The 43,374-nt window shown below is 34.7% G+C and carries 38 protein-coding genes and 1 pseudogene (1 of these 39 cut by a window edge); 17 read left to right on the top strand and 22 right to left on the bottom strand.

The window, feature by feature from the left end; all coding sequences use genetic code 11:
• The 11 genes from J3U66_RS10875 to dnaB form a co-directional block, all read left to right on the top strand.
• On the top strand, nucleotides 1-199 hold a 199-nt coding region (locus J3U66_RS10875; protein ID WP_267348968.1), incomplete at its 5' end, for a hypothetical protein.
• A gap of 30 nt (nucleotides 200-229) precedes the next feature.
• The gene (locus tag J3U66_RS10870) at nucleotides 230-1,156 is read left to right on the top strand and encodes a hypothetical protein (RefSeq protein ID WP_267348967.1); all 927 of its coding nucleotides are present in this window, start codon (nucleotides 230-232) and stop codon (nucleotides 1,154-1,156) included.
• Complete coding sequence (locus tag J3U66_RS10865; protein ID WP_267348966.1) at nucleotides 1,153-4,500, top strand: T6SS effector BTH_I2691 family protein; 3,348 nt, start codon at nucleotides 1,153-1,155, stop codon at nucleotides 4,498-4,500. The genes J3U66_RS10870 and J3U66_RS10865 overlap by 4 nt, the downstream gene beginning before the upstream one ends.
• Nucleotides 4,501-4,514: 14 nt before the next feature.
• Nucleotides 4,515-5,477 (top strand): putative type VI secretion system effector, encoded by a 963-nt coding sequence (locus J3U66_RS10860; RefSeq protein ID WP_267348964.1) that lies wholly within the window; start codon nucleotides 4,515-4,517, stop codon nucleotides 5,475-5,477.
• A 63-nt stretch (nucleotides 5,478-5,540) separates the two neighbouring features.
• A complete protein-coding gene (locus tag J3U66_RS10855; RefSeq protein WP_267348962.1) occupies nucleotides 5,541-6,503 on the top strand; it encodes a putative type VI secretion system effector in 963 nt (320 codons plus the stop codon).
• A 63-nt stretch (nucleotides 6,504-6,566) separates the two neighbouring features.
• Nucleotides 6,567-7,529, top strand: coding sequence for a putative type VI secretion system effector (locus tag J3U66_RS10850; protein ID WP_267348960.1), 963 nt, complete (start codon nucleotides 6,567-6,569; stop codon nucleotides 7,527-7,529).
• A gap of 63 nt (nucleotides 7,530-7,592) precedes the next feature.
• On the top strand, nucleotides 7,593-8,555 hold the full coding sequence (locus tag J3U66_RS10845; RefSeq protein ID WP_267348958.1) for a putative type VI secretion system effector: 963 nt from the start codon (nucleotides 7,593-7,595) through the stop codon (nucleotides 8,553-8,555).
• A 63-nt stretch (nucleotides 8,556-8,618) separates the two neighbouring features.
• The gene (locus tag J3U66_RS10840) at nucleotides 8,619-9,578 is read left to right on the top strand and encodes a putative type VI secretion system effector (RefSeq protein WP_267348957.1); all 960 of its coding nucleotides are present in this window, start codon (nucleotides 8,619-8,621) and stop codon (nucleotides 9,576-9,578) included.
• A 429-nt stretch (nucleotides 9,579-10,007) separates the two neighbouring features.
• Nucleotides 10,008-11,030 (top strand): aspartate-semialdehyde dehydrogenase, encoded by a 1,023-nt coding sequence (locus tag J3U66_RS10835; protein ID WP_267348956.1) that lies wholly within the window; start codon nucleotides 10,008-10,010, stop codon nucleotides 11,028-11,030.
• Nucleotides 11,017-11,808, top strand: coding sequence for a tRNA pseudouridine(38-40) synthase TruA (gene truA / locus J3U66_RS10830; protein ID WP_267348955.1), 792 nt, complete (start codon nucleotides 11,017-11,019; stop codon nucleotides 11,806-11,808). Before J3U66_RS10835 ends, truA begins: the two co-directional genes overlap by 14 nt.
• A gap of 47 nt (nucleotides 11,809-11,855) precedes the next feature.
• Complete coding sequence (gene dnaB, locus J3U66_RS10825) at nucleotides 11,856-13,280, top strand: replicative DNA helicase (RefSeq protein ID WP_065798771.1); 1,425 nt, start codon at nucleotides 11,856-11,858, stop codon at nucleotides 13,278-13,280.
• Nucleotides 13,281-13,343: 63 nt separating this feature from the next.
• Here the strand turns inward: dnaB and J3U66_RS10820 are convergent, their stop codons facing one another.
• The 6 genes and pseudogenes from J3U66_RS10820 to J3U66_RS10795 all read right to left on the bottom strand — a co-directional run.
• Entirely contained in the window at nucleotides 13,344-14,180 is an 837-nt protein-coding gene (locus J3U66_RS10820; RefSeq protein ID WP_267348954.1) for a metal ABC transporter permease, read from the bottom strand.
• Nucleotides 14,177-15,043, bottom strand: coding sequence for a metal ABC transporter permease (locus tag J3U66_RS10815; protein WP_267333397.1), 867 nt, complete (start codon nucleotides 15,041-15,043; stop codon nucleotides 14,177-14,179). Before J3U66_RS10815 ends, J3U66_RS10820 begins: the two co-directional genes overlap by 4 nt.
• Entirely contained in the window at nucleotides 15,044-15,940 is an 897-nt protein-coding gene (locus J3U66_RS10810) for a manganese/iron ABC transporter ATP-binding protein (RefSeq protein ID WP_267348953.1), read from the bottom strand. It abuts the gene before it with no gap.
• Complete coding sequence (locus J3U66_RS10805) at nucleotides 15,940-16,863, bottom strand: metal ABC transporter substrate-binding protein (protein WP_267343507.1); 924 nt, start codon at nucleotides 16,861-16,863, stop codon at nucleotides 15,940-15,942. The genes J3U66_RS10810 and J3U66_RS10805 overlap by 1 nt, the downstream gene beginning before the upstream one ends.
• Before the next feature lie 379 nt (nucleotides 16,864-17,242).
• Complete coding sequence (locus J3U66_RS10800) at nucleotides 17,243-19,504, bottom strand: autotransporter outer membrane beta-barrel domain-containing protein (protein ID WP_267348952.1); 2,262 nt, start codon at nucleotides 19,502-19,504, stop codon at nucleotides 17,243-17,245.
• A gap of 343 nt (nucleotides 19,505-19,847) precedes the next feature.
• Nucleotides 19,848-20,168, bottom strand: a pseudogene (locus J3U66_RS10795) (autotransporter outer membrane beta-barrel domain-containing protein); the annotation flags it as partial.
• 175 nt (nucleotides 20,169-20,343) lie between these two features.
• On the opposite strand from J3U66_RS10795, the gene J3U66_RS10790 reads away from it, so the two are divergent.
• Nucleotides 20,344-21,264: an L-lactate dehydrogenase gene (locus J3U66_RS10790; protein WP_267333402.1), complete on the top strand. Its 921-nt coding sequence runs from the start codon at nucleotides 20,344-20,346 to the stop codon at nucleotides 21,262-21,264.
• Nucleotides 21,265-21,434: 170 nt separating this feature from the next.
• Here the strand turns inward: J3U66_RS10790 and J3U66_RS10785 are convergent, their stop codons facing one another.
• From J3U66_RS10785 to ilvG, 8 genes are all read right to left on the bottom strand, one after another.
• Entirely contained in the window at nucleotides 21,435-21,935 is a 501-nt protein-coding gene (locus J3U66_RS10785; protein WP_267333403.1) for a CbrC family protein, read from the bottom strand.
• A 2-nt stretch (nucleotides 21,936-21,937) separates the two neighbouring features.
• A complete protein-coding gene (locus J3U66_RS10780) occupies nucleotides 21,938-22,810 on the bottom strand; it encodes a hypothetical protein (RefSeq protein ID WP_267348950.1) in 873 nt (290 codons plus the stop codon).
• Between the two features lie 415 nt (nucleotides 22,811-23,225).
• The gene (locus J3U66_RS10775; protein ID WP_065634917.1) at nucleotides 23,226-25,595 is read right to left on the bottom strand and encodes a membrane-bound PQQ-dependent dehydrogenase, glucose/quinate/shikimate family; all 2,370 of its coding nucleotides are present in this window, start codon (nucleotides 25,593-25,595) and stop codon (nucleotides 23,226-23,228) included.
• Nucleotides 25,596-25,984: 389 nt separating this feature from the next.
• Nucleotides 25,985-27,526 carry a threonine ammonia-lyase, biosynthetic gene (gene ilvA, locus J3U66_RS10770; RefSeq protein WP_267333406.1) on the bottom strand — a complete coding sequence of 514 codons (1,542 nt, stop codon included), beginning with the start codon at nucleotides 27,524-27,526 and terminating at the stop codon, nucleotides 25,985-25,987.
• A gap of 1 nt (nucleotide 27,527) precedes the next feature.
• Nucleotides 27,528-29,378: a dihydroxy-acid dehydratase gene (gene ilvD / locus J3U66_RS10765; RefSeq protein ID WP_267333407.1), complete on the bottom strand. Its 1,851-nt coding sequence runs from the start codon at nucleotides 29,376-29,378 to the stop codon at nucleotides 27,528-27,530.
• A 114-nt stretch (nucleotides 29,379-29,492) separates the two neighbouring features.
• On the bottom strand, nucleotides 29,493-30,422 hold the full coding sequence (locus J3U66_RS10760; RefSeq protein ID WP_267333408.1) for a branched-chain amino acid transaminase: 930 nt from the start codon (nucleotides 30,420-30,422) through the stop codon (nucleotides 29,493-29,495).
• Nucleotides 30,423-30,582: 160 nt separating this feature from the next.
• Entirely contained in the window at nucleotides 30,583-30,816 is a 234-nt protein-coding gene (ilvM, locus tag J3U66_RS10755; protein ID WP_267343504.1) for an acetolactate synthase 2 small subunit, read from the bottom strand.
• Nucleotides 30,816-32,495, bottom strand: coding sequence for an acetolactate synthase 2 catalytic subunit (gene ilvG, locus J3U66_RS10750; protein WP_267348949.1), 1,680 nt, complete (start codon nucleotides 32,493-32,495; stop codon nucleotides 30,816-30,818). Before ilvG ends, ilvM begins: the two co-directional genes overlap by 1 nt.
• Before the next feature lie 715 nt (nucleotides 32,496-33,210).
• Here ilvG and J3U66_RS10745 point away from each other — a divergent pair.
• The 4 genes from J3U66_RS10745 to J3U66_RS10730 all read left to right on the top strand — a co-directional run bounded on the left by J3U66_RS10745 (nucleotide 33,211) and on the right by J3U66_RS10730 (nucleotide 36,474).
• Entirely contained in the window at nucleotides 33,211-33,660 is a 450-nt protein-coding gene (locus tag J3U66_RS10745) for a hypothetical protein (RefSeq protein WP_267333411.1), read from the top strand.
• Between the two features lie 423 nt (nucleotides 33,661-34,083).
• Entirely contained in the window at nucleotides 34,084-34,971 is an 888-nt protein-coding gene (locus tag J3U66_RS10740) for an SDR family oxidoreductase (protein ID WP_267333412.1), read from the top strand.
• Between the two features lie 151 nt (nucleotides 34,972-35,122).
• Complete coding sequence (locus J3U66_RS10735) at nucleotides 35,123-35,650, top strand: hypothetical protein (RefSeq protein WP_267333413.1); 528 nt, start codon at nucleotides 35,123-35,125, stop codon at nucleotides 35,648-35,650.
• Nucleotides 35,651-36,051: 401 nt separating this feature from the next.
• The gene (locus tag J3U66_RS10730; RefSeq protein ID WP_267333414.1) at nucleotides 36,052-36,474 is read left to right on the top strand and encodes a hypothetical protein; all 423 of its coding nucleotides are present in this window, start codon (nucleotides 36,052-36,054) and stop codon (nucleotides 36,472-36,474) included.
• A gap of 59 nt (nucleotides 36,475-36,533) precedes the next feature.
• Here the strand turns inward: J3U66_RS10730 and J3U66_RS10725 are convergent, their stop codons facing one another.
• The 6 genes from J3U66_RS10725 to J3U66_RS10700 form a co-directional block, all read right to left on the bottom strand.
• On the bottom strand, nucleotides 36,534-37,775 hold the full coding sequence (locus tag J3U66_RS10725) for an MFS transporter (protein WP_267333415.1): 1,242 nt from the start codon (nucleotides 37,773-37,775) through the stop codon (nucleotides 36,534-36,536).
• Between the two features lie 289 nt (nucleotides 37,776-38,064).
• Complete coding sequence (locus tag J3U66_RS10720; RefSeq protein WP_267333416.1) at nucleotides 38,065-39,177, bottom strand: cupin domain-containing protein; 1,113 nt, start codon at nucleotides 39,175-39,177, stop codon at nucleotides 38,065-38,067.
• Nucleotides 39,167-39,952 carry a YchF/TatD family DNA exonuclease gene (locus J3U66_RS10715; RefSeq protein ID WP_267333417.1) on the bottom strand — a complete coding sequence of 262 codons (786 nt, stop codon included), beginning with the start codon at nucleotides 39,950-39,952 and terminating at the stop codon, nucleotides 39,167-39,169. Before J3U66_RS10715 ends, J3U66_RS10720 begins: the two co-directional genes overlap by 11 nt.
• A 10-nt stretch (nucleotides 39,953-39,962) precedes the next feature.
• Nucleotides 39,963-41,141: a lipopolysaccharide assembly protein LapB gene (gene lapB, locus J3U66_RS10710; RefSeq protein WP_267333418.1), complete on the bottom strand. Its 1,179-nt coding sequence runs from the start codon at nucleotides 41,139-41,141 to the stop codon at nucleotides 39,963-39,965.
• 6 nt (nucleotides 41,142-41,147) lie between these two features.
• A complete protein-coding gene (locus tag J3U66_RS10705) occupies nucleotides 41,148-41,459 on the bottom strand; it encodes a LapA family protein (RefSeq protein ID WP_267333419.1) in 312 nt (103 codons plus the stop codon).
• An 83-nt stretch (nucleotides 41,460-41,542) separates the two neighbouring features.
• Entirely contained in the window at nucleotides 41,543-42,013 is a 471-nt protein-coding gene (locus J3U66_RS10700; protein ID WP_267348947.1) for a phosphatase PAP2 family protein, read from the bottom strand.
• A 346-nt stretch (nucleotides 42,014-42,359) separates the two neighbouring features.
• Here J3U66_RS10700 and ribA point away from each other — a divergent pair, with 346 nt between their 5' ends.
• Nucleotides 42,360-42,962, top strand: coding sequence for a GTP cyclohydrolase II (gene ribA, locus J3U66_RS10695; protein ID WP_267333465.1), 603 nt, complete (start codon nucleotides 42,360-42,362; stop codon nucleotides 42,960-42,962).
• Between the two features lie 169 nt (nucleotides 42,963-43,131).
• Here the strand turns inward: ribA and J3U66_RS10690 are convergent, their stop codons facing one another.
• The gene (locus J3U66_RS10690) at nucleotides 43,132-43,320 is read right to left on the bottom strand and encodes a 2-hydroxymuconate tautomerase (protein WP_065634899.1); all 189 of its coding nucleotides are present in this window, start codon (nucleotides 43,318-43,320) and stop codon (nucleotides 43,132-43,134) included.
• A gap of 9 nt (nucleotides 43,321-43,329) precedes the next feature.
• Nucleotides 43,330-43,374, bottom strand: the end of a protein-coding gene (gene luxS / locus J3U66_RS10685; RefSeq protein WP_267333421.1) for an S-ribosylhomocysteine lyase. Its footprint extends 471 nt past the window's final position; the window shows 45 of its 516 coding nt (coding positions 472-516); its start codon lies off the right edge, out of view; its stop codon occupies nucleotides 43,330-43,332.

The raw sequence follows: 43,374 nt of genomic DNA, 5'->3' as shown, positions 1-43,374 counted from the left end.
AATTTGTGGTGGCTCTTATATCAAAATCAGTGAAGAGGGGATTGAGCTCGGTACAGCTGGTAATGTGTATATAAAAAGCAATGCCTTGCAAAAAATGGGAGCGGCAAATTTAACTGCTAATCCATCAATACCAACAGGTTGTGAAATAGCCATTCAAGAAGCGGATAAACAACAAAAAGCCAATGTAAAGCTGGGATAATTTATACATAAGACAAGTGAAATTGAGAAGATGGTTGATAATCTAAACATAGAACATGTTTACCAACAAATTATTGAAATGTTTGCTGAATATAATAGTCAGTTTTATCTTATCTATCAGCCTCGTGCTATTGAAAATAGATTAACAGCAAGTATTAGTGAAAAAAAATTAACATTATTTGAGTATAGAAACTATAACATAAAATTTACACCAGGATTGATAGCTTTAGATTTGAAACAACAACAAGATCAAACTATTTTAAAAATGACTATTGAATACAGTTATTTAGAAATTGATCCTAAAGCTGTTTTGATGGCAGAGCCTCGTTTTGTGTTTGGATGGATATTTTCCCCATTTATGCAACAACAATTAGCGAAAGAATTAGGATATATTTCAATACAATCATCTGATGATGGAAATCAATTATTACGTTATTTTGATCCGGCAATACTATCACCACTTTCAAATATATTGATTGAAGGGCAAAAACAGCTTTTAGTTAACCCTGTAAATGCTTGGCTATATATCAATAGTGATGGTGTATTGATAACTGAAAAAAATCTACGAAGTCCTGTTAAAAACTTATCTTATAATTTGGGTATCATTGACGAACAATGGCAAAAATTGGATTTTATTGAAAGTCGTAATCAAACGATAGCGCGTTATCACTTTTTTTATCCTGACTATTCACTAAAAGAAGCACAAGCTGACATTATCATCATGCAATCTTTTCAAGATGCTATTCAAAGGGGGTATAGTGATAAGCATGATTTATCCGAATATGCCTACTATAGCTTAGTGATACATCCTGACTTTATTCAACACCCAATTATACAAAACGCAATAAAAAACAATAAGACATCATCTTTAATTAGACAATTAAAAAATATAGATGCAGCACAATGGCAAATTGTCAAAAATGATTTAACTGACCACTTAAAAGGAAATAAGTCATGAGCTTATGTAGTAAATGTAAATCTCAAGGATTGCCAGTTTATCCAGTTCGTTATGCGGTAGCGCCAGATTATGTCTCGGCTGAATTACCAACTTGGGCAAAAAAAACACAATTACCAGAATTAAGTAAGCACAGTAAATATGTTTTAAGAAGAATGCGTGAAGGCTATTTATATGTGTTTTGTGAGTACGAGGATAAGAGCGGCGATCTGGATGTGTTAGTTTATAAAGTCGATGAACAAGGTGGCTTTTGGCAACAGGATATTAGCAAAGAATTAGAACTTAATCGCTTTCAACAAAGTATACAGTCAAATCAAAAATCCATTCCATTATCAGATACTGACACCACTTGTGGCAATGTTGAACACTCCTCAACTAATATCGCCTTCATTATTATTGCCAAACCGGATAAATGTAATACTGCATGGTTAGCGTTCAGCGAATGTAAATGGAGTTATGACACATTTAATCAATACTATCAAGATGAAGATAAACGCGATAAACGCATGCAAAAAATAAAACCCAAACAATGGTTATCTTCGCCTCAAAGTAATGACGGCATAACGGCAGTGAATGAAAATCAAATTTCTTCAGTGATGGAAGTAAAACTTACCGACACAATGAATAAGCATATTGCCAAAGGTAGACCTGAATTGAACTCTCTTTTATATTCAATAAGTTTCCCCTTTTTATATGGATTAATTCCACTCGGTGGTGAGATAATTTCAAAAAGTTTAATCGTTTCAGGTAATCCATTTCAGTATGATAACAAGCTAAGTAAAAAACGAACTAGTGTAACACCTTGGGGGGCGGTACGTGATTATAGTAAAGAAAAACCTGCACAAGAAAACTATGCCACATTATTAAATAATAAAATGCAATCCAAGGAGAGAAATAATACAAACAGTTCACCAATGATGGTTGCAGTTATGGACAGTATTGGTATTGCAACTGAATTAAGTAATTGGTGCAGTAGTGCGATGAGCGCGATGAAAAAAGTCATGACAGAACGGCAACGCGAAAATGCCTGTTGTAGTGGTATTGATTTATTCGAAAAAATAATAAAAAGTAATGACTATGCGAAAAGTGCCGGTAATTTTAAACAGCATATTCGTCAAACCAATCAAAAATATTTAGCAGATGCCAAATATTTTAATCAAAAAATCCAACCCTACAACGGTGGCGTTTTAGGAACAGATACATCACGTATAATTGTGTGGAATGATGCACAAAAAGCCAAAGGTTTACGGGTGCTTAATATTGTTAAACAATCTAAATATAACTATATCATAACACCCTATACTCCGGACATTGAATATCGAGTATTAAGATTAAAAATTGATGCTTCGAATTTAGTAAATTTTATTCAGGAAAATTATCTAATCGAAACTATTGGTGAAGATAGATATGCTCGAATTTTTGAAAATATATATAAGTTGCAAGATAATGCAAGCTTGTCAGAAATCAGCCGTTTATCTGCTGAATTGAAAATGATTGATGCAGAATTTAAACTGAAAGCAGAAGCTTATGAAAAGAGTTGGCATGAAAAAAATAAAAGTGATGAGTCAGCTGAAAAACGATGGCAAAAATATGAAAAAAAATTAAATAAAGATTATAAGCCATACAGACAACAATATGCAGCCTTTTTACGAGAGCATGGCAATTATATTGAAGCCTTGATTGATGATTTAATTTTATGGGTGGATTGCAACAAACAAAAAGATCAACATCCACTCTCATTAACCGCGGATGATTTTGCCCGAGATAGTGATCATTACTTGTCTTTTGCTAACGATATTTTAATGTCATTAGGCATACAAGTAAAAAGTGACAAAGTTCAAGATTTATTTAATCAACTTATTGAAGATCAGGTGCTTGATAGCCATAATATTTTATGGTCAGCCGTATTTGCTAATCGAAAACTCGATAAAGAAAAGCAGAAAAAATGTGTAAATTTTCTACTCTCATTAGATAAAACGTCACCAATGAGCATCCTTAATTATGGTGAATTATTAGATAACTTAGAAACCGTTTTAGAATTTTATCAAGGCGAATCAGAAGAAAATAAAATTTTCATTAATTTAGCTGAGGGTATTAATGGTATTAGTAATTCACTGTCAAATCCACAAGAGGAACATAAAGAATTAGATGCCGTCAAAGAATTACTCTCCTTGTTTGACAGCCAACGAAACTCGCTTATCGATGGTGATTCTATTGATGATCAAATTATTGCTGCCCACTTACAGCCTATGAAACAGGCAAGCGGCGCAGTAATAACAATTTTATTAAAATATTTACAACAAAAAGCAGGTAATTTATCTTCAGCCTTTGCTGAAGCCTTTTTTGTAATGACCGCGCCATCTACCTTATCAAAAGAAGCACTTAAACGCAAAATGGAGGCCTATCATCATTTAATTAATAATCTTATTAATAAATTTAGTTATAACAGTGAAAGACTTGCTGAAAAATTAGGTCATGTGAATCAAAAAATCAATAATTTATTCGCAAGTTGTTTAAAAAATAATTTAGCTGGTGTGGCTTTAACAGGTGGCATATTAGGCGTACATGTAATTAAAATTTATTATATCCTTGCTGATAGCTCATTAAAAACCAAATTACAACAACAAAATGCAAATTTACATTTAGCGATGGCGGGAACGGCCGCTATTTCGGCGAGTTTTCGATTGTTGGCTTTATTCGGTAAAAATGGGCGATTGACAGCAAAAATTATCAGTAATTTTCATTTTTCAGGTAACTTTTTTGGATTTGTATCTGGCATAATTGATGTTGGTATTAATTGGAATGAAGATTCGGCAGATAAAAAGGGATTAGATAAATTCTTTTATTATTCTACGCTTTTTACAGGTGCTGTATCCACTTTTGATCTGTTTTTTCAATTAGGTAAAACTAGTTTAATTCAAGTATTGGATAGAGGAGTTCTATTATTAGCTAATATAATAAAACAAAAAGCAATACTCAATCTTACTATTATTTTAGGTGGCAGACTACTGATATCTTTAATAGCTGTTGCTTTAAATCCTTGGGTTTCTATAGGGTTATTTTTATTTCAATTATATCATGAGGCAAATAAACCAGATGAGATAGAAGAGTGGATGAATCTATGTCGTTTTGGTCAATCACAGATTTATGGGGAAAGTGGTCATTTTGAACGTTACAAAACATTAGAAGATGAAGTCACAGCCCTTAAAGCAATATTTGAAAAATTTAAACAACAATTACAAGACTACTATGCTGAACAAGAAAGAGAAAGATATGAAAGAGAGGGGCAGTACAGTTTGTCTGCTTCAGAGTGGGAAAATTTATTTAATCTCCCTTTCCCTAAATAAATAAGAGGTGTTATATGTGCTATGCAAAATATGACGGTAAAGATATCACTTATAAAGATAAAGAGCAGGTGTTAAAAAAAACAGGACTCAAAATAGAAGATCCAACGTTACCACCTAAAAATTTAGTAAAATTAACAGGTACACTATCTGATTTTAAAGGGCTTTTTTGTTATGCTCCACTTGCTGATGGCGCTTATTTAAGTGAAGAGCAAAGAGAAAAACAAAAAGCTAAATTACAAAGAGGCGCTTTGCTTGCTACGTTAAGTGGCAATACCGCAGCAGGGCTCGCTGCTTTGGGGCATGCTAATGGCGGTGATCTTAGTAATTATGTTAAAGCACAATATATTACTGCCAAACTTGATAATGATATTACCCTTAAAGGTTGGCTGGGATTTTATAAATTTAATGAGGGTGATCAAGTTGAAGTAATTGCTGAAAAACGTGATGATTATTATGAAGTCTATGCCATGTTAAAACCTAGCGAGCAAATTATTTCTCTTATTCCACCATGCTATGCTGGGCGTAACCAAGCTTTAAAAGTTTGCTTTTGGCCAGCGTTAATATTTTATATTTTTTGTGTATTATTAATGAATTATCTTGTTTTAGACTTTTCTTTGGAAAATCTTTTCATCGGTTTTAGTTCGCTTGGTTTACTAATTGGATCGGCTTGTTTGATTGTCAGGAAAAACTCTATCGCTACCCATATAAAGCTTGCAGAAAGAATTTTTACTCTTCTGAAATGGAAGAACGTTAATAATATTAATTTGGACAAAATAAGTAAAAACTATATAACTAAATTAATTGTTCAGGGAAAATATTTAACTGATTGGAATTTCGATGTTGATTGGTGTATTAGGCCATCTAAAGATGGCTGCGGATGGTTCTTTTTTTATTATGATCCTGAAGTGCTTTGTAAGGAAGAAGGTAAACCTCTATCAGAGGATAATAAAAAGACGCAACATGAAGATGGTGAATAATGGTTTAAAAATGAGTCGGTAGTTTTTAGGGTGTTGAAATAGTAATAAGGAATATGACCGAATATGTGCTATGCAAAATATGACGGCAAAGATATCACTTATAAAGATAAAGATCAGGTGTTAAAAAAAACAGGACTCAAAATAGAAGATCCAACATTGCCACCTAAAAATTTAGTAAAATTAACAGGTACACTATCTGATTTTAAAGGGCTTTTTTGTTTTGCTCAAGTTGGTGATGGCGCTTATTTAAGTGAAGAACAAAAAGAAAAACAAAAAATTAAATTACAGAAGCGGGCATTACTGGCTACGTTAAATGGCAATACAGCTTTAGGTTTAGCCGCATTGGGACATGCTAATGGGGGTGATCGTAGTAACTTGTTTCCTGCGCAGTATATTACCGCCAAACTTAATAATGAAATTACCCTTAAAGGTTGGCTGGGATTTTATAAATTTAATGAGGGTGATCAAGTTGAAGTAATTGCTGAAAAACATGAGGATTATTATGAAGTCTATGCCATGTTAAAACCTAGTGAGCAAATTATTTCGATCATTCCTCCTTGTGTGGGCGGACGTAATCAGGCTTTAAAACATTATTTTTTCCCAACGCTTATATTTTATATTTTCTGTGGAGTATTGATGAACTATTTTTTCTTAGATTTTAGTTTGGAGAATATTTTCATAGGTTTCGGGACTTTAGGTATAATGTTTGGATTGGCTGTCTTAATTGTATGTAAAAATTGCATTGCAACCCATATTACTCTTGCTGAAAAAATTTTTAATTTATTAGGTTGGCAAGATGTCATTAATATTAATTTACCCAAAATAAGTAAACAATATATTGTTAAATTGATGGCTTTAGGTAAATATTCAAATGATTATAATAATAAAATAGATCCGTATTTTAGACCGCCTAAATCTGGTGTTGGTTGGAGTTTTTATTATTACGATCCAGAAATCCTTTGTAAGGAAGAAAGCAAACCTTTAGCAGAGGATAATAAAAAGACACAACATGAAGATGATCAATAATGATTTAAAAGTGAGTCGATTGTTTTTAGGGTGTTAAAATAGCAATAAGGAATACGACCGAATATGTGCTACGCAAAATATGACGGCAAAGATATCACTTATAAAGATAAAGATCATGTGTTAAAAAAAACAGGGCTTAAAATAGAAGATCCAACGTTGCCACCTAAAGACTTAGTAAAATTAACAGGCACACTATCTGATTTTAAAGGACTTTTTTGTTATGCTCCAGTTGGTGATGGCGCTTATTTAAGTGAAGAACAAAAAGAAAAACAAAAAATTAAATTACAGAAGCGGGCATTACTGGCTACGTTAAATGGCAATACAGCTTTAGGTTTAGCCGCATTGGGCCATGCTAATGGCGGTGACCGAAGTAATTATTTTCGAGCACAATACGTTACTGCCAAACTTAATAATGAAATTACCCTTAAAGGTTGGCTGGGTTTTTATAAATTTAATGAGGGTGATCAAGTTGAAGTAATTGCTGAAAAACGTGATGATTATTACGAGGTTTATGCCATGTTAAAACCCAGCGAGCAAATTATTTCACTTATTCCATTATGTTTTGCAGGTCGCAATCAAGCTTTAAAAATGTATTTTTGGCCAATGTTTATTTTTTACATTGTGTTAACTTTATTGATGACTTACCTTATTTTAGGCTTTTCTTTTGAGAATCTTTTCATTGGTTTTACTGTTACTGGTTTATTATTTGGATCGGCTTGTTTACTTGTAAACAAAAACTCAATCGCCACTCATATAAAACTTGCCGAAAGAATTTTTAAATTATTAGGTTGGAAAGATATTGCAAATATAAATTTAACTAAAATAAGTAAACAATATGTTGTTAAATTAACGATGCTAGGTAAATACTCAAGTGCATATAATTATAATACAGATCCATATATTAGACCGCCTAAATCAGGCGCAGGTTGGAGTTTTTATTATTACGATCCAGAAATCCTTTGTAAGGAAGAAAGCAAACCTTTATCAGAGGATAATAAAAAGACACAACATGAAGATGATCAATAATGGTTTAAAAATGAGTCGGTTGTTTTTAGAGTGTTAAAATAGCAATAAGGAATAAGACCGAATATGTGCTATGCAAAATATGACGGCAAAGATACCATCTATAAAGACAAAGAGCATGTGTTAAAAAAAACAGGACTTAAAATTGAAGATCCAACATTGCCACCTAAAGACTTAGTAAAATTAACTGGCACATTATCTGATTTTAAAGGGCTTTTTTGTTATGCACCTGTTGGTGATGGCGCTTATTTAAGTGAAGAACAAAAAGAAAAACAGAAAGCCAAACTTCAAAAAGGTGCTTTACTTGCTACGTTAAATGGCAATACCGCAGCAGGACTTTCAGCATTAGGGCGTGCTAATGGTGGCGACCGCAGTAATTATTTTCAAGCACAATATATTACTGCTAAACTTAATAATGATATTATCCTTAAAGGTTGGCTGGGTTTTTATAAATTTAATGATGGTGATCAAGTTGAAGTAATTGCTGAAAAACGTGATGATTATTACGAGGTTTATGCCATGTTAAAACCTAGTGAACATATTATTTCAATAATTCCACCATGTTTTGGTGGTCGTAATCAAGCTTTAAAAATGTATTTTTGGCCAATGTTTATTTTTTACATTGTGTTAACTTTATTGATGACTTACCTTATTTTAGGCTTTTCTTTTGAGAATCTTTTCATCGGTTTTACTGTTACTGGTTTATTACTTGGATCTGCTTGTTTAATAGTAAATAAAAACTCAATCGCTACCCATATAAAACTTGCAGAAAGCATTTTTACTCTTTTGGGGTGGAAAAATGTGAGTAACATTAATTTATTCAAAGTAAGTAAACAATACGTCGCTAAATTAATCAGTCAGAATAAGTATTCTTTAAAATTAAACAAAGATAGCGATCCATTTACGAGCCCTTGCAAAAATGGTTATGGATTTTATTTTTTTTATTATGATCCTGAAGTGCTTTGTAAGGAAGAAAGCAAACCTTTATCAGAGGATAATAAAAAGACACAACATGAAGATGATCAATAATGGTTTAAAAATGAGTCGGTTGTTTTTAGGGTGTTAAAATAGCAATAAGGAATAAGACCGAATATGTGCTATGCAAAATATGACGGCAAAGATATCACTTATAAAGATAAAGATCAGGTGTTAAAAAAAACAGGACTCAAAATAGAAGATCCAACATTGCCACCTAAAGACTTAGTAAAATTAACTGGCACATTATCTGATTTTAAAGGGCTTTTTTGTTATGCTCAAGTTGGTGATGGCGCTTATTTAAGTGAAGCACAAAAAGAAAAACAAAAAATTAAATTACAGAAGCGGGCATTACTGGCTACGTTAAATGGCAATACCGCAGCGGGACTTGCAGCATTGGGACATGCTAATGGAGGTGATCGTAGTAACTTGTTTCCTGCGCAATATATTACCGCTAAACTTAATAATGAAATTACCCTTAAAGGTTGGCTGGGATTTTATAAATTTAATGAAGGCGATCAAGTTGAAGTAATTGCTGAAAAACGTGATGATTATTATGAAGTATATGCCATGTTAAAACCCAGCGAGCAAATTATTTCACTTATTCCATTATGTTTTGCAGGAAGAAAACAAGCTTTAAAGAATTATCACATGCCTTTGTTCCTAATTTATATATTTTGTACATTACTAATGAATTATTTGTTGTTGGATTTTAGTATTGAGAATTTATTAATTGGATTTAGTTCATTAGGCATAATATTTAGTTTAGCTATTGCGAGTGTATATAAAAATTCTATCGCTACCCATATAAAACTTTCTGAAAGAATTTTTACTATATTAGGTTGGGACGATGTTAAAAATATTAATTTGGCTAAGATAAGTAGGCAATATGTTGTTAAATTAATAGAGCAAGGTAAATATTCGTTACAATATAATAATACAGATTTATATACTAGACCCCCAAAAACAGGTGAAGCGTGGCATTTTTATTATTATGACCGTGAAGTGCTTTGTAAGGAAAAAGGTAACCTTTTATCAGAGGATAATAAAAAGACACAACATGAAGATGGTCAATAATGGTTTAAAAATGAGTCGGTTGTTTTTCGGGTGTTGAAATAGTAATAAGGAAGTAGGACTAATATGCTCTATGCAAAAAATAGGGTAACAATTAATGATTTCCTATCAATTTTGAAAACATAAAAAGTTTTAACTTTTTTAAAAAGATATATGACGTTTACTAATAGGAGTTTTTCCGAATAATTTATAAAAATAAGGTAATAGTAATAAAAAAATAATCAATTCTAAAATTCTATTTTAGAATTAAAAACTATTAATTTTAATCAATGTTGGCGAATGATAATTACATTACCCTATAGTTTATATAGACTATTTTGGTTAAACATAAATGGGTTAGAAATACTACATCATGTTTGTTATGATCTTTTGCGCTATCTTAGATAAGATAATGGTATAATAGCCTATACTTTTTTTAATTAGGTTTAAGATATGTCTGCATGGAATATTGCGATTGTTGGTGCGACAGGGCAAGTTGGTTCTGCATTAGTTGAATTGTTACAACAAGATAACTTAGCACAAGCTAATCGATTCGAAATTGAAAATCTTTATTTAGTTGGCAGTGATAATAGTGAAGGCGAAATTGTACGTTTTTCGGGTAAAAATTTAACGGTTGTTGATAGTAATCAAATGGATTGGGGACAATGCCATTTTGCTTTTTTTGTTGCGGGTGTTAAAACCAGTGAAACGTATGCGCAGATAGCAGCACAATCGGGCTGTATTGTGATTGATGCAAGTGGTTATTTTGTCGATGAAGATCATATACCTTTAGTCGTTCCTAAGGTAAATAATAATGTATTAACTGAGTATCGTAATGAAAATATCATTGCTGTTGCTAGTGCGACAGTCTGCCAATTATTGCGTTGTATTACACCTTTGACAGATATTGAATTACTTACCAATTTGCATGTTACTAATTTTATTCCATCCTCTTTATATGGTAAATCAGGGGTTGATGAATTAGCGGGGCAGAGTGCTCGGTTGTTAAATGGTATGCCAGTTGAAAATGCCATATTTGATAATCAATTAGCCTTTAATTTGTTACCGATTTCTCATCAAACTGAGCATTTGACACTCAGCGAAAAATCACAAGTAAATCAAATTCGCAAAGTAATGAATAATTATCAATTGCCGGTATCAATTGAATCAATCATTGTTCCAGTTTTTTATGGGCTTGCGCAATCAGTCAATGTGTCAAGTAGTTTACCCATTGAATTAGATATGACGCGTTTTAATGACTTTGGCGTTGAAGTGCGACATGATGATTTGCCTACCCCTGTTACCGAGGTCAATACTGAATCTGAAGATAAATTAACCATAAAATTAGCTAATCTAAGACACAGCTATGGTAATTATGAGCAAATTCAATATTGGTCAGTTGCAGATAATATTCGTTATTTAGGCGCATTGATGCTGATAGAGACCCTCGAGATACTCATTAATGACTATCTGTAAAATTGCACTGGGTATTGAGTACGATGGTAGTGACTATTTTGGTTGGCAAAAGCAGCAGTCGCACGACTCTGTTCAAGAAAGGTTAGAAACGGCCTTATCGATTGTCGCTAATGAACCCATTACCGTTTTTTGCGCGGGCAGAACCGATGCCGGTGTGCATGCTACAGGGCAGGTGGTTCATTTTGAAACCCAAGCCCAACGTTCACACGGTGCCTGGACGATGGGGGTGAATTCGCATTTACCAACTAATATTGCTGTGCGGTGGTCACACTCAGTCGATGATAGTTTTCATGCACGATTTAGTGCAACGGCAAGGCGGTATCGTTATGTGATTTATAATCATCGTTATCGACCGGCAATTTTAGCTAAAGGTGTTTCTCATTATTATTTGCCATTGAATGAAACATTAATGCATCAAGCTGCGCAATATTTATTAGGTGAAAATGATTTTACATCATTTAGAGCGGCTCAGTGTCAGTCATTAACCCCTTGGCGTAATATTCATCATATTGAAGTGACAAGGCAAGCTGAATATATTATTGTGGATATCAAAGCGAATGCTTTTGTGCATCATATGGTACGTAATATTGTAGGCAGTTTAATCGAGGTCGGTGCAGGCAATCAGCAGCCACAATGGATTTTTGATTTGCTCAAAGCTAAAGATCGAACACTTGCTGCTGCAACAGCAAAACCGGAAGGGTTGTATTTGGTTCAAGTGGACTATCCATCGAAATATCAGATCCCCAATTCTTTTTTAGGTCCATTATTTTTACATTAAGCATAATTGCTTATAACTAATCCAATTTAACTAAAAAGATGAATGCAATGAATACTGATGATATCAATTCCAGTAAAGATGATAAAAATAAAGAAACAAAAAAATCAAAACTGCATAATATCAAATTGCCACCACACTCTATTGAAGCAGAACAAGCCGTGCTTGGCAGTTTAATGCTTGATAATCAACGATGGGATGTTGTGGCTGAAATGATTACTGAGCGCGATTTTTATTCTCGTCATCATCAATTAATTTTTTCAGAAATGCATACTTTGGTCGGTAAAGGTACGCCGATTGATTTAATTACACTATCGGAAAGTTTAGAAAGTAAGGATATTCTTGCTGATGTTGGCGGATTTGCCTATTTGGCTGAACTTTCAAAAAATACCCCAAGTGCAATTAATGTCGTTGCTTACAGTGATATTATTCGTCAGCAAGCGATTTTACGTGAACTGATTAGCGCATCAAATGATATTGCTGATAACTGTTATGCAACTGAAGGGCGAGATAGTAGCGAAATTTTAGATCTAGCCGAAAGTAAAATATTCCAAATAGCGGAAAGCCGAACAAAACAGGGTGAAGGACCAAAGAGTATTACCGATGTACTCGAGGCAACGGTTGCCAAAATTGAAGAGCTCTTTCAGCGTCCACACGACGGAGTGACAGGTGTTTCAACCGGATTTATTGATTTAGATAAGAAAACAGCTGGTTTACAACGTTCAGATCTTATTATTATTGCAGCAAGACCATCGATGGGTAAAACGACTTTTGCTATGAATTTGTGTGAAAATGCAGCAATGATGCAAGAAAAGCCTGTGCTGATTTTCAGTTTAGAAATGCCCTCAGAACAGATTATGATGCGTATGTTGGCATCGCTCTCTCGGGTTGATCAAACACGTATTCGAACAGGTCAGCTGAAAGATGATGATTGGGCCAGAATATCGAGTACGATGGGATTGCTTTTAGAGAAAAAAAATATCTATATTGATGATTCATCGGGACTTACCCCTATGGAATTACGCTCAAGAGCAAGACGTATTTATCGTGAACATAAAGGTTTGAGTATGATTATGGTCGACTATTTACAGCTTATGCGTGTTCCTAATATGTCTGAAAATCGAACCTTAGAAATCGCTGAAATTTCACGTTCTTTAAAAGCATTAGCGAAAGAATTACAGATTCCTGTTGTTGCTTTATCACAACTTAATCGTAGTTTGGAACAGCGAGCAGACAAAAGACCGGTTAACTCGGACTTACGTGAGTCAGGTTCCATTGAACAAGATGCCGATGTGATTATGTTTATCTATCGTGATGAAGTTTATAATGAGGCTTCAGAACATAAAGGTATTGCCGAAATTATTTTAGGTAAGCAACGTAATGGTCCTATTGGTAAAGTCAGATTAAAGTTCCAAGGCCAGTTTTCGCGCTTTGATAATTACGCCGATTCAAGTAAATATTTGGATGACGAGTAATTACTTTTATATTGCTAATATAGATGCGCAAATGGTTGATTTTAAACATTTGCGCAAGTTCAGTTAGTTTTGTGTTCTTTTATAAACGACATATCGATAAACCTGTGCTATAACAAAAATAATTGCTTGTAAAATAACAATGCAGGCACTGGTGGATGCGTCTGAATAGTAGCTAATCAATGTGCCTGTCAATGTTGAAAATACCGAAACGATAACAGCAATAATCAACATCATATCAAAACGTTTAATGAGTAAAAATGCAGTAATGCCAGGGGAAATTAACATGGCAATCACTAAAATCACCCCAGCAGCTTTGAGTGAACCGACTATGGTTAAAGCAAGAACACTGAGCAAACCATAATGTAATAAGCGAACGGGTAATCCGATCACTTGAGCCTGTATTGCATCAAAGCAATATAGCATAAGATCTCGACGTTTTATAATGATTAAAATTGAAACTGTGGCAGCAATTAAGATGATTTGTTTTAATTCATCGTAACTTGTCCCAAGCACACTGCCAAATAAAATATGATTTAGATGTTGTGATGTGTCGACTTTTGAAAAAAGCACTAAGCCAAAAGCAAACATGCCTGAAAAGACAATGCCCATTACCGTATCTTCTTTAATTCGGCTATGTTCTTTAATGTAGCCAGTTGCCACAGAGCAACATAAGCCAGAAACAAATGCACCAATGATAATTGGAATGCCTGCTAAATAAGCTAACACAATCCCAGGTAATACAGCATGCGAGATGGCATCGCCCATTAATGACCAACCTTTTAAAACCAAAAAGCAAGAAAGTAGTGCACAAACTATACCTGTTGCCATGGCGGCTAAAATAGCACGCTGAATAAGGGGCAAGGTTAATGGATAATAGATAAAATCCCATAATTCTGTCATACATTTGCCCCTTTCTTTAACTTTGATTGTTTTATTTTTCGCTTATTAGAAATTAAGCCTTGTCTAGGTGCAAATAAAAATGCAGTCATAAAAACTAAGGTTTGTAGTGTAACAATTACACCACCGGTTTCACCATTGAGAAAATAGCTAATCCAAGCACCTATTGCACTGGTTGATGCACCAATCACGACCGAAATAATTAATAGATGTGAAAAACGATTCGTTAATAGGTAAGCCGTTGCGCCAGGGGTGACGACCATTGCGATAACTAAAATTGCGCCCACCGTTTGCAAAGCGGCTACTGTGCAAGCACTTAAAATGGTGAAAAAAAGAATTTTTAATTGTAAGGGTTTTAAACCAATTGATCTGGCATGAGTTTCATCAAAGAAAACAACTAACAAATCTTTCCAAAACAACAGTAATAGTATAAATGACACTAAAATAATAATTTGTACTTGCCACATATCACTATCGTCAATGCCAAGAATATTACCAAAAATGATAGTTTGCACATTAACGGAAGTTGGATTGAGTGAAATAATTAACAGGCCGACAGCAAAAAAAGTAGAAAAGATAAAACCAATAATTGCATCTTCTTTTAATCGAGTAATGGTGCGCACAATAATAATGGCCAGTGCGGCAAGTAATCCTGTAAAAAAAGCGCCGACAGAATAGGGTAGCCCAAGTGCATAGGCACCGGCAACACCTGGTACTACTGAGTGGGAAAGTGCATCCCCCATTAGTGACCAGCCTTTTAGCATTAAAAAAGCCGATAAAAACGCACAGGCGGCCCCTACAATGCTACTTACCCAAATGGCTTTAAACATAAAGCTATAAGTAAAAGGTTCAAGTAGGAATTCCATTTATTGTTGTCCTTTTGGTTCATTACCTTGCTGTTCAACAAGTAAATTTTGATGAGGTGAATCATCCTTACCTTCACCATAAAAAATCGCTGCACGTTCGTCATCGGTTAGTATCGATACTTTACGCGGATCTTCGTCTTCATGTAATTGAGCACCAGATAGACTTAAATAACGTAATGCACCACCAAAGGTTGTCATTAAATTCTGAGGAGTAAATGTGGTTTTAGTTGGACCAAATGCCAGAACAGTTTGATTAATCAACACCACCTGATCACAAAATTCAGGCACACTGCCTAAATTATGGGTTGATACTAAAATTAAATGCCCTTCTTTACGTAGCGCTTTAAGCAAATCAATGATTGCATTTTCTGTTTTAACATCAACACCGGTAAAGGGTTCATCTAATAGCAATACTTTTCCTTGCTGAGCCAATGCTCGAGCTAAAAAAACACGTTTTTTTTGCCCACCTGAAAGTTCACCAATCTGTCGATGTTTAAAATCAAGCATATTGACGCGTTCAAGTGCAATATCAACTTGTTTTTTATCTTCCTGACTAGGAATACGAAAAAAAGACATATGCCCGTATCGTCCCATCATCACAACATCAGAAACTAAAACGGGGAAGTCCCAATCAACTTCTTCAGTCTGTGGAACGTAAGCAATGATATTTTGCTTTAATGCCTGCCTTACTGGAATATTATTAAATGTTACGCGTCCTTGAGTTGGTTTGATTATTCCCATAATACTTTTAAACAAAGTCGATTTACCGCTTCCATTTACGCCAACAAGGGCACATATAGTGCCGCCATTGAGCTTAAAACTGGCATCATGAATTGCGGTATGACCATTATTATAAGTCACGGTAATATCATCAACATTTAGGCAAATTTGAGTCATTATTTTTCAAATCCTTTAGCTATTGTTTCAACAGTAACTTTTAATAAATCAATATATGTAGGTACAGGCCCATCTTTTGTTGATAAAGAATCGACGTATAAAACGCCTCCATATTTGGCACCGGTTTCCTTGCTTACTTGTTTTGCTGGTTTATCTGAAATGGTACTTTCGCTAAATAATACAGGAATGTTTTTTGCTTTGACTAAGTCGATAAGATTTTTAACTTGTTTTGGTGTTCCTTGTTGTTCTGCATTAATGGGCCATAAGTAAGCTTCTTTTAGATTATAATCTCGAGCTAGATAGCTAAAAGCCCCTTCACTGGTTACTAACCAACGTTGAGCATCAGGAATTTTAGTTAAACGTTCACGCAGTGGAGCATCAAGCGCTTTTATCTTGGCAATATAGTCAGCTGCATTTTGGTTATAAATATCAGCATGTTTAGGATCATATTTAACAAACGCTGCGCGAATATTTTCTATATAAGTTAAAGCAAGTGTCGGAGACATCCAAGCATGAGGATTTGGGTTACCTTTATAACTACCTTCTTGAATTGGCATCGGTTCAATCCCTTCAGTAACTACAACAGAGGGCACATCTTTAATATCTTCAAAAAAACGTTTAAACCATAATTCTAAGTTAAGACCATTCCATAATACTAAATCAGCAGAAAGGGCTTTAGTAATATCTTGTGGTGTCGGATCGTATTCGTGGATTTCGGCTCCCACTTTTGTAATCGATTCAACATCAGCGGCATCACCGGCGACGTTTTTAGCCATATCTTGGATCACGGTAAAAGTTGTCACGACTTTAAATTTTTTTTCGGCTGCTTGGGCTGAACAAAATAGTCCAGCAATTATAATTAACGATGACAGTATCGTCCTAAATACTGTTTTATTATTGTTATTGAATAAATTAAATTCCATTATCAGCTCCTGTTGTATAACATACTAGAAATCAATTAAATAGTAACAAAGTCGTGAGTTGTTATATCTGATATAATCATTAGAAATAGTTATCTTTTTTTACATAAATATTATTATTTAAATGTTAATGAGAATTATTATCATTTAAATAATAAATGTCAAATTATTTTTACTTAGCGGGAATAAATATTTCACCATTTATCTATATGAATTCATTCTAAATAAAAACGTTGTAAAATAGCAGACTATGTTCTCTATTTGAGCAATAGATGATACGGTAAGAAACTTGCTGATTTATTGAGATAAAAATCACATTCATATGATTTAGAATGTGATTTTTAATTTTCATATTATAATGCGGCTTTATGGTCTGGTTAGATTAAAAAGAATAACGGTAACCACCATTTACTTGTAGTAAATTAAATCGATTACCCGTAGAGCTTTCAACATCAAGGTAAATAGTATGTGCTTTATTAACTTGAGCACTTACACCTATGCTGTTATTCCACCAGTTTCCTTCAAATGAATGGCTCTCTTTATTTCCATTTAGTTTGTAATAAGTGTCGCCATCAAATTCCCGAACAATGCCTGTTTTAGCATAAAGGTTAATGTTGCTATTTTCGGTATTGACTTGATAACCAAACAATGCAGAAGCACGACCAATTAATGAGTTATAGTTACCTAATTTGACGTTAAGCCCGTTGGTTGCATTAATTGATGTACCATTTTGGTGGCTATAAGCGATTTGCGTTTGTGGTTCAATATAAAAATCGTTGATTTGATATTTTTTACCTAGCTCTAATGATACGCCAAGTCCATTGGTATGACCGGTACCCTGAACGCGATTATCAGCAGTATCTTTCACTTTGAAATGATTTTTTTGACGTGCATATTTCGCTACACCATCTAGGTAAAAACCACTTTCATCTAAATACGTTGTATAAAGCCCTGTATTAAATGATCTTAAAGAGCCGTCGCCTTTACGGTAGTCAGGATCACCATAAGTTTGACCAACAAAAGCACCAATAACAAACGGCGTGTTTTCTGATAACTGTTTATCGGCACCGAACTGGAATCCATGATAATTCATGTCAAACTTACTTAATTTTCCGCTCGAAAATGAATCTAATTTTCCAGAAAAGCCCCTTAACCAAACATCGCCAAACGTACCACTATTCCGCATATCACCTAATCGTTTCAGTAATGTTTGTGTTTCAACATAACTCATTAAATAGTTGGCATTAAGGAATCCAGCACTGGCATTTGCTGTTGTTGTAATTTGTGGTTTTGAGCTTGTGTTATTATCCGGTTTTTTATTATCATCTGGATTAGGATTAGGATTAGGATTAGGATTAGGATTAGGATTAGGATTAGGATTAGGATTAGGATTAGTAACCGTGTTACTATTACTCGTTAAGACCCAATTATTCCCATCTTTATTTATATTATAGACATATCCACCCAGTTCAATGGCATGAGTCGTTTTAAATTCGGCATTACTGATAGCATTTTCAGCTATTTCTACTAAAGTTAATTTTTCTTTACCATTAGTATTTGCTGCGCCATTATTAATCAAATTAAGAGTGTGATGGCCTTCAGCTGAGTTTTTGATAATGAGTTTATCACTTTTTTCAGCAGCGATATCGGTACTCATTGTGAAATTTAATGCACCTTTTAGGTTTTCAACAGTTAAATTTTTGAAAGAAGGCGATCGAGCCTGAGTATTGTGATCAAATGTAACCGACCCCGCACCTGATAATTGCGTGATATAGGAATTAAAATCTTCGTCTTCCTCTTCTTCATCATCTCTATCGAGTATATTCCAAAGGGCGCCTTTACTTAGATCAATATTGATAAATCCGGGATGGGCTTTTCCGTCATCTGTATCTGAGTCTAAAAATTGATCACTACTGTCTGCTGTACCAATAAATTGAGAATTTTCTGCTAATTTCAAATTGATGGTTGCATTGCTAAATGCATTTAAATTACCTTCAATTCTAGAACCTGATATTAGATCAAGGTCTATTAAACTATTTTCATCAGATTCAATATCTCCTTTGATCATTGATCTATTTTTGATGGTTATTGTTCCTGAACCATTGGCTTCAAGATCACCAATAATATGAGATTCTCCATTAACTATTACTGATCCTCCAGGACTAAAAATAGCAGAACCTCTCTCATCTGGATCTTGGCTGTTGGTCATACTTAATCTTGTTGTACCATTGAATATAACTGTACTAGAATTTAGTGCAACTACAGCGTCATCATAATGTGCACTTTCTAAATTAACAGTAACATCATTATTAAATATAGTTAACGTAGGTTGTTGAGGTTCTCTGGTATCAGATAGCCCTACTTTAATACCAGTGAAATCAGAGTGATTTACATTATTAATATCCTTTTCAGAAAGATTTACCGTTACTTTGTTGTCAAAAGTAACATTGCTTCCTTCTGAAATTGCAATCCCAAAAAACGAATCGCTGTATAGGCCAGCTCCATGTTTACTTACTGAGTGAGTTTTTGGAACATTTATTTCTTCGGTAATAACTTGATTTCCATTTACATCTAAACCCCATGTGGTCAATGGTGTAAATAATCCTAAACCCAACACTATTTTTATGTTTTGCCTTAAATTCATTGTTCTATTCCTTATAATCATAATACAGAATCAAGTGATGAAAATTTACTCAAATGGGTCAAATAATACACGATTATTCAAGTTTATAAAGACATTTTGTGCTTTACTTTTCTTTACAAAAGATAGGAGTAAAATGAAGAATAAAAACTAATTTATCGATTTCAATAATTAGGCATACTAAATCCTATGAAAGGATTTAGTATGTTTTATAACATCAATTTTCTGTTTATCCATGTTAAGAAACTTATAATTATTGAGAAAATAATAAAAAAATCACATCCATATGATTTAGAATGTGATTTTTAGTTTTCATATTATAATGCGGCTTTATGGTCTGGTTAGATTAAAAAGAATAACGGTAACCACCATTTACTTGTAGTAAATTAAATCGATTACCCGTAGAGCTTTCAACATCAAGGTAAATAGTATGTGCTTTATTAACTTGAGCACTTACACCTATGCTGTTATTCCACCAGTTTCCTTCAAATGAATGGCTCTCTTTATTTCCATTTAGTTTGTAATAAGTGTCGCCATCAAATTCCCGAACAATGCCTGTTTTAGCATAAAGGTTAATGTTGCTATTTTCGGTATTGACTTGATAACCAAACAATGCAGAAGCACGACCAATTAATGAGTTATAGTTACCTAATTTGACGTTAAGCCCGTTGGTTGCATTTAATCATCGATTCTAAAAAACTTTGTTTTGGGATACTAACTACGATCTACAATCATTCAATAAATCATTTCGTTATAATTAATCAAATCTTGAATCTTAAAAAAACAGGAGTATAACTAAATCTAATTGTGAAATTTTTAAACTAAAATTAGGTAGGTTAAAGATGAAACTTCGTAAAGTGATGATTATTGGTGTTGGCAATGTCGGTTCAACAACCGCTTATACTTTTGTTAATCGTGGCATATGTGAAGAGATAGCGCTGGTCGATCTTAATAAAGATTTAGCCTATGGTCATGCTCAAGATCTTTTGGATGCAGCAGCTTATCGGCAAAATATGATCAAAGTGAGTTTGCGTGAATCGACCGATTGTGCTGATATTGATATTGCGATTATTACAGTAACTTCAGGATTAGCGCAAAAAAGCCGTGATGAGGAGCTTGCAGGCACATCTAAAATTGTGGAAAGTATTGTGCCGAATATGATGAAAAATGGCTTCAAGGGTATTTTTTTGATAGCAACCAATCCTTGTGATGCAATTACTTATCAAGTCTGGAAACTATCAGGTTTACCTCGTCATCGAGTTATTGGTACAGGAGTTTGGCTTGATACCGTGCGATTACGTCGCTTACTAGGTGAGCAGATGGATATAGGACCACAAAGCATCGATGCCTTTATAGTTGGTGAGCATGGTGATTCGCAGTTTCCGGTTTGGTCGCATTCTTCGGTTTATGGTATTAATCTTAATCAACTTGAAAAAAATAAAATTGATTTTGTTGATATTGGGACTAAAGCAAAAAATAAAGGTTTTGAAATCGTTAAATATAAGCATTGTACTGAATATGGTATCGCTAGTACCATTACTGAAATTTGTCAGCATATTTTTACTAATAGCCATCGAGCCTTAGCGCTTAGCTGTGTTTTAGATGGGGAGTATGGCTATAAAGATGTCGCTATAGGGGTACCGGCAATTTTGGATCAACATGGGATTAAAAAAGTGATTCAACTTGACTTTAACGAAACCGAGAAACAGCTGTTTGATAAAAGCATTAATATTGTGAAAGGTTATATTCGACATATTAATTAATCTTATTAGGTTTCTATTTTATGCCATACCTTTATCAGCAACAGAGCGATATCAATAAGCGTGTTGTCTGATTCTATTTTAAGCCGATTGATAAATCGGCTTCATCGTTTTGTACAATTTGATTTTTGATGATTGGGTAAATTAACTTCATGAAAATGGTGTATAGCTATTTAGTTGCAATCAATATGCAATCTTTTCTTACCACATTGAACACACTCAAATAGATAACCAGTCAGTGAGCCATCTTTGGATAATGACGTTCTTAATAACTCCTCTGGGTAATCAATATCATCTTTAATCTCATCAAAATAGGGAATAATTTCTGCAAATCCGACATAACCGATAAATGCACAAGGCTCATTACAATGCGTTAACCATACTTCTTGCTGCCATGATGAATAACTGGGTGTTTTTAATATGAGCTCGTCAAGCTTTTCAGGCGGCAGCTCATCTATACTGTTATCATCATTGAATTGACCGTGATATTTTTTTGCCGCAGAACCGTCAGCAATACACCATGGACAGATATATTCAGGCTCTTCTTGGCTGTAAAGCGGTAAGTCATATTTTATTGAACGAATTTTATGACAAACCGAGCAAATCCCATCTTTTTGACTAAAAATATCTAGCTGATAAGCGTTGGGATGATATTTAAAAGTAGGTAAACACATACTTAATCCTCAATAATACCAATTTTTTTTTGTAATGTTTTCAATTCAGCAGAACTTAGAAAATAATGAATAGAATTTTTAATATAATTAGCTATTTGTTTATATGTTTGCAAATTTTCGGATACCGGATAACAATCAATATAGTTGCTAAAAGCCACGATATCAGCAACATCGGCAAACTGTTGTTTGGTAAGTTTATTCAAATATTGCTTTAAATTTTTAGTTTGACAGTTAACAGGAGGGGCTTGTAAGTAAAATTGATTGTCATGAAATTGATAAGTTAAATTAATCGTTTGTTTATATTGATAGATATTGTCTTTAACTTCTGCTACATAACCAAGTTCATAAACTGCGTCTAGTTTAATATGAAATAGTTGATCTTTAATCGTGGATGAAAAGAAAAACAAGTGATCTTCATGTCCAGTTTTTCCCGCTATCATTAATTCATCTAGAAATTTTCCATTTTTGTCAAAAGCATTAATTAATTTGATATCTTCGTTGATACCTTCGCCTATACTATCAAAAGTTAAATCATAGAGTATAAATTTGATATCATCCATTTCAAAGCGACCAATCGCTTTTAGATCTGTTAGCGTAAAATAATTGTCGGTTTGAACAGTTGGTTTATCATAATAGCGATAATCATCATCATCGAAATGAAAAAATTTACTATCAACATATTTTCCGGTGCTGATATTTTTGCTATCAATAGGCATGGATAATATCGGTAAACTTTGATAGAAGTCAGCAAAGGAATCAAAATGCTCACGTTGGTTATAATTTAAAGCGTTATTATTGGCAAACACCATATGCGTATTACACAGAGTAAAACAACAAAATACCGCTATACATAAGCTTGAAACTATTTTTTTCATTTCCTATAAAATCCATTTTTATCACTAAAGATTCACAATTTGTGCAGTAAAGACTATGTCATTATAAGGTGATAAGTTTATCATTTCTGCAATGATTTATTCGAATTACTATTCATTCAAATTAGGACATTACTTTTAACAAAAAATTCATATTTATTTTATTGATCGATATTGAAGTAGTTAGCAATAGGAGAATTGTTTAAAATTATAGAAATAATCGAAAATAGATTTTGTGATAGCGGCTATTTCGCCAATCAGTTTAAAAAAGGTTTGTGTTTTAGTTAAATACCATAGTTGAATTAAACTGTTTAGATTTAATAAATTCGCTGATAGTTTATTTTATCTGCCATTATATCGATAAAACTATACGATATAATGGCAGTTATTATGAGGCTAAAACTATTTTAGCTAACAACTATTTTTTATCAGGTAAAGCATAAGCAATAACATAATCGCCACGAACTGGTGATTGTCTTGCTCCACTTGCTGAGATGACAATATATTGTTTACCTGTTTTAGGTGATACATAGGTCATTGGTGTACCTTGGCTACCGACGGGTAAACGTGCTTTCCAAATTTCTTCCCCGGTCACAGAATCAAATGCTCGAAGATAGAAGTCTTGCGTTGCAGCAAAGAATAATAGACCCGATTTAGTTGCCATTGGTCCACCGATGGTTGGCATGCCAATTGGCGCAGGTAAATGCATTGGGATGCCTAAAATACCTGTATCCATGACTGTACCTAAAGGTTTTTGCCATACAATTTGTCGAGATTTAAGATCGATGGCTGTCATGGTTCCGTAAGGTGGTTTTTGGCATGGAACACCTAAGGCAGAGGTAAATCTCAAACGCATCGCACCAAATGGCGTTCCTTTTTGTGGCACAATACCCATTTCAATACCGCTAGCATTTTTAGGGATATTATCTTGAGGGATCATCCAGTTAGTTAAACCAATTCGCATATCATTAACAAACATTAAGTTGGTTTGTGGATCAACCGCGACACTGCCCCAGTTCATGCCACCTAAAGATCCTGGATATTGCAGCGTTTTGGTCATATTCGGTGGTGTAAATAAACCATGATAGACAGAACCGGCAAAGTCAATTCGGCAGAGTAATTGATCATAAGGTGTCGCACCCCACATATCAAATTCAGTCAAGGTTTCGTTACCAATTGATGGCATACCTACTGAGAATGGCTGAGTAGGGGAGTAATATTCACCTGCTACATCACCTTTTGCTACAGGTTTTTCTTGAACTTCAGCAACAGGTTTACCGGTCTGACGATCTAACATGAAGATCTGACCTGATTTTGTTGTTTGGACAATAACTTTTGTAACGCCACCTTTTCCATCAGGAATATCGTAGAGTAAAGGTTGTGATGGTAAGTCATAGTCCCATAAATCATGATGTGCTGTTCTAAATTTCCAGCGAATTTGTCCCGTTTTACGGTCTAGCGCAACAATTGATGAGTTATATTCATCATCGTATTTTGTTCTATAGCCACCGAAGAAGTCAGGTGTTGCATTCCCTGTTGGTGCATAAACAAGATCAAGTTCTGGATCATAAGCTGTCGTCGCCCAGACGTTTACTGTGCCGCGTGTATAGGTTTCATTAGCTGGCGGAACATCAGTAATATTTGGATTGCCTGGATCCCATGCCCAAACTAATTTGCCTGAATGGACATCAAAAGCACGAACAACGCCACCTGGCTCATTAACTGAGAAGTTATCAGCAACGCGGCCACCAACAACAATCACATCTTTCGCTACTAAAGGGGCCGCTGTTGGCTCATAATAACCCGGAGGAATATCGCCCATATCTTTTTTCAGATCAACAACGCCTTGTTCACCAAAATCTTCACACAATTTACCGGTATTTGCATCAATCGCCATCAACCTAGCATCAATTGTGTTCATGATAATACGTGCCGAACACGCTTTTGCATTATTACTGGCATCGTCTAACGTTTTTTGGTCTTCATAGTAGGCTAATCCACGACAACGTTGCCAGTTAGGTGAAGTCGCTTTAGGATCATAACGCCATTTTTGTTCGCCACTATCAGCATCTAATGCGATAACAACATTTGTTGGTGTACATAAATAGACATTATCGCCAATTTGTAAAGGTGTCTCTTGGTCTTCTGGACCTGATCCACTATTAGAAGGAATATAACCTGTGTGATAAGTCCAAGCAACTTGGAGATCTTTAACATTTTGTTTAGTGATTTGATCTGCACCTGAAAAACGCGTGCCTTTAGTCGTATTAGCATATTGCTTCCAATCTATAGGCGCATCACTCGGATCGAGTTTATTATTGGCTAAAGGGACGGGATTTGTAATAACATTGTGTTCTTTGAACATAAAGCCAAGCGCAATGCCCATTAAGACTAAAATAAATATCCCCAATTTATAACCGCCATTACCAGCAGTCGTATCGCCAGTTTCTTTTTTCTCAAGCATTGGATAGGCAAATGCAATAAGCATTGCAAAACCTGTAAATACCATTAAGCGCGAGAAAAGCGGCCAGAATTGTAAGCCAACCTCATATAAAGCCCAAATTAAGGTTAATGCGTAAGCTAAACCATATAGCCAAGCCCCTTTGGTACTTTGTCTAAATAATAAAAGCGAAGTGATTATTTGTACTAATCCCATAATCGCAAAATACCAGCTACCGCCTAGTGCGATCAATTTAAATCCATAAATTGTACAAAATAAACCGCTCGCTAATAAAATAATGGCAACTAGCCATAAATAAAATTTACGGGCACCTGCAATTTTTATCATGAATTATCCTTATGTTGTTAAGTGTTACTTTTTTAACTCATCTTTTTGCATAAACATTAGATGAAAATAACTATTTTCATCTATGATAATTAACAAAATTGAGTTATATCCTATTGATTAATATTAATGAATTAGAAGATAAATATCCCTATTCACATTCCAACTAGACTTGAAAAATTGTTGTATAAACATTCTACTAATATGCACTGAATAATTAGGGGAATCAATAGGCAAAAGATGATATTTTTACTTTAAAATAGACAATTAAAATTCGGCTAAATTTTTTATTTGTTACTGTTAAAATAAGTTATATTTAAGCAAATATACTTTAATGTTATCTTAATAGGATTACCCAATAATTTTTGGGTAATCCTTATTTTTAGTAAAAATTACGATTGATTTGTGAGGAAAAGTTTGAGTGATGGGTTGTGCGTTTCATTATGAAAATCGTAACCCAATTCGGTTAAATGTTGATTAAACTGATTATAGCTACTTTCATCGATTTCAAAAGCGGCAAGCACTCTTCCATAATCGGTGCCATGACTGCGATAATGGAACATTGAAATATTCCAATTTGTGCCCAATGTTTGCAAGAATTTAAGAAGTGCGCCTTGTGATTCAGGAAATTCGAAACTGTATACTTGTTCTTCAATATGTTTACATGGTTTGCCGCCAATCATATATCGAACATGTAATTTAGCCATTTCATCATCGGTTAAGTCAACTACGGCATAACCAGCAGAAATTAATTCCTGCATAATTTCATCTTTTTCGTCACTTTTAGTAATTTTAACACCGACAAAAACGCATGCTGATTGTTCATCATGATAACGGTAATTAAATTCAGTGACTGAACGTCCACCTAACAGTTGGCAAAATTTCAAAAAACTACCTTTCTTTTCTGGAATCGTCACAGCGAGAAGGACTTCGCGTTTTTCACCTAGTTCACAGCGCTCTGATACATAACGCAAACTATGAAAGTTCAAATTAGCTCCAGATAAAATATGAGCCAGGTTTTCGCCACAAATATTGTGCTTGGCAACATACTTTTTCAATCCCGCTAGCGCCACAGCACCTGACGGTTCGGCAATGGCGCGTACATCGTCAAATAAATCTTTTACCGCTGCACAAATTTCGTCACTATCGACAGTGATAATATCATCAATGTACTGTTGACAAAGTCTAAATGTTTCATCGCCTATTCGTTTAACGGCAACCCCTTCAGCAAATAAGCCTACTCGATTTAAATCAACAGGTTTACCTGCATCAAGAGCCGCTTTTAAACATGCGGCATCTTCTGGTTCAACCGCAATCACTTTGATTGAAGGCATAATTTGCTTAATTAATACTGCAATGCCCGCAGCAAGTCCACCGCCTCCAACAGGGACAAATATGCGATCGAGTTTAGCATTTTGCTGTAGTAACTCCATAGCAATACTTCCTTGTCCGGCAATCACTAAGGGGTGATCAAAAGGCGGGATAAAGACGCGATTTTGTTCTTCAACCAGCTCTATTGCTTTGGCTTTTGCTTCATCAAAATTGGCGCCATAAAGTAATACCTCACCACCAAAACCTTTTACCGCTTCTACCTTAATGTCAGCGGTGGTTAATGGCATCACAATTAGGGAGTTTATCCCTAATTTACTCGCCGATAGCGCAACGCCTTGTGCATGATTACCAGCAGATGCTGCAATTACACCTCGTTTACGTTGTTCTTCGGTCAGGCTTGCTATCATAGCTTGAGCACCACGAATTTTGAAACTGTGGACTAATTGGCGATCTTCCCGTTTAACAAAAATTTGGTTATGTAACCTTAAAGAAATCTTTTCCATTTTTTCAAGCGGGGTCACTTGTGCAACATCATAGACTGCTGAACAAAGAGTCGCTTTTAGATAATCTGCACCAGTGAGCTTATTCTCTTCTTTTTTCACATTAGCCACCTAATTTACTTTTATCACGAACCGCACCTTTGTCGGCACTTGTTGCTAAACTCGCATAGGCTTTAAGGGCGAATGATACATAGCGATCGCGATCATGAGGCGTAAAGGCTTTATCGCCACGTTCCATTTCAGCCACTCGGCGTCTTTCAAGTTCAGATACAGGAACATCTAACACTAATTTACGGTTTGGAATATCAATATCGATAATGTCTCCATCACGGACTAATCCTATTAACCCACCATTAGCCGCTTCAGGTGAAATATGACCAATGGATAGGCCAGAAGAACCGCCAGAAAATCGACCATCAGTAATAAGTGCACATTTTTTGCCTAATCCCATTGATTTTAAATAGCTGGTCGGATAAAGCATTTCTTGCATGCCAGGTCCACCTTTTGGTCCTTCATAGATGATTACAACTACATCACCTTCAACAACTCGCCCTCCCAAGATTGCATCAACCGCATCTTCTTGGCTTTCGTAAACTTTAGCAGGGCCGCGGAATACTAAGTTTTCAGCCGCAACGCCAGCTGTTTTAACAATTGCGCCATCTTCTGCAAGGTTACCATAAAGTGTGGCAAGACCTCCATCTTGGCTATAAGCGTGTTCTTTGTCGCGAATACAGCCATTTACACGGTCATCATCTAAACTATCCCAATAGCAATCTTGTGAAAATGCTTTCGTTGTACGAATACCGGCAGGGCCGCTTCGATACATTTTTTTCACTGATTCGTCTTTGGTTTGGGTGATATCATATTGTGCAAAGGTTTCGTGTAAAGAGAGTCCTAATACATTGTGAACATCACGATTAAGTAATCCAGCTTTATCAAGTTCAGACAAGATAGAGACAACACCGCCGGCTCTATGTACATCTTCCATATGATACAGCGCTGTACTTGGCGCAACCTTACATAAATGCGGGACTTTACGAGATAATCTATCAATATCCGACATAGTAAAGTCGATTTCACCTTCTTGCGCAGTGGCAAGTAAGTGTAACACCGTGTTGGTTGAACCCCCCATAGCGATATCAAGAGACATGGCATTTTCATAAGCCGATTTGGTTGCAATAGAACGCGGAAGGTAAGATTCATCATCATGTTCATAATAACGTTTCGTGATTTCAACTATGCGTTTAGCTGCTTTTAAAAATAGCTGTTCGCGCTGTTTATGCGTTGCAACTAACGATCCATTACCCGGTAATGAAAGTCCTAAAGCTTCAGTTAAGCAGTTCATAGAATTTGCGGTGAACATGCCCGAGCATGAACCACAAGTTGGACAGGCAGACTCCTCAATGGCTTTACTATCAGCATCACTGACATTTGGATTTGCGCTTTGAATCATGGCATCAACTAAATCTAACTTAATAATTTGATCTGAAAGTTTAGTTTTTCCTGCTTCCATTGGACCACCAGACACAAACACCGTTGGAATATTTAAACGAAGTGATGCCATTAACATGCCTGGTGTGATTTTGTCACAGTTTGAAATACAGATCATGGCGTCAGCACAATGGGCATTAACCATGTATTCTACAGAGTCAGCAATTAATTCTCGTGATGGCAGTGAGTAAAGCATCCCACCATGACCCATGGCGATACCGTCATCGACAGCAATTGTGTTAAATTCTTTAGCAATGCCACCACATGCTTCAATTTCTTTTGCTACCAGTTGACCTATATCTTTTAAATGAACATGCCCCGGTACAAATTGTGTGAATGAGTTGACCACCGCAATAATAGGTTTACCAAAGTCTTCATTTTTTACGCCTGTTGCACGCCATAAGGCACGGGCACCCGCCATGTTGCGACCTTCTATAGAGGTGGCTGAACGATATTTAGGCATTTCTTGCTCCCAATTTTTTTATGTAAGCGACCGATTCCTATCGGTTGATAATTTTGTATCGTAACTTTAAAAAGCCAATCCACTAAAATGAATTAGTGGATTAGAAAATGACGTTTATTTAACTGGATCTAACCAACCATATTTATCTTCGGTTTTACCGTTAAATAAACCAAAGAAAGTTTGTTGGATTTGTTTTGTGATTGGGCCACAACGACCAATACCAACTTGGATTCGATCAACACTACGTACTGGTGTGATTTCGGCCGCGGTACCTGTCATAAATACTTCGTCAGCAAGGTATAGTGATTCACGTGAAAGTGTTTGTTCACGTACTTCAATTCCTAGATCATGTGCAAGTTTGATGATAGCATCACGAGTGATCCCTGGTAGGGCGGATGATGATAGTAATGGGGTAAATAGTATGCCGTCTTTGACGATAAATAAGTTTTCGCCTGAACCTTCAGAAAGCTGGCCGTTTACGTCTAACGCGATCCCTTCTTGGAAGCCATTAGCTCGAGCTTCTGATCCGATAAGTAGTGATGATAAGTAGTTACCCCCCGCTTTAGCCGCTGCTGGGATGGTATTTGGTGCAAAACGATTCCATGATGATACCATTGCATCAATACCTTGTTCTAAGGCATCTTCACCAAGATAAGCGCCCCATGGAAACGCCGCGATCATCACGTCGGTTTTGTAGCCGGCTGGTGGAATAACGCCCATGCCAACATCACCAATAAAGACTAAAGGGCGGATGTATGCACTTTCAAGATTATTTTTTTTGATGACTTGGCGAGTTGCTTCCATGATCTCTTCTAGCGTATAAGGGACTGGAAAACGATAAATCTTGGCTGAATTTAATAATCGTTGAGCATGTTCTTTATGACGAAAGATAACTGGGCCTTTATGTGTGTTATAGCAACGCACACCTTCAAAAACAGAGGTACCATAATGCAAAGCATGAGACATGACATGTATTTTTGCATCAGCCCATGGAACCATTTCACCATTCAACCAAATATAATCAGATTTCGCTGTAGTACCCATTTTGTTTTCCTCTCAATTTTACTTTTTGTTAAGCAAGTATGTTGCTTTATCTTTATTCTTTTAAAGGTCAAGCATTATACTATTAACTTTGTTTAACTTTCTAAATATATCTATATTATTTTTAATTATTATTTCATCGACAGTTATCGATGAAACAAATTCATATTTCAACTGAAATTACATCCACTAATTTGTTAATTTGATTGCATAAAGCTGCAACGCTGCGTTCGGTGGTGCATGTCAACACTAAGGCAAAAATATGTTGATCTTCAATTTGCATTGTTAAGTTTTCAATATGCGCACCACGATGACGTATGACACGTAAAATACGCTCTAGTGCCCCTAAATTGTCATAAGCTTTAATGCATAGCTGCTGTTTCGTTCTTTCACTCATCATTTATTGTTTCCCTTTTTATCTAACATATTTTCATTAGATGCACCAGGTGGTACTAATGGCCAAACGTTTTCTAATTCATCAATGCAAACATGCAATAAATAAGCATTAGGCGAATTTAGCATGTTAGTTATTGCTGGTTCAATTTCAGATTTTTTTGTTATTTTTTCACCAGTTATATCAAATGCTTTGGCTAACATTAAAAAATCGGGATTATCAGATAAATTAGTCTCACTATAGCGTTGGTTAAAAAATAACTCTTGCCATTGCCTTACCATACCTAAACGTTGATTATCAATTAAAACAATTTTTATCGGTAACTTTTTGCGTTTAATTGTAGTGAGTTCTTGAATATTCATCATGATAGAACCATCACCAGAAATACAAATTACACTGTCATTAGGTCTGGCGAGTTGAGCGCCAATTGCCGCAGGTAATCCAAATCCCATGGTACCGAGTCCACTTGAAGTAATAAAATTTTTGGGATCATTAAACTGCATATGTTGTGCTGTCCACATTTGGTGTTGACCGACATCAGTTGTTACAATTGTAGTTGGCGACTTTCGCTCAGATAGCGTTTTTAATAATGCTGGTGCATAAATTGGATCGCCTGGATGATCATAGCGAGTGGGATATAGGTTTTTCAATTCTTGGATTTTGTTATGCCAGTCACCTATTGCAACAGCTTGATGAATTGATGGTAGAACGCTTTTTATATCACCTTGTAACCCTAAGTGGGTTTGTTTTAATTTATTAATTTCAGCTTGATCAATATCAATATGAATCACTTTGGCATGCCGAGCAAATTCATTTAAATTGCCCGTGACCCGGTCATCAAATCTTACGCCTAAAGCAATTAATAGATCACACTCTTGCACAGCTAAATTAGCTGCTTTTGAACCATGCATACCAATTAACCCTAAATAATAAGGATTATTGATATCAGCCGCGCCCAAACCTTTAAGTGTTGATACACTCGGTATTTGAGTAAAATTCATAAACTGTCTAAGCTCGTCAATCGCGCCAGATAAACCAACTCCACCCCCAATATATAGCATAGGTTTTTTAGCTTGGGATATCATGGTTTTAGCGAGTTCAATGTCAGCAGGAGAGATATTGGATTTTGAAGTATTATTAAGATTAAGATGAGTTGTGATTGGCGATAAATATTTTTGATAATTAAGATCTGCAAGCTGAATATCTTTAGGAACATCAATAAGTATTGGTCCTGGCCTGCCTGAATTGGCTAAATAAAAAGCCTCTTCTAAAATATTGGGTAAGTTTTCTGCTTGATCAATTAAATAACTGTGTTTAGTACAAGCTAATGATAATCCTAATACATCCACTTCTTGAAATGCATCGGTACCTATTAGTTTATTTGGAACTTGTCCTGTTATCGCAACAATCGGTACCGAATCAATCAACGCATCAGCAAGTCCGGTAATGATATTGGTTGCCCCTGGTCCTGATGTTGCAATACAAACGCCAATTTTACCGGTGGCCCTGGCATAGCCTATGGCTGCCATAGCAGCGCCTTGTTCATGGCGGCATAAAACATGTTCAATACCACCATCATAAAGCGCGTCATAAAGAGGCATAATTTGTCCACCAGGATATCCAAAAACGGTAGTTACGCCTTTTTCTTTTAAGGTTTTTACTATCCACTGTGTTCCTAACATTTCTTCCTCACTTATTCTATTCTGCTTGTTTATTATTCATAAAAAAACCCCCGCTTTTGGGGGCGGGGGTTTTAATTCTATGTATGAACATATTTTTACATCGAAAAACGCCCCCGCGCAGGAATAATGACCACGCTGACTAGGATATTAATGAGGACGTTTTTACGTAAAAAGTTCATAAGCTTATATATTAAAATTATGTCATTTTCAAAAAGTTATTTTTAACAAAATACTCGTTTTTAAAAAAAGTGCAACTTTTTTTTAATCAATGCGTATAGCTTGTGAAAAATTCTGCTCAAACGTGGTAACAATAACGTCAGCTAGTACGATCAATTAATTCAATTGTTGTCTCTATTCAATGAAATAAAAATAGATTAATATAAGATTAGCTTAAACAGTAAAAAATTTTTTGTCACACATCAATAATAGTCGTTTATAGTTAACTTTTAGCTTAGTCACAAATTATAAAGCAGTGATTTTATCGATTAACGATAGCGTGTTAAACGTTATTTTTAATTAAACATTATTTCAGAATCAAAACTAAGTAATTCTAATAATTATTTTTTAATCATATTAATACGCCATTTTAGCGATGTTTCATTGCTGTTTTATTAACAATATTTTCTAACGTTCTTCATTATCTTTTCAAAGAAGACTGCATAAAATTTATATACAAAAGTATCGGTTATTCAGTAATTTAAAGGGAAAGACAACTATGACGAATTTTAAGATAATTCCTTTGCTATTAATGTGTTTTTTGTTAATTAATTGTGATAACAAGAAAAAAAATTCACCTTCAAATAAGAATAATAATGCTAGTTCATCACCAAAGGAAAATAACACGGTTGATGATTTAGTTATTAATCCTGTTAAAAAAAAATTACCCATATTTGTTGATGCACTTACCACTTTGGTTGATATTTACAAAGAAGATGACGTTATTAATTATAAATACGAAGTAAAAGATATGTCTAAATATGCTCTCTTATTACCAACGACTCAAGATACGATTCGGGATAAATTGCTTAGAACTTATTGTAGTGATAATGACGAAGTGAAACAGCTAAAACATTTTTTTCCAAATGGTGCAAATTATCATTATTATATTGATGATCAAGAAATAATCATCGTTGAATTACAACCTGATGACTGTGACGAAGATTAAATCGGTCACGTCTAATTTCTACACAGAAAGAGAGATAGTATATTTATGCTTATAGACAACATTTTTAGTTTTAACAAACTGACGAATTCAAATAATAACAAGCTAATGTAATTGGTTATATCTGGCTTAATATCAATTTATTTGCTAGACTAAAAAAGAATAATATATCACCAATAAATAATTCAACGTTTAATATTATTCACGGTCCTATTAACCTGCCAAGGATAGCTATCTATAACAATTCACCCAATATTCCATTCCTACATGAGGGTGATGATATAAAAACAAATAGTAAGTTTTACCATCACATATATTTAATTTATTTACTGCATAATTTTTCGAAATAGTATTTTGTTTTATCTTAATGATTTTATTAAGTTATTTTGATTTATAAAAAACGTATTTAACTTAGGAGAAAAAACGATGAGTGAACAAATTTATAATCCAACAACAAAATATCACCATACAAAATTTCAAAAGCAAAAACAAACCGCGCCCGCGCTACAATGTGATATGAAACCCATTCCTGATTGCGGTGAAAAAAGTTACCAAGGGCACCAACGTTTAGCTGGTCGAAAAATGTTAGTAACCGGTGGGGATTCTGGCATAGGTCGTGCTGCGGCAATCGCTTATGCTAAAGAGGGCGCTGATGTAGCAATAAACTATCTTCCGTTTGAACAAAAGGATGCTGAGGATGTTGCTAAAGTAATTGAATCTGTTGGCCGCAAAGCGGTATTGATTCCAGGTGATTTAAGTGATGAATCTTTTTGTAAAAAACTGGTTAAACAAGCGCATGATAAGCTTGGTGGATTAGATAACTTAACATTGGTTGCTGGCAAACAAACTGCAGTTGAAGATATTGCGAAATTGACCACTGAGCAAATTGTAAAAACCTTTGAAATAAATGTATTTTCATTATTTTGGGTAGTTAAAGCGGCGTTAAATTATTTAAAACCAGGCTCAACAATCATTACTACATCATCAGTTCAAGCATTCCAACCGAGTGGAAATCTTCTTGATTATGCTTCAACCAAGTCTGCTATTATTGCCTTTTCTCGTGGACTGGCTAAACAATTGGCAAGTAAAGGCATTCGTGTGAATTGTGTAGCCCCAGGCCCTGTTTGGACACCATTACAAATTTGTGGTGGGCAGCCAAGTGAAGCGATTCCAGAATTTGGTAAACAAACACCTTTACAACGCGCTGGTCAACCTGTTGAACTGTGTGGCGTGTATGTACATTTAGCAAGTGAAGAGTCCAGTTATACTACAGCCGAAACTTATGGCGTAACAGGTGGTTATCACACTAATTAATCCATAACTGCCATGATAAGCAGATTGATTTATCAACCATTAAAAATTGAAGTTTAATCAATGAGTTTTATATACATTAAATTATTTAGATGCCGCTATTTTCAGGCATTAGAAATATTCAACAACTCTCCACATTTAAAAGGGTTTTACAATGAAAACATACAAAGTAATCGTTCTATCAATAATGGGGTTATTTTTAGTCAATTGTGATGATTCAAAATCTAAGATGGATGATATTAAACAACAAGTGGTAGACACGAGTTCTGCCGTAGGTGACAAAGCCCAAGATTTATACGATAAAACGAAGTTAGAAACAGAAAATATTCTCAATCAAATAAAGGACGGTAATTATAATCTTGCTCAAGATCTTATTATTAAAGCAGTAAAACAAAAATTACCTTCAGGTATTGATCAAAATGTCACTTTAGTCGATGTTGCGAAAGACGATAATATGATTAGTTATAAATATTCGGTAAACAACCTCACTAAAGATGCATTACAAGCTCAGACTAATCAAAACGCAATGTTAGCTAAATTAAAAACTTTCTATTGCGGTAAAGATATTGGCATTAGCGCAATAAGAACTGCTTTTACTCAAGGGGAGACTCATAATTATTACATCAATAACGATAAAGCATTAACGTTAACGTTAAAACCAAGCGATTGCGATAATAAATAATGCTTTCAATGGGGTGCAACCATTGTAAAATTATGGGTAATTTTATGTTAAAAGGGCGAATTAAAGCCCTTTTTATTTAGATAGTGAATTGAAGAAATCGCTTAAAAGCACAAAATACGCTTTAATTTTTAAAAAAATGGCTATGAGCAAAAAATTAGTTATATTTTTTATGGATGAATCGATGGGGTAACTATCACGAGTAAAAGCTTGTTAGCGTTTTAGCCTTCTTTGTCGCTTTTTTCAATTAATGTGTTACAAGTTTTATGTGTTGGCGAAGAATATTCTATAACTTTATTGTCTGTACATAAATTTATGTGGTAATAATATAAAAAATGCGCTATATACGTTTGTAAAACTATCTAATTTATAATCAACGAAATAATAACTAAGGAATATATTATATGAAATTCTTAAAAATCACTTCAATAGCTTTAATGTGTGTTGTTTTGTTCGGTTGTGATAATAGTAATAAGGTAAAGGCGCCTGATAAAGCTGATCTCACTAAATTACAAGATTTAATTATTAGTGAGGCAAAAAAAGTACTCCCAGCTAAAGTTGATTCAAAAACTAGCTTAGTTGATATCTTTAAAGATAATGATGTAATTAATTATCGCTATATCATTAATGTATCTAAGGATTCATTGCAAATCCCTGAAACCGAAAAAATGACAACTGAAAGTTTGAAAAAGGTTTACTGTTCGGATAATCAACAAATTAAAGAGTTTAGAGGTGCATTTCCTAATGGTGCTGTTCATAGCTATTATATTAATGATGAAAAGATATTTAGCGTAACATTAACCCCTGCTTCATGTAACACTAATTAATATTTTTTTGATTAATCGGCTAAGTTATTTAAACAGGGCAGTAGCCCTGTTTTTTTGTATTATTCTAATGTCTTACCTTTTGTTTCGGGGATTAAAAAGATAAATGCAGCCGCAGACAGTAAATAAGCGGTCGAAAGTAACGCTAAGGCATAACTGATGGAATAAACAGTGGCTAAATAAGCAATCAAAACTTGCGATATGCCAGCAATTCCCCGTCCAACATTGAAAATAATGTTTTCGGCACTTGATCTTGCATCTGTTGGGTAGTGTTCAGCAAGCAATGCGCCATAACCGCCCATCATTCCATTGACAAAAAAGCCAATTACAGAACCAAATATAATAAGAATCACCATATCTGTTTGGTGAAAGTAAAACCAAATCGATATAGCAGAAACCAGTAAAAAAACAATATAAGAAGGGCGCCGACCAAATTTGTCACATAGCCAACCAAAGATTAAAATCCCTAATGACATCCCAATCGTTGTTGAGATGGTCCAAAACATAGTGTTTTTGAACGGTAATTTTAATTCAGTTGCAATCATGTTTGGCATCCAAACCATCAGTCCATAAAAGCCAAAATTCTGTACCGCGCAGGCTATGGTTAAACCAATAGTAGTGGCTGTCGTTTTTGGTGTTTTAAATAACTTGTTAATTGCGATTTTATTTTTATTTTGATCTTTTAAATTTTGCCAAATTTCGGGTTCTTTTAGTCCTTTACGTGTCCAAGCAACAAATAAAGCAGGCAATACTCCCATCGCAAAAGCCCAGCGCCAACCATAAACTTCACCAATAAAGTTGACTGTTAATGCTGCTAAAATAATACCTAATTGAAAGCCTAATGCGACAATAGAAGTTGCTCTTGAGCGCTTGCTTTTAGGCCAACTTTCTGAAACAAGTGTCATGCCAATGCCAAATTCGCCACCTAAACCGAGCCCACTTAGAAATCGAAAAATTAAAAAGCATTCGTAATTAGGGGAGAGCGCACAAAGTCCAGTAAATAAAGAGAAAATTAAAATAGTCCAAGAAAAAACCCTTACCCGACCATATTTGTCAGCAAGTATACCGAATAAAATACCACCGATTACCGCACCTAAAAGCGTGACAGAGGTCAAAGTACCCAGATCTGCTTTTGTCAGATTATAGGTTGCAGCGATGAGACTAAAACAAACACCTAAAATCATCATGTCTAGACCATCTAGAGCATAACCAACTGTAGATGCGAAAAGCGTCTTTTTTTGATATGGGGTAATTTTCTGGTTTTCACTTTCGGCTTGCTTGACTAGGATTGTTTCATTATTCATGTGTACCTCTAGTTGTTAAAAAGATCGTTCACTAATAAAAAGCATTTATGATGTAATTCATCATTAAACAGGCGGGTATTTTAAAGCGGGGCAAGTATATACTTAAAAGTAATAAAAATCCAAATGAAAAGCCGAAATTAGTCGGTTTTATTTTGTTTATTTTTATTGAGGCGAAATTATTTGGTTAAATTTTATAACTATCTAATTTTTTAGACAAATTAGCCGATAATTTCGCCATTTTGCAGTTTTTTCGGGTAGCTTTTTTTAGCCAATAGTTTTTGAACAAAATTTACTCTTCGTCAAAATACCAGTAACCAAGATTGACCAATTTTAACATGACATTTAGGGTTTGTTCATCTTGTAATTGTTCGTAGTAAAGTACATCGGTTTCACATAATAGGTCGATGGTTTCCATCGGTAAGGGTATTTTTTCACCATTTATATAAGCCGTATCCTCTATTTTTACAATACGTATACTCGGTACACGATGTAGTTCGGCACCAGATTTTAGAATTTCTTCAAATTCATCTAGCTCATAGGCGGGATCTGCTGGGATGATGTTAAGATCATGCATAGGTATTGTGATGTGTTTACCAAACCAGTCATTGAATAAGTCTGGGTTTTTGATGAGGTCGATCATTTGCCCTTGTAGTTTTTCTAGCTCATAGGGCTCGATACGATAAGGATCGCTTGGTAATTTTAAGTCTGGATCTTGATAAAAAATCCCATTTGGTAAGTTATCAATCACATAATCAGCAAAACCACTTAATAATTCTTGTGAAGTTTGCGTTCTAAAGCCAACTGAATAACTTAGTGATTCGCCAATTGATACACCATTATGTGGAAAGCCAATTGGAATATATAAAATATCACCGGCGGTGATTTCTTCATCAATAATCGGCTGATAAGCTTCTACATGTAATAGCGCTTTGTGAGCACTAAACTGTTTGTAATTAGGATTACGATCGCCAACTTGCCAACGTCGACATCCCATACCTTGAATGATAAAAACATCATAGTTGTCAATATGCGGTCCAACACCAGCCCCTTTTGTTGCATAAGAAATCATAAGATCTTCAAATTGCCAATGAGGAATACACTTAAACGGTTCAACTAACGTTGCTGCCTGTTCATGCCAATGATCTACCGCTTGCACTAATAAACTCCAGTGATCCTCACCCAGATCATCGTAATGCGTAAAAGGACCAAATTTAGCATCCCATTTTCCATTTTTATTCGTCACAATTCGGCTATCAAGCTCTTCTTCCATCGCGAGTCCAGCAAGTTCATCGGGTGTGATTGGATCGACAAACTCCGCAAAGGCTTTTCGTAAAATAACGGGTTTTTTTTGCCAATAATTTGCTAGAAAATGGTCCCAATCAATAGCTAATTTATACTTCATTTAACTTTCCTCGAAGATTGAATAATTGACAAAAATTATAAGTGGTTTGCTGTGCTAGTTGCGCTAAAGAAATACCTTTGAGAACCGATAAATATTGCGCAACTTCCCGCACATAAGCAGGTTGGTTTTCTTTACCACGATAAGGTACTGGAGCTAAATAGGGTGAATCAGTTTCGATTAAAATACGATCTAATGGCACAAATTTTGCCACTTCTCTTAACGCTTCGGCATTTTTGAAGGTAATAATGCCTGAAAAAGAGATATAAAAACCTAAGTCTAATAGTTTTTTTGCCGTATCAATATCTTCGGTGAAACAATGTAACACACCTGAATGGACGTGCTGTTCTTTTAAGATTGTTAATGTATCTTGTCTGGCATTTCGTGTATGGACGATGATTGGCTTGCTAAGCTTTCTTCCAAGACGTATATGTTCAATAAAATTATGCTGTTGAAGCTCTAGATTATCTTGCTGATAATAGTAATCAAGTCCTGTTTCACCTAAAGCGACAACATTCTCTTCTTTAGCCAAATTTTCGAAGCGGTCAGCGTCATAAGGTTCGTCATCAAGATTAAGGGGATGAATACCACACGAAAAAGAACATTGATTAGTGTAAGGTGTCAGTAAGCGCTTCATTGATTCATAACCAGATAAGGTTGTTGCTACGCTTAAGCAGTGTTTAACATCATTTTCAGTTGCTTTTTGTAGTACTTGCTCAATTGACTTAGTATTAAAGTCTAAACTATCTAAATGACAGTGCGAATCGATTAAAAACATAAAAAACTCTTTATTTTTCAGAATGCTGTTCAAAATCACGAACAGGTTTAATTGTAGACCATGAACGACAACCAGGGCATAACCAGTAAATTGAATTAACCGTAAATCCACATTTTTGACAACGGTAATTTGGTACTATTTTTATTTGTTCACCTACCATATTACGTAACAATAATAGGCTCTCTTTTGCTCGACCTTGTTCGGCATCGGCAACATGGTAATCCATTAAACGATAAAACCCTTTTAAATTAGGGTGTTTTAATAACTCTCGATACATATAGTTCTGTGCTGCATCAAGACCTCTCTTTTTTTCAATGATATCGGCAAGCATGAGTTCAGCGACATTGCCTGAATCTTGATCAACACATAATTGTAAAAACTGCTGAAATTCGTCTTCTTTATTTAATTTAAGATAACACTCTTTTAATAAAGGTAAAGCTTCACCGATAAAGGCTTTATCTTGTTCAAGTATCTGTTTGAATGATTCAATTGCTTGTTCAATTTTATTTTGCACAATCAATACGCGTCCTAACATCAATGAGGTTCGAGCACACTTAGCATCGGCTGCTGCCGATTTTTGTAATAAACTATACGCTTTTTCAAGGTCTTCATTGGCGATAGCAAGCGAAGCTAACTCACAATAAAATTGTGCTATATCTGTTTTGTATTTTGTATTGCCGAGTTTAACCAACTTGGTGGCAGTATTAATTGCATTAATCCATTCACTGGTTGATTGATAAATAAAAATAAGTTGTTGTAACGCATGTTGTTGAAAATCTTCTTCATCAATGAGTTGTAAAAACATCTCTTCAGCGCGGTCATAAAGACCTGCAACCATATAATCACGTCCAAGTTGTTGAATGGCTAATAATCGTTGTTCAAAAGAGAGGGATGAACTTTCCATTAATGCTTGATGGATTCGTATCGCTCTATCTACTTCGCCACGAGAACGAAATAAATTGCCTAAAGTCAGATGTGCTTCTAACGTGCCTTCATCTTCTTTAAGCATATCAAGGAACAGATCGACAGCTTTATCTTTTTGGTTAGATAAAAGAAAGTTAAGACCATCTACATATTCTCGAGATAGTCGATTTGATTGATTTGTATATTTTTGTTTAGCATTTCTATCGCCCATATACCAACCGTAAGCGGCAGCAATAGGTAATAATAGAAATAACAATTCAAACATAATATTTTATTCTTGATGAGGTTTAATTAAATTATCTTTTTGATGATCAGCTATACTATCATCATATTTTTTTTGTAATTTATTTAATTTACGTTTTGTTGAAGAATGTTGTAGTTTTAATTTAATAAAGAAAATTCCTGTTAATATCATTCCAATAATAAAGCCAGAGCCAAAAAATAGCGCCAATAGAACTGATAATCTTAATTCGGTTTTAGCAAATAAATAGTTAAATGTTACCACTTCATCATTGAATGCGCCTACCGAAATAGATAGGGCAAAAATAATAATTATCAATAGAATGGATATAATAAATTTCATAATAATAACCTTTTTATTATTTTAACGTTATTTAAAATGAGCGTTATTCTCAAATATTATTTCAACACGGTTTACGCTAATTATCAGTTATCTACTATATGATATTTTTGTGCATAAAAATAGCAAATTAATGAAATGATCCAAGCAACTAAAACACCACACAACAGATCAACTGGGCTGTGCATACCCAAACATAATCGACTAATTTCAATTAATAATGCCCAAATAATCAACATATAGACCACAATATAATGGCGTTTAAAGCCTAATAATGTTACTGCTAAAAAAGCCCATGTTACTGCAAATAAAGTATGTCCTGATGGAAATGAATAACCTGTTTCGTTTTGCCAATGTTCACGTAACCAAGTTGGGATCATGTTGGAATTAGTCAATAACTGATCAATGAGTTGTTTTTTTTCCGATTTAGTCAACGAATAAAATTTATCATCACTCAATTGATATTGTTTATTCATCCATAATACATAGGGTCGAGATTCTGCCGTTTGAGATTTGATAACAGCTTTAATCATTTGCCCCGTTAGTATTGCACCCACAAGAAGTATTCCTATTAATACTATTTTTTTTGTCGTTTTAATGTTTAATAATAAGCAAAACAGGATAAACAAAACGAATGATGTTATTATTGCCCAAGGAAAACTTGCCGTTTCTGTTATGACGAAAAAAAATTTGGATGTATTATTTAATGATTCTGGTTGCCAATGCCAATTTATAGCTATAATTACTAAAGGTATAACTAAGAAAATAGCCAGCGTGGCTATTGTTTTTTTTATTATTAACCCCATTTAAAAACTCAATTAAGCACAAATTGCTATATATTTTAGCATGGAAGAGAGTTTTTTAAAAAATTCTATTTAAGTTTTATTCAATACGGAGATAATGATGCAATTAAAACTTGTTGCACAAGCAAAACTGCCAACCCCATGGGAATGTTTCACTATTGTGGGATTTGAAGAAATTGCAACTGGTAAGGATCATGTGGCGTTAGTTTTGGGTGATATTGCAAATAAAGAGCCGGTATTAACAAGAATTCATTCAGAGTGCCTAACTGGCGATGCGCTATTTAGTTTACGTTGTGATTGTGGTTTTCAGCTGGAGGCGGCTTTAAAACAGATAGCACAAGCAGGACGGGGAATTTTACTTTATCATCGTCAAGAAGGTCGCAATATTGGTTTGCTTAATAAAATTCGCGCTTACGCTCTGCAAGATCAAGGACTAGATACAGTAGAAGCGAATGAGCAGCTGGGGTTTGCTGCTGACGAACGTGACTTTACGCTCTGCGCAGACATGCTAACATTACTTGGTGTATCTGATATTAGACTATTAACCAATAATCCAGAAAAAATAAGAGTGCTTGAACAAGCAGGCATAAAAATTACTGAAAGGGTGCCGTTAGAAGTGGGTGAAAATCCTAATAATGAGCACTATTTGGCAACCAAAGTCAGTAAAATGGGGCATTTACTTCACCTTCATTGCAATCACTAAGTATTTTATATCATGTTCAATATTACAAACGTTGCCCAAGATTTAAAATAGATAAACCTTAAAAACAGAATGATTTTTAAGGTTTTAAATGAAATGTGCATGATATGCCATAAATTATGACAAACGCTTTTTATTTTTTGATTGAGTATAAATTGAGTCTTGAGTTTAATTAATCTTTATCACACCGCAAAACACCACCATTCGCAATTTGGTCTTTTGAAATTTCGTGCATAATAATTTGTACTGCTTCAGGCTTACAATTTAGTGTTTCGGCGATAGCATTGGTTACACGTTTTGCCATTTCTCTTTTTTGTTCTATAGTGCGACCTTCTAAAAAGTCAATAACAACATTTGGCATATTATTTCCTTATTGATTGATTGTTACGAGTTGTTCTTCAGTTAATGCAATATC

It is taken from the genome of Gilliamella sp. B2969 (assembly GCF_026536195.1).
In the GTDB taxonomy this organism is placed as follows: Bacteria; Pseudomonadota; Gammaproteobacteria; order Enterobacterales; family Orbaceae; genus Gilliamella.
Note: the sequence above shows the minus strand (reverse complement) of the source record. Positions and strands in the feature narration are given on the sequence as shown.

Coding starts and splice junctions, on each gene's coding strand:
- J3U66_RS10870 (WP_267348967.1), top strand. CDS start 230: ATGGTTGATAATCTAAACATAGAACATGTTTACCAACAAATTATTGAA.
- J3U66_RS10865 (WP_267348966.1), top strand. CDS start 1,153: ATGAGCTTATGTAGTAAATGTAAATCTCAAGGATTGCCAGTTTATCCA.
- J3U66_RS10860 (WP_267348964.1), top strand. CDS start 4,515: ATGTGCTATGCAAAATATGACGGTAAAGATATCACTTATAAAGATAAA.
- J3U66_RS10855 (WP_267348962.1), top strand. CDS start 5,541: ATGTGCTATGCAAAATATGACGGCAAAGATATCACTTATAAAGATAAA.
- J3U66_RS10850 (WP_267348960.1), top strand. CDS start 6,567: ATGTGCTACGCAAAATATGACGGCAAAGATATCACTTATAAAGATAAA.
- J3U66_RS10845 (WP_267348958.1), top strand. CDS start 7,593: ATGTGCTATGCAAAATATGACGGCAAAGATACCATCTATAAAGACAAA.
- J3U66_RS10840 (WP_267348957.1), top strand. CDS start 8,619: ATGTGCTATGCAAAATATGACGGCAAAGATATCACTTATAAAGATAAA.
- J3U66_RS10835 (WP_267348956.1), top strand. CDS start 10,008: ATGTCTGCATGGAATATTGCGATTGTTGGTGCGACAGGGCAAGTTGGT.
- truA (WP_267348955.1), top strand. CDS start 11,017: ATGACTATCTGTAAAATTGCACTGGGTATTGAGTACGATGGTAGTGAC.
- dnaB (WP_065798771.1), top strand. CDS start 11,856: ATGAATACTGATGATATCAATTCCAGTAAAGATGATAAAAATAAAGAA.
- J3U66_RS10820 (WP_267348954.1), bottom strand. CDS start 14,180: ATGACAGAATTATGGGATTTTATCTATTATCCATTAACCTTGCCCCTT.
- J3U66_RS10815 (WP_267333397.1), bottom strand. CDS start 15,043: ATGGAATTCCTACTTGAACCTTTTACTTATAGCTTTATGTTTAAAGCC.
- J3U66_RS10810 (WP_267348953.1), bottom strand. CDS start 15,940: ATGACTCAAATTTGCCTAAATGTTGATGATATTACCGTGACTTATAAT.
- J3U66_RS10805 (WP_267343507.1), bottom strand. CDS start 16,863: ATGGAATTTAATTTATTCAATAACAATAATAAAACAGTATTTAGGACG.
- J3U66_RS10800 (WP_267348952.1), bottom strand. CDS start 19,504: ATGAATTTAAGGCAAAACATAAAAATAGTGTTGGGTTTAGGATTATTT.
- J3U66_RS10790 (WP_267333402.1), top strand. CDS start 20,344: ATGAAACTTCGTAAAGTGATGATTATTGGTGTTGGCAATGTCGGTTCA.
- J3U66_RS10785 (WP_267333403.1), bottom strand. CDS start 21,935: ATGTGTTTACCTACTTTTAAATATCATCCCAACGCTTATCAGCTAGAT.
- J3U66_RS10780 (WP_267348950.1), bottom strand. CDS start 22,810: ATGAAAAAAATAGTTTCAAGCTTATGTATAGCGGTATTTTGTTGTTTT.
- J3U66_RS10775 (WP_065634917.1), bottom strand. CDS start 25,595: ATGATAAAAATTGCAGGTGCCCGTAAATTTTATTTATGGCTAGTTGCC.
- ilvD (WP_267333407.1), bottom strand. CDS start 29,378: ATGCCTAAATATCGTTCAGCCACCTCTATAGAAGGTCGCAACATGGCG.
- J3U66_RS10760 (WP_267333408.1), bottom strand. CDS start 30,422: ATGGGTACTACAGCGAAATCTGATTATATTTGGTTGAATGGTGAAATG.
- ilvM (WP_267343504.1), bottom strand. CDS start 30,816: ATGAGTGAAAGAACGAAACAGCAGCTATGCATTAAAGCTTATGACAAT.
- ilvG (WP_267348949.1), bottom strand. CDS start 32,495: ATGTTAGGAACACAGTGGATAGTAAAAACCTTAAAAGAAAAAGGCGTA.
- J3U66_RS10745 (WP_267333411.1), top strand. CDS start 33,211: ATGACGAATTTTAAGATAATTCCTTTGCTATTAATGTGTTTTTTGTTA.
- J3U66_RS10740 (WP_267333412.1), top strand. CDS start 34,084: ATGAGTGAACAAATTTATAATCCAACAACAAAATATCACCATACAAAA.
- J3U66_RS10735 (WP_267333413.1), top strand. CDS start 35,123: ATGAAAACATACAAAGTAATCGTTCTATCAATAATGGGGTTATTTTTA.
- J3U66_RS10730 (WP_267333414.1), top strand. CDS start 36,052: ATGAAATTCTTAAAAATCACTTCAATAGCTTTAATGTGTGTTGTTTTG.
- J3U66_RS10725 (WP_267333415.1), bottom strand. CDS start 37,775: ATGAATAATGAAACAATCCTAGTCAAGCAAGCCGAAAGTGAAAACCAG.
- J3U66_RS10720 (WP_267333416.1), bottom strand. CDS start 39,177: ATGAAGTATAAATTAGCTATTGATTGGGACCATTTTCTAGCAAATTAT.
- J3U66_RS10715 (WP_267333417.1), bottom strand. CDS start 39,952: ATGTTTTTAATCGATTCGCACTGTCATTTAGATAGTTTAGACTTTAAT.
- lapB (WP_267333418.1), bottom strand. CDS start 41,141: ATGTTTGAATTGTTATTTCTATTATTACCTATTGCTGCCGCTTACGGT.
- J3U66_RS10705 (WP_267333419.1), bottom strand. CDS start 41,459: ATGAAATTTATTATATCCATTCTATTGATAATTATTATTTTTGCCCTA.
- ribA (WP_267333465.1), top strand. CDS start 42,360: ATGCAATTAAAACTTGTTGCACAAGCAAAACTGCCAACCCCATGGGAA.
- J3U66_RS10690 (WP_065634899.1), bottom strand. CDS start 43,320: ATGCCAAATGTTGTTATTGACTTTTTAGAAGGTCGCACTATAGAACAA.